Source organism: Agromyces sp. NPDC058110 (assembly GCF_042884735.1).
GTDB lineage: Bacteria > Actinomycetota > Actinomycetes > Actinomycetales > Microbacteriaceae > Agromyces.
Genome location: NZ_JBHVTI010000008.1, coordinates 56,608 through 112,684, shown reverse-complemented (window position 1 = coordinate 112,684; position 56,077 = coordinate 56,608). Strand labels below are relative to the sequence as shown.

General features: G+C 72.2%; 50 protein-coding genes and 1 riboswitch (1 of these 51 cut by a window edge). Of the genes, 34 read left to right on the top strand and 16 right to left on the bottom strand.

The genetic code is table 11. The features are described 5' to 3' along the window. Positions 1–1,010 carry the 5' portion of an MFS transporter gene (locus tag ACFVS8_RS18750; RefSeq protein WP_387065849.1) on the bottom strand. The gene continues 199 nt to the left of window position 1, outside the view, so 1,010 of the gene's 1,209 nt are visible here — the first part of the coding sequence; the start codon lies at positions 1,008–1,010; the stop codon falls past the left edge of the window. A gap of 245 nt (positions 1,011–1,255) precedes the next feature. Between ACFVS8_RS18750 and ACFVS8_RS18745 the strand changes: the two genes are divergently transcribed. Both ACFVS8_RS18745 and ACFVS8_RS18740 read left to right on the top strand, forming a co-directional pair. Next, positions 1,256–2,620 carry an 8-oxoguanine deaminase gene (locus ACFVS8_RS18745; protein WP_387065846.1) on the top strand — a complete coding sequence of 455 codons (1,365 nt, stop codon included), beginning with the start codon at positions 1,256–1,258 and terminating at the stop codon, positions 2,618–2,620. A 204-nt stretch (positions 2,621–2,824) separates the two neighbouring features. Further along, complete coding sequence (locus tag ACFVS8_RS18740; protein ID WP_387065844.1) at positions 2,825–4,300, top strand: nucleobase:cation symporter-2 family protein; 1,476 nt, start codon at positions 2,825–2,827, stop codon at positions 4,298–4,300. Positions 4,301–4,391: 91 nt separating this feature from the next. On the opposite strand, the gene hrpA is transcribed toward ACFVS8_RS18740, so the two are convergent. Beyond that, a complete protein-coding gene (gene hrpA / locus ACFVS8_RS18735; protein ID WP_387065842.1) occupies positions 4,392–8,507 on the bottom strand; it encodes an ATP-dependent RNA helicase HrpA in 4,116 nt (1,371 codons plus the stop codon). A gap of 93 nt (positions 8,508–8,600) precedes the next feature. Between hrpA and ACFVS8_RS18730 the strand changes: the two genes are divergently transcribed. Then, positions 8,601–9,440 (top strand): aldo/keto reductase, encoded by an 840-nt coding sequence (locus ACFVS8_RS18730; RefSeq protein ID WP_387065839.1) that lies wholly within the window; start codon positions 8,601–8,603, stop codon positions 9,438–9,440. A 4-nt stretch (positions 9,441–9,444) separates the two neighbouring features. Beyond that, entirely contained in the window at positions 9,445–11,469 is a 2,025-nt protein-coding gene (locus ACFVS8_RS18725) for a thioredoxin domain-containing protein (protein ID WP_387065836.1), read from the top strand. A 206-nt stretch (positions 11,470–11,675) separates the two neighbouring features. Here ACFVS8_RS18725 and ACFVS8_RS18720 read toward each other — a convergent pair whose 3' ends face one another. Continuing rightward, positions 11,676–12,188 carry an O-acetyl-ADP-ribose deacetylase gene (locus ACFVS8_RS18720; RefSeq protein WP_387065833.1) on the bottom strand — a complete coding sequence of 171 codons (513 nt, stop codon included), beginning with the start codon at positions 12,186–12,188 and terminating at the stop codon, positions 11,676–11,678. A 60-nt stretch (positions 12,189–12,248) separates the two neighbouring features. Here ACFVS8_RS18720 and ACFVS8_RS18715 point away from each other — a divergent pair, with 60 nt between their 5' ends. Continuing rightward, positions 12,249–12,728 carry a DUF3054 domain-containing protein gene (locus tag ACFVS8_RS18715; RefSeq protein WP_387065830.1) on the top strand — a complete coding sequence of 160 codons (480 nt, stop codon included), beginning with the start codon at positions 12,249–12,251 and terminating at the stop codon, positions 12,726–12,728. After that, entirely contained in the window at positions 12,725–13,399 is a 675-nt protein-coding gene (pnuC, locus tag ACFVS8_RS18710; protein WP_387065828.1) for a nicotinamide riboside transporter PnuC, read from the top strand. The genes ACFVS8_RS18715 and pnuC overlap by 4 nt, the downstream gene beginning before the upstream one ends. A 62-nt stretch (positions 13,400–13,461) precedes the next feature. On the opposite strand, the gene ACFVS8_RS18705 is transcribed toward pnuC, so the two are convergent. Continuing rightward, positions 13,462–13,794 carry a hypothetical protein gene (locus tag ACFVS8_RS18705; protein ID WP_387065825.1) on the bottom strand — a complete coding sequence of 111 codons (333 nt, stop codon included), beginning with the start codon at positions 13,792–13,794 and terminating at the stop codon, positions 13,462–13,464. A gap of 186 nt (positions 13,795–13,980) precedes the next feature. Here ACFVS8_RS18705 and ACFVS8_RS18700 point away from each other — a divergent pair, with 186 nt between their 5' ends. The 5 genes from ACFVS8_RS18700 to ACFVS8_RS18680 all read left to right on the top strand — a co-directional run bounded on the left by ACFVS8_RS18700 (position 13,981) and on the right by ACFVS8_RS18680 (position 21,453). Further along, positions 13,981–15,609 (top strand): methyltransferase, encoded by a 1,629-nt coding sequence (locus ACFVS8_RS18700; RefSeq protein ID WP_387065823.1) that lies wholly within the window; start codon positions 13,981–13,983, stop codon positions 15,607–15,609. A gap of 156 nt (positions 15,610–15,765) precedes the next feature. Beyond that, positions 15,766–18,276 carry a beta strand repeat-containing protein gene (locus ACFVS8_RS18695; protein ID WP_387065820.1) on the top strand — a complete coding sequence of 837 codons (2,511 nt, stop codon included), beginning with the start codon at positions 15,766–15,768 and terminating at the stop codon, positions 18,274–18,276. Between the two features lie 160 nt (positions 18,277–18,436). Next, positions 18,437–19,375, top strand: a complete 939-nt coding sequence (locus ACFVS8_RS18690) for a DnaJ domain-containing protein (RefSeq protein ID WP_387065818.1) — start codon at positions 18,437–18,439, stop codon at positions 19,373–19,375. A 65-nt stretch (positions 19,376–19,440) separates the two neighbouring features. Then, positions 19,441–20,715, top strand: coding sequence for a M18 family aminopeptidase (locus ACFVS8_RS18685; RefSeq protein WP_387065815.1), 1,275 nt, complete (start codon positions 19,441–19,443; stop codon positions 20,713–20,715). A gap of 201 nt (positions 20,716–20,916) precedes the next feature. Beyond that, positions 20,917–21,453 carry a rhodanese-like domain-containing protein gene (locus ACFVS8_RS18680; protein WP_387065812.1) on the top strand — a complete coding sequence of 179 codons (537 nt, stop codon included), beginning with the start codon at positions 20,917–20,919 and terminating at the stop codon, positions 21,451–21,453. Positions 21,454–21,511: 58 nt separating this feature from the next. Here the strand turns inward: ACFVS8_RS18680 and ACFVS8_RS18675 are convergent, their stop codons facing one another. Then, positions 21,512–22,897, bottom strand: a complete 1,386-nt coding sequence (locus ACFVS8_RS18675) for an L-serine ammonia-lyase (protein WP_387065809.1) — start codon at positions 22,895–22,897, stop codon at positions 21,512–21,514. A 239-nt stretch (positions 22,898–23,136) separates the two neighbouring features. On the opposite strand from ACFVS8_RS18675, the gene ACFVS8_RS18670 reads away from it, so the two are divergent. Both ACFVS8_RS18670 and ACFVS8_RS18665 read left to right on the top strand, forming a co-directional pair. Continuing rightward, a complete protein-coding gene (locus ACFVS8_RS18670; protein WP_387065806.1) occupies positions 23,137–24,183 on the top strand; it encodes an ATP-binding cassette domain-containing protein in 1,047 nt (348 codons plus the stop codon). Then, positions 24,180–25,058, top strand: coding sequence for an ABC transporter permease (locus ACFVS8_RS18665; protein WP_387065803.1), 879 nt, complete (start codon positions 24,180–24,182; stop codon positions 25,056–25,058). The genes ACFVS8_RS18670 and ACFVS8_RS18665 overlap by 4 nt, the downstream gene beginning before the upstream one ends. A 14-nt stretch (positions 25,059–25,072) precedes the next feature. On the opposite strand, the gene ACFVS8_RS18660 is transcribed toward ACFVS8_RS18665, so the two are convergent. Beyond that, positions 25,073–28,279 (bottom strand): BTAD domain-containing putative transcriptional regulator, encoded by a 3,207-nt coding sequence (locus tag ACFVS8_RS18660; RefSeq protein ID WP_387065800.1) that lies wholly within the window; start codon positions 28,277–28,279, stop codon positions 25,073–25,075. 50 nt (positions 28,280–28,329) lie between these two features. Here ACFVS8_RS18660 and ACFVS8_RS18655 point away from each other — a divergent pair, with 50 nt between their 5' ends. The 6 genes from ACFVS8_RS18655 to ACFVS8_RS18630 all read left to right on the top strand — a co-directional run bounded on the left by ACFVS8_RS18655 (position 28,330) and on the right by ACFVS8_RS18630 (position 32,292). Further along, positions 28,330–28,830 (top strand): DUF3060 domain-containing protein, encoded by a 501-nt coding sequence (locus tag ACFVS8_RS18655; RefSeq protein WP_387065797.1) that lies wholly within the window; start codon positions 28,330–28,332, stop codon positions 28,828–28,830. Positions 28,831–28,897: 67 nt separating this feature from the next. Beyond that, positions 28,898–29,680 carry an alpha/beta hydrolase gene (locus tag ACFVS8_RS18650; protein WP_387065794.1) on the top strand — a complete coding sequence of 261 codons (783 nt, stop codon included), beginning with the start codon at positions 28,898–28,900 and terminating at the stop codon, positions 29,678–29,680. A 93-nt stretch (positions 29,681–29,773) separates the two neighbouring features. Beyond that, positions 29,774–30,049, top strand: coding sequence for a helix-turn-helix domain-containing protein (locus ACFVS8_RS18645; protein WP_387065791.1), 276 nt, complete (start codon positions 29,774–29,776; stop codon positions 30,047–30,049). Then, entirely contained in the window at positions 30,042–30,533 is a 492-nt protein-coding gene (locus ACFVS8_RS18640) for a Clp protease N-terminal domain-containing protein (RefSeq protein ID WP_387065788.1), read from the top strand. The genes ACFVS8_RS18645 and ACFVS8_RS18640 overlap by 8 nt, the downstream gene beginning before the upstream one ends. Further along, positions 30,530–31,456 carry an ABC transporter ATP-binding protein gene (locus tag ACFVS8_RS18635; RefSeq protein ID WP_387065785.1) on the top strand — a complete coding sequence of 309 codons (927 nt, stop codon included), beginning with the start codon at positions 30,530–30,532 and terminating at the stop codon, positions 31,454–31,456. Before ACFVS8_RS18640 ends, ACFVS8_RS18635 begins: the two co-directional genes overlap by 4 nt. Further along, a complete protein-coding gene (locus ACFVS8_RS18630) occupies positions 31,453–32,292 on the top strand; it encodes an ABC transporter permease (RefSeq protein WP_387065783.1) in 840 nt (279 codons plus the stop codon). The genes ACFVS8_RS18635 and ACFVS8_RS18630 overlap by 4 nt, the downstream gene beginning before the upstream one ends. A 114-nt stretch (positions 32,293–32,406) precedes the next feature. Here the strand turns inward: ACFVS8_RS18630 and ACFVS8_RS18625 are convergent, their stop codons facing one another. The 3 genes from ACFVS8_RS18625 to ACFVS8_RS18615 form a co-directional block, all read right to left on the bottom strand. Beyond that, positions 32,407–32,898 carry a CoA-binding protein gene (locus ACFVS8_RS18625; RefSeq protein ID WP_387066121.1) on the bottom strand — a complete coding sequence of 164 codons (492 nt, stop codon included), beginning with the start codon at positions 32,896–32,898 and terminating at the stop codon, positions 32,407–32,409. Positions 32,899–33,020: 122 nt separating this feature from the next. Further along, complete coding sequence (locus tag ACFVS8_RS18620) at positions 33,021–34,316, bottom strand: O-acetylhomoserine aminocarboxypropyltransferase/cysteine synthase family protein (RefSeq protein WP_387065780.1); 1,296 nt, start codon at positions 34,314–34,316, stop codon at positions 33,021–33,023. A 102-nt stretch (positions 34,317–34,418) separates the two neighbouring features. Next, positions 34,419–35,393: a hypothetical protein gene (locus ACFVS8_RS18615; protein WP_387065777.1), complete on the bottom strand. Its 975-nt coding sequence runs from the start codon at positions 35,391–35,393 to the stop codon at positions 34,419–34,421. 137 nt (positions 35,394–35,530) lie between these two features. On the opposite strand from ACFVS8_RS18615, the gene ACFVS8_RS18610 reads away from it, so the two are divergent. Both ACFVS8_RS18610 and ACFVS8_RS18605 read left to right on the top strand, forming a co-directional pair. Then, on the top strand, positions 35,531–35,827 hold the full coding sequence (locus tag ACFVS8_RS18610; RefSeq protein ID WP_387065774.1) for an antibiotic biosynthesis monooxygenase family protein: 297 nt from the start codon (positions 35,531–35,533) through the stop codon (positions 35,825–35,827). A gap of 103 nt (positions 35,828–35,930) precedes the next feature. After that, positions 35,931–35,996, top strand: a riboswitch (guanidine-III (ykkC-III) riboswitch). Positions 35,997–36,010: 14 nt separating this feature from the next. Beyond that, the gene (locus ACFVS8_RS18605; RefSeq protein WP_387065771.1) at positions 36,011–36,340 is read left to right on the top strand and encodes a DMT family transporter; all 330 of its coding nucleotides are present in this window, start codon (positions 36,011–36,013) and stop codon (positions 36,338–36,340) included. A gap of 37 nt (positions 36,341–36,377) precedes the next feature. Here the strand turns inward: ACFVS8_RS18605 and ACFVS8_RS18600 are convergent, their stop codons facing one another. From ACFVS8_RS18600 to ACFVS8_RS18585, 4 genes are all read right to left on the bottom strand, one after another. After that, the gene (locus tag ACFVS8_RS18600) at positions 36,378–37,346 is read right to left on the bottom strand and encodes a YeiH family protein (RefSeq protein WP_387066118.1); all 969 of its coding nucleotides are present in this window, start codon (positions 37,344–37,346) and stop codon (positions 36,378–36,380) included. A 66-nt stretch (positions 37,347–37,412) separates the two neighbouring features. Further along, on the bottom strand, positions 37,413–38,027 hold the full coding sequence (locus ACFVS8_RS18595) for an MBL fold metallo-hydrolase (RefSeq protein ID WP_387065769.1): 615 nt from the start codon (positions 38,025–38,027) through the stop codon (positions 37,413–37,415). After that, complete coding sequence (locus ACFVS8_RS18590; RefSeq protein WP_387065766.1) at positions 38,024–38,557, bottom strand: SRPBCC domain-containing protein; 534 nt, start codon at positions 38,555–38,557, stop codon at positions 38,024–38,026. The genes ACFVS8_RS18595 and ACFVS8_RS18590 overlap by 4 nt, the downstream gene beginning before the upstream one ends. Further along, the gene (locus tag ACFVS8_RS18585; RefSeq protein ID WP_387065763.1) at positions 38,554–39,132 is read right to left on the bottom strand and encodes an ArsR/SmtB family transcription factor; all 579 of its coding nucleotides are present in this window, start codon (positions 39,130–39,132) and stop codon (positions 38,554–38,556) included. The genes ACFVS8_RS18590 and ACFVS8_RS18585 overlap by 4 nt, the downstream gene beginning before the upstream one ends. A 140-nt stretch (positions 39,133–39,272) precedes the next feature. Here ACFVS8_RS18585 and ACFVS8_RS18580 point away from each other — a divergent pair, with 140 nt between their 5' ends. The 3 genes from ACFVS8_RS18580 to ACFVS8_RS18570 are packed head-to-tail and all read left to right on the top strand — an operon-like array spanning position 39,273 to position 40,977. Continuing rightward, a complete protein-coding gene (locus ACFVS8_RS18580; RefSeq protein ID WP_387065759.1) occupies positions 39,273–39,704 on the top strand; it encodes a hypothetical protein in 432 nt (143 codons plus the stop codon). Then, entirely contained in the window at positions 39,698–39,919 is a 222-nt protein-coding gene (locus ACFVS8_RS18575) for a helix-turn-helix transcriptional regulator (RefSeq protein WP_387065756.1), read from the top strand. The genes ACFVS8_RS18580 and ACFVS8_RS18575 overlap by 7 nt, the downstream gene beginning before the upstream one ends. Before the next feature lie 14 nt (positions 39,920–39,933). Continuing rightward, entirely contained in the window at positions 39,934–40,977 is a 1,044-nt protein-coding gene (locus tag ACFVS8_RS18570; protein ID WP_387065753.1) for an NAD(P)-dependent alcohol dehydrogenase, read from the top strand. A gap of 2 nt (positions 40,978–40,979) precedes the next feature. Here the strand turns inward: ACFVS8_RS18570 and ACFVS8_RS18565 are convergent, their stop codons facing one another. Continuing rightward, the gene (locus ACFVS8_RS18565; protein ID WP_387065750.1) at positions 40,980–42,650 is read right to left on the bottom strand and encodes a dolichyl-phosphate-mannose--protein mannosyltransferase; all 1,671 of its coding nucleotides are present in this window, start codon (positions 42,648–42,650) and stop codon (positions 40,980–40,982) included. Between the two features lie 74 nt (positions 42,651–42,724). Here ACFVS8_RS18565 and rsmI point away from each other — a divergent pair, with 74 nt between their 5' ends. The 10 genes from rsmI (at position 42,725) to ACFVS8_RS18515 (ending at position 54,015) form a co-directional block, all read left to right on the top strand. Further along, positions 42,725–43,546 (top strand): 16S rRNA (cytidine(1402)-2'-O)-methyltransferase, encoded by an 822-nt coding sequence (gene rsmI / locus ACFVS8_RS18560; protein ID WP_387065747.1) that lies wholly within the window; start codon positions 42,725–42,727, stop codon positions 43,544–43,546. Positions 43,547–43,648: 102 nt separating this feature from the next. Then, positions 43,649–44,746, top strand: coding sequence for an NADP-dependent oxidoreductase (locus ACFVS8_RS18555; protein ID WP_387065744.1), 1,098 nt, complete (start codon positions 43,649–43,651; stop codon positions 44,744–44,746). 41 nt (positions 44,747–44,787) lie between these two features. After that, positions 44,788–46,353 (top strand): methionine--tRNA ligase, encoded by a 1,566-nt coding sequence (gene metG, locus ACFVS8_RS18550; protein ID WP_387065741.1) that lies wholly within the window; start codon positions 44,788–44,790, stop codon positions 46,351–46,353. A gap of 67 nt (positions 46,354–46,420) precedes the next feature. After that, positions 46,421–47,314 (top strand): TatD family hydrolase, encoded by an 894-nt coding sequence (locus tag ACFVS8_RS18545; RefSeq protein ID WP_387065738.1) that lies wholly within the window; start codon positions 46,421–46,423, stop codon positions 47,312–47,314. An 81-nt stretch (positions 47,315–47,395) separates the two neighbouring features. Further along, positions 47,396–48,238: a 16S rRNA (adenine(1518)-N(6)/adenine(1519)-N(6))-dimethyltransferase RsmA gene (rsmA, locus tag ACFVS8_RS18540; RefSeq protein ID WP_387066115.1), complete on the top strand. Its 843-nt coding sequence runs from the start codon at positions 47,396–47,398 to the stop codon at positions 48,236–48,238. Positions 48,239–48,242: 4 nt separating this feature from the next. Continuing rightward, positions 48,243–49,169: a 4-(cytidine 5'-diphospho)-2-C-methyl-D-erythritol kinase gene (locus ACFVS8_RS18535; protein WP_387065736.1), complete on the top strand. Its 927-nt coding sequence runs from the start codon at positions 48,243–48,245 to the stop codon at positions 49,167–49,169. A gap of 88 nt (positions 49,170–49,257) precedes the next feature. Beyond that, positions 49,258–51,150, top strand: a complete 1,893-nt coding sequence (locus ACFVS8_RS18530; protein WP_387065734.1) for an ABC-F family ATP-binding cassette domain-containing protein — start codon at positions 49,258–49,260, stop codon at positions 51,148–51,150. Between the two features lie 183 nt (positions 51,151–51,333). Next, entirely contained in the window at positions 51,334–52,227 is an 894-nt protein-coding gene (locus ACFVS8_RS18525) for a MetQ/NlpA family ABC transporter substrate-binding protein (protein ID WP_387065731.1), read from the top strand. A gap of 100 nt (positions 52,228–52,327) precedes the next feature. After that, positions 52,328–53,356, top strand: coding sequence for a methionine ABC transporter ATP-binding protein (locus tag ACFVS8_RS18520; RefSeq protein WP_387065728.1), 1,029 nt, complete (start codon positions 52,328–52,330; stop codon positions 53,354–53,356). Then, complete coding sequence (locus ACFVS8_RS18515) at positions 53,356–54,015, top strand: methionine ABC transporter permease (protein WP_387065725.1); 660 nt, start codon at positions 53,356–53,358, stop codon at positions 54,013–54,015. The genes ACFVS8_RS18520 and ACFVS8_RS18515 overlap by 1 nt, the downstream gene beginning before the upstream one ends. A 68-nt stretch (positions 54,016–54,083) precedes the next feature. On the opposite strand, the gene aztD is transcribed toward ACFVS8_RS18515, so the two are convergent. Both aztD and ACFVS8_RS18505 read right to left on the bottom strand, forming a co-directional pair. Next, positions 54,084–55,346 (bottom strand): zinc metallochaperone AztD, encoded by a 1,263-nt coding sequence (gene aztD, locus ACFVS8_RS18510; RefSeq protein WP_387065722.1) that lies wholly within the window; start codon positions 55,344–55,346, stop codon positions 54,084–54,086. A 155-nt stretch (positions 55,347–55,501) separates the two neighbouring features. After that, entirely contained in the window at positions 55,502–55,993 is a 492-nt protein-coding gene (locus tag ACFVS8_RS18505; protein WP_387065719.1) for a MarR family winged helix-turn-helix transcriptional regulator, read from the bottom strand. Between the last annotated feature and the right edge of the window lie 84 nt (positions 55,994–56,077).

Here is a 56,077-nt window from a genome sequence, read left to right as displayed (position 1 = left end):
ATGAGCTGGCCGGTGCCGACCCAGCCGTAGGCCTCCGCCGTGTCGGAGAACTTGACGCTCGACGACACGATCGAGAACAGCACGGCGAGGGCCGGTGCGATGCCGATGCCGGCGATGAACAGCGTGGCCGAGAGCCACCAGAAGTCCATGACGAAGGCCGCGAGCGCCATGCCGGCGAACACGATGAACATGCGTCGCGCGGTCGCCCACGGCCCGATCGGGATGTGGCCGAACAGCAGGCCGCCCGCGAGGGAGCCCACCGAGAAGATCGCGAGCACGAGCCCGGCCTCCGGGCCGCCGTGCCCGAAGACCGCGACGACGCCCGCCTCGACCGCCGCGCACGCGCCGATGAGGAGGAAGCCCACGATCGTGGCGAGCATGACGGGCGGGCGCAGCAGCACCTTGCCGAAGGCGCGCTTCGACCTCGGGATGCGCACGCGCCCGAGCTCGGGCGAGCTGATGAACCACGCGCCGCCGCCGACCATGAGCACGGCCGCGAGCAGGATCGCCCAGATGGTGCCGATCTGCGTCGCGACGAGCGTCGTGATGACGGGGCCGACGACCCAGATGATCTCCTGCGCGGAGGCGTCGAGCGAGAACAGCGGGGTGAGCTGGCGCGAGTTCACCATCTTCGGGTAGATGGTGCGCACGGCGGGCTGCACGGGCGGCGTCGCGAGTCCGGTGACGAACCCGACGGTCATGTACAGCGGGATCGTGAGCGGCAGCACGCCGATCGCGATGATGCCCGCGACGCACACGATCGTCGTGCCGATGAGCACCGGGCGCATGCCGAGGCGTCCCATGAGCCGGCTCGTGAGCGGACCGGCGATGGCCTGGCCGATCGAGGTCGCCGCGAGCACGAGGCCGGCCGCGCCGTAGGAGCCCGTCACCTGCTCGATGTGCAGCAGGAACGCGAGCGAGAGCATGCCCGACGGGAAGCGCGCGGTGAGCTGGGCGGCGATGATGCGTGCGACGCCCCGTGTTTTCAGGAGATCGGAGTAGCTGGCCACGGTGGTTCCACTCTATCGACGGGCGCCTCGTCGGCCGCGCTTGACCCTCCGTCTCGAATTCTCGCAATACGGAATTCAACATTCATCCTGCGAAAAAGTCTTGACGCTCGCCGAACGCGATGGTACTTCTTGATGACCTCCCCACGGGGCGGAACCTGGATCAGCAGACAGGTCGACACTGAGCTGGCCCCCGCTGCGGGCCGCACTCGGTTCCGCACCGCGCACCAGGATCGGAGACCCATCGCATGACCGCCGCCACGACCGTCTGGCTGAAGAACCCGCTCGGCATCCACACCGGCGCCGAGGCGGATGCGGCCGGCGGCATCGTCGTGCGGGGAGCCGAGATCGTGGAACTGGTCGCGCGAGGGGGAACGCCCGAGCATGCGATCGACGAGACCTTCGACGCCTCGCGGCACGTCGTGATCCCGGGCCTCATCAACACGCACCACCACTTCTACCAGACGCTCACCCGGGCCTGGACGCCCGTCGTCAGCGCCGAGCTGTTCCCCTGGCTCCAGGGCCTCTACGGCGTCTGGGCCGGGCTCACGCCCCGCGACCTCGAACTGGCCACCACGGCGGCGCTCGCCGAACTCCTGCTCTCGGGGTGCACGACCGCGGCCGACCACCACTACCTCTTCCCGAGCGGACTCGAGGCCGGTATCGACGTGCAGGTCGACGTCGTCAGGCGGCTCGGCATGCGCGCGACCCTCACCCGCGGGTCGATGTCGCTCGGGCAGGCCGACGGCGGACTGCCGCCGCAGAGCACCGTGCAGGACGCCGACACCATCCTCGCCGACAGCGAGCGCCTGGTCGGCGCCTACCACGAGCGCGGCGACGGCGCCTTCGTGCAGATAGGGCTCGCGCCGTGCTCGCCGTTCTCGGTCACCACCGAGGTCATGCGCGAGACCGCCGAGCTCGCCGAACGCCTCGACGTGCGACTGCACACCCACCTCGCCGAGACGCTCGACGAGGAGGACTTCTGCCGCGAGCGGTTCGGACTGCGCACCGTCGACTACCTCGAGAGCGTCGGCTGGCTCGGCGACCGCACCTGGCTCGCGCACGGCATCCACTTCGACGACGACGAGATCGGGCGGCTCGGTGCCGCCGGCACGTCCGTCGCCCATTGCGCGACCTCGAACATGCGGCTCGCCTCGGGCATCGCGCGTGCGGTCGAACTCGAGGAGCGCGGCGTGCACGTCGGCCTCGGCGTCGACGGATCCGCGTCGAACGACGGATCCAACATGATCCAGGAGGTGCGGCAGGCGCTCTACCTGCAGCGCCTGCGCTACGGCGCCGCAAGCGTCACCCCGGAGCGCGCGCTCGGCTGGGCCACGGCCGGATCCGCGCGGGCGCTCGGCCGCCCGGACCTCGGGGTGCTCGCACCCGGCCGCCAGGCCGATCTCGCCATGTTCACGCTCGACGACCTCCGGTTCTCGGGCAGCCACGACCCCGTCGCCGCGCTCCTGCTGTGCGGCGCCGAACGGGCCGACCGCGTCATGGTCGGCGGCACCTGGCGTGTCGTCGACGGGGCGATCGTCGGCCTCGACCTCGAGCAGCTCATCGCCCACCACAGCGAGGCCGCCAGGCAACTGCTCGCCCGCCACGGCTGACCCGCGCCTCCGCGCTGGCCCGCCCCGACACCGAACACGCCACACCGAACACCGAACGCGCCACACCGAACACGCCACCGAACACCGAACACCGAACACGCAACACCGACACCGGACGACAGCCCCGAGCGCTTCCGAACACCAGCCCCGAACGGATCCATCACACACGGCCGCACCAGCGGCCCGAACGACGAAGAGGTCGAGATGAAGAGAACCGCGCGCACCACCACCGATGCACCCGCACGCCCCGAGGACGAACGCCTGCCGATCGGCATGACGTTCGCCTACGGGCTCCAGCACGTGCTCACGATGTACGGCGGGATCATCGCCCCGCCGCTCATCATCGGCTCCGCCGCCGGGCTCGGACAGGCCGAGATCGGCGTGCTGATCACCGCCTGCCTCTTCGTGGGCGGACTCGCCACGATCCTGCAGACCGTCGGGGTCAAGTGGTTCGGTTCGCAGCTGCCGCTCGTGCAGGGCGTCTCGTTCTCGGGCGTGGCCACGATGGGCGCGATCGTCACGAGCGGCGGTGGGCTGCCGGCCGTGTTCGGGTCGGTCATCGTCGCGTCGCTCATCGGCCTGCTCATCGCACCGGTCTTCGCCACGATCATCCGGTTCTTCCCGCCGGTCGTAACCGGGTCGGTGATCACGACCATCGGGCTGACCCTCATCCCGGTCGCGGCCATGTGGGCCCAGGGCGGCAACCCGACGGCCGACGACTACGGCTCGCCGGCGTACCTCGGACTGGCCGGACTGACGTTCCTGATCGTGCTCGCGCTCAGCAAGATCGGCGTCGGGGCGGTCTCGCGGCTCTCGATCCTGCTCGCCATCGTGATCGGCACCGTCGTCGCCGCCTTCATCGGCATCGCCGACTTCAGCGGCGTCGGCGACGGCCCGATCTTCGCCCTGCCGACCCCGTTCGCATTCGGGGTGCCGACGTTCGAGATCGCGGCGATCATCTCGATGCTCATCGTCATCCTCGTCACGCTCACCGAGACCACGGCCGACATCCTCGCCGTCGGCGAGATCATCGGCACGAAGGTCGACTCGAAGCGCATCGCAGCGGGCCTCCGCGCCGACATGGTGTCGAGTGCGATCTCGCCGATCTTCGGGTCGTTCACCCAGAGCGCCTTCGCGCAGAACGTCGGCCTCGTCGCGATCACGGGCGTCAAGAGCCGCTTCGTCGTCACGGCCGGCGGCGTGGTGCTCGTCGTGCTCGGCCTGCTGCCCGTGCTCGGACGCGTGGTCGCGGCCGTGCCGCCGCCCGTGCTCGGCGGCGCGGGCATCGTGCTCTTCGGCAGCGTGGCCGCCAGCGGCATCCGCACCCTCGCGAAGGTCGACTACCGCGGCAACATGAACCTCGTCATCGTGGCCTCCGCGATCGGGATCGGCATGCTGCCCATCGCGGCGCCCGGCATCTACCACGGCATGCCCGAGTGGTTCCGCATCATCTTCGACTCCGGCATCAGCTCGGCCGCCGTCGTCGCGATCCTGCTCAACCTGCTCTTCAACCACCTGACGTTCGGCACGCCGAAGCGCCCCTCGGTGTTCTCGGCGGCGCCGACGCGCAGCATCCGCATCGACCAGCTCGACGCCCTCGAGGAGGGCGACGCGTACGTCGGCGGCAAGCTCGTCGACGCGCACGGCAACGAGGTCGCGGTCGAGCGCAGCGACCACTGACCGGAGCGACGGTCGTCGGCGACCGCTGACGACTGCGATCGCAGGCGGATCCGACCGCTGTCCCGACCCCGGGGCAGCGGTCGTGTCGCGCCTAGCCCGCGAGCGCCTTCGCGATGCGCTGCGGCGAGACCGTCTCGGCCGTGCGGAGCTCCTGCGCGAAGAGGCTCACGCGCAGCTCCTCGAGCATCCACCGCACGCGCACGAGTCGCTCGGGCGCCTCGGGGTCGATGGGCATACGCCCGCCGGCGGCTTCGAACGCGTCGAACGCGGGCGTGAACTGGTTCATGGCCTGCCGATCGCGGCCGGGGTTCTCGACGAGCTTCGCGACGCGCGCGTTGATCGCGTCGAGGTAGCGCGGCAGGTGGCGCAGGCGCTCGAGGCCCGTCGCCGACACGAAGCCGGCGGGCACGAGCGCCTCGAGCTGGGCGCGCGCGTCGCCGAGGGCCGACATCAACTGGATGCTCGACGCCTTCGAGATCGCACGGTCGGCCTCGCGCGCCGTCTTCAGGATGCGGGCCACGAGGGCGACCGTCTCGAACATGCGGTCCACGATCGTGGCGGCGACCGCGTCGCGCACCGCCTCGAACTCGGCGCGCGTGTGCAGCAGCCCGTCGGGGTGGCGGGCCCGCAGCTCGGCGTCGACGCACGCCGCGACGCAGTCGTCGAGCAGCGCCCGCGTGCCCGTGTAGGCGCTCGTCGCGAGCGCGAGCTTCTCGTCGTTCGAGAGGTGCTCCTGCACGTAGGCGACCGGAGTGGGCGTGGCGAGCACGAGCAGGCGACGGATGCCGCGGCGCGACGCCCGGTCGCGCTCCTCGGCCGTGGCGACGAGGCGCAGCGCCACCGACGTCTTCTCGTCGACGAGGGCGGGGTAGGCGCGGATCACGTTGCCCGCCTGGCGGGTGTCGAGGTGCGCGGGCAGGTCGTCCCATTCCCAGGCCGTGATGCCCCCGCGTTCGGCGAGCGCGGGGTCGACCGTCGCGGACTGTGCGTGCGCGTCGCCGCTCCGCGACGCACGCGTCACGGACCCGGGTGCGGATGCCGCGTCCCGACCGCCGCGACGACGGCCACCGGCATCCGGGGTCGCCGTGACGGCCTTCGCGACGGCCTCGCGCGTGCGGTCGGCGAGCTTCGCCTGGAGCGACGCGAGGTCCTTCGAGGTGCCGAGCGTGCGCCCGCGTTCGTCGACGGCCCGGTAGGTGACGCGCAGGTGCGGCGGCACGCGCTCGAGGTCGAAGTCCGACGGGTCGACGGTCGCGTAGGTGAGCGCACGGATGGTACGCCCGACCGCGAGGGTGAACGGGTCGCGCTCGTCGCCGCGCTCGGGCCCCGCGGGCAGCTCGGCGGCGATCTTCGCGGCCCACTCCGCGGCGGGCACGACCTGTCGCCGGATGACCTTCGGCAGCGTGCGCAGCAGGGCGGTGATGAGCTCGTCGCGGAGTCCGGGCACCTGCCAGTCGAAGCCCGCCGCGCTGATGCGGGACAGCAGCACGATCGGCACGACCACGGTCACGCCGTCGTCGTCGGTGCCGGGCTCGAACCGGTACGAGAGCGAGTACGTCTGGTCGCCCTGCCGCCACCGGTCGGGGAACCCGTCGCCCGTGTCGGCGACGGCGTCGTCGCCCAGCAGCGCGGCGCGCGTCATGGTGAGCAGGTCGGGCGTGCGGCGGTGCTCGCCCCGCCACCAGCGCTCGAACGAGCGCACGTCGGTGACGTCGGCCGGCACGCGCGACTCGTAGAAGCGCATCACGGTCTCGTCGCCCACGAGGAGGTCGCGGCGGCGGGTGCGCTCCTCGACCTCGGTCAGCCCACGCAGCAGGTCGCGGTTCGCGCGCACGAAGCCGAAGACCCGGCGGTCGAGGCGGCTGGAGTCCCAGTCCTCCTCGACGAGCGCGTGCCGCACGAACAGCTCGTGGGCGAGCTCGGCGTCGACGCGCGCGAGCTGGATGCGGCGCTTCGCGACGATGGGCACGCCGAAGAGCGTGACCTTCTCGTCGGCAACGGCCGAGCCCTGCCGGCGCTCCCAGCGCGGCTCGCTGAACGACCGCTTCGCGAGCGGACCCGCGAGCTGCTCGGCCCACGCCGGGTCGATGGCGGCGTTCGTGCGGGCGAACAGGCGGCTCGTCTCGACGAGTTCGGCGCTCATGATCGCGAGCGGCGGCTTCTTCGCGAGCGCAGAGCCCGGGAACACGACGAACCGAGTGCTGCGTGCGCCGACGAACTCGGCCTGCTGGCGGCGGCCCTTGCGTTCGGCCTCGCGCGTCGAGCCCGCACCGCCGCGGCCGGTCGAGGTCTTCGAGTCGTCGCGCAGGCCGATCTGCGAGAGCAGGCCCGAGAGCAGCGCTCGGTGGATGCCGTCGCCGTTCGGTTCGCCGGCCTCGTTCGCCACGTGGAGCCCGAGCGGCTTCGCGAGGCTCCGGAGCTGCCGCACGAGGTCCTGCCATTCGCGCACGCGCAGGTAGTTCAGGTACTCCGACTTGCACATGCGCCGGAACGCGCTGCCCGAGAGCTCCTTCTGCTTGGCCTCGAGGTGGTTCCACAGGTTCAGCAGCGTGAGGAAATCGCTCGTCGGGTCGACGAAGCGGGCGTGGAAGCCGTCGGCGACCTCGCGGCGTTCGAGCGGGCGCTCGCGCGGGTCCTGCACGGTGAGGCCAGCGACGATCGCGAGCACCTCGCGCGAGACGCCCTGCGTCTTGGACTCCAGCACCATGCGGGCGAACCGCGGCTCGATCGGCAGGCGCGAGAGTTGGCGGCCGATGCGCGTCAGTTGCGGGCCGCGTGCGGCCGCGGCATCCGCCCCACCTGATCGGCCTGCGCGATCGCCCCGGTCGTCTTCGAGGGCGCCGAGCTCGCGCAGCAGGTCGAGGCCGTCGCGGATGCCGCGCGCGTCGGGCGGCGTGAGGAACGGGAACTCCTCGATGGGCCCGAGCCCGAGCGAGGCCATCTGCAGGATCACGGCCGCGAGGTTCGTGCGCAGGATCTCGGGGTCGGTGAACTCGGGGCGCCGCTCGAAGTCCTCTTCGGAGTAGAGGCGGATCGCGATGCCGTCGCTCGTGCGGCCCGACCGGCCCGAGCGCTGGTTCGCCGAGGCCTGCGAGATGGGCTCGATCGGCAGTCGCTGCACCTTCGAACGCACGGAGTACCGGCTGATGCGCGCGGTTCCGGCGTCGACGACGTACCGGATGCCGGGCACGGTGAGGCTCGTCTCGGCGACGTTCGTCGCGAGCACGACGCGTCGGCGGAGGCCCGCGACCTTCGACGGCTCGAACACCCGGTGCTGGTCGGCCGACGAGAGCCGGCCGTAGAGGGGGAGCACCTCGGTCTCGCCGCCGCGGCCACCGCGCCCGCGACCGCCCGTGCCGTAGTGCGCCCGCACGGCGGCCTCGGCGTCGCGGATCTCGCCCTCGCCCGACAGGAACACGAGCACGTCGCCCGACGACTCGCGGTCGAACTCGTCGAGGGCGTCGAGGATGCCGCGCTGCACGTCGCGATCGTCGGCCGCGGCCCCCTCGTCGTCGCTGTCGTCGCCGCCGGCGCCCGAACCCGCCTCGGCGACGAGCGGACGGTAGCGCACCTCGACGGGGTACGTGCGGCCCGACACCTCGATGACGGGGGCGGACACCGGCTCGGGCAGCGGCGCGCCCGCGGCATCCGTCGTCGTCGCGAAGTGCCGCGCGAAGCTCTCGGGGTCGATCGTCGCGCTCGTGATGATGACCTTGAGGTCGGGACGCCGGGGGAGCAGCCGTGCGAGGTAGCCGAGCAGGAAGTCGATGTTGAGGCTGCGCTCGTGCGCCTCGTCGATGATGATCGTGTCGTACTTGCGCAGCTCGCGGTCGCGGTGGATCTCGTTCAGCAGGATGCCGTCGGTCATGACCTTGATGCGCGTGGCCGCGCTCACCTTGTCGGTGAACCGCACCTGGTAGCCGACGAGGTCGCCGAGCTCGACCTGCAGCTCCTCGCTGATGCGCTCGGCGATCGTGCGGGCCGCGAGGCGCCTGGGCTGCGTGTGCGCGATCGACTCCCGGCCGAGCTCGAGGCAGATCTTCGGCAGCTGCGTGGTCTTGCCCGAACCGGTCGCACCGGCGACGATCACGACCTGGTGCTCGCGGATGGCGCGCGCGATCTCGTCGCGCTGCCCCGAGACGGGCAGTTCGGCGGGGTAGGTGATCACGGGGACCGCGGTCCCGGGATTCGGCGAGGGCAGAGACATCAGCCCTCCATCGTACGATGCCGGTTCGGCCCAGTCGCTTCGCGGCGGGCGAACGCCCTGTCGCGGCATCGGCTCGCGTGATGGGATGGGGGCATGACCGATCAGCTCGTTCCCCGCATCCAGCTCAACGACGGCCTCTCGATCCCGCAGCTCGGGTTCGGCGTGTTCAAGGTCGATCCCGGTGAGACCGAGCGCATCGTGAGCGACGCGCTCGAGATCGGGTACCGCCACCTCGACACGGCCCGCATCTACGGCAACGAAGAGGGCGTGGGTCGGGCGATCGCGGCGTCGGGCATCCCCCGGCAGGAGCTGTACATCACGACCAAGCTGTGGAACGACGACCAGGGCGACGCGGCCACGGTGCAGGCCGCGTTCGACGCGAGCCTCGAGCGACTGGGGCTCGACTACGTCGACCTCTACCTCATCCACTGGCCGACGCCCGCACGCGACCGCTACGTCGAGACGTGGCGGGCGTTCGAGCAGCTGCGCGACAGTGCGCGCACCCGGTCGATCGGCGTCTCGAACTTCCTCGCCCACCACCTCGAACGGCTCATCGGCGAGACGGGCGTGGTGCCCGCGGTCGACCAGATCGAGCTGCACCCGTACCACCAGCAGCCCGAGACCGCCGCGTTCGCCGAGCAGCAGGGCATCGCCATCGAGGCCTGGGGGCCGCTCGGGCAGGGCAAGTACCCGCTGTTCGAGATCCCGGAGGTGACCGCCGCCGCGACCGCCCACGGGGTCACGCCCGCGCAGGTCGTCATCCGGTGGCACCTGCAGCGCGGACACATCGTCTTCCCGAAGTCGAACCGGCGCGAGCGCATGGCCGAGAACTTCGACGTGTTCGGCTTCGAGCTCACGAACGACGAGGTCGCCGCGATCACGGGCCTCGAGCGCGAGGGGCGCGTGAGCGCGCACCCCGACGAGGTCGACTGATCCGATGAACCGGCTCGCCTCTGCACTCAGCCCGTACCTGCGTTCGCACGCCGACAACCCGGTCGACTGGTACCCGTGGGGCGAGGAGGCGTTCGCCGCAGCACGCGAGCGCGATGTGCCCGTGCTCGTGTCGATCGGCTACGCGACCTGCCACTGGTGCCACGTCATGGCGCGCGAGAGCTTCAGCGACCCGGCCGTCGCCGCCTACCTGAACGAGCACTTCGTGGCGATCAAGGTCGACCGCGAGGAGCACCCCGACGTCGACGCGAGCTACCTCGCCGCGGCCTCCGCGTTCACGAAGCAGCTCGGCTGGCCGCTCACCGCGCTCACGACGCCCGAGGGTCGCACGTTCTACGCGGGCACCTACTTCCCGCCGCGCGCGGTGCAGGGCGTGCCCGCCTTCATGGACGTGCTGATCGCGGTGACGGATGCCTGGCGCGAGCGTCGTGCGGAGCTCGACGACACGGCGGCGCACGTCGCCGAGGCGCTCGCCGCGGCATCCGTCGCCGAGACCCGCGGCGACCTGCCCGGTGCGGCCGAGCTCGCCGCGGCGGCCGCGCTGCTCGCCGCCGACGAGGAGCGGGTGCACGGCGGGTTCGGCGGTGCGCCGAAGTTCCCGGTCGCGCCCGTGCTCGCCTTCCTGAGCGAACCCGGCCCGGTCGCGTCCGGTGCCGTCGCGTCCGGCCCGGTCGCGTCCGGTGCCGTCGAGTCTGGCACCGTCGCCTCCGGTGCCGTCGCTCCCGACACGGGCGGGCGCGCGCTCGCGGTGCGCACCCTGCTCGCGATGGGCGCGTCGCCGCTCCGCGACCCGGTCGAGGGCGGGTTCTTCCGCTACGCGACGCGTGCCGACTGGAGCGAGCCGCACTACGAGCGCATGCTCACCGACAACGCGCTGCTGCTGCGCGTGCTCGCCGAGCTGATCACGGGGCCGGATGCCGCGGGGCCGGGCTCGCGCGACGAACTCGAGCGGCTCGCGGCAGGCGTCGCGGCGTTCCTGCGCGGGGTCCTGCAGCTGCCGTCCGGTGGATTCGCGAGCGCGCAGGACAGCGAGAGCCTCGTCGACGGCGCCCGCAGCGAGGGCGGCTACTACGCCCTCACGAAGGCCGAGCGGATGTCGCAGCCGCCGCCCGCGCTCGACGACAAGGTGCTCGCGGGGTGGAACGGCCTCGCGATCGGTGCGCTCGCCAGGTTCGGCGCCGTGGTCGGGGGAGCGGAGGGCGCGGCCGACCTCGCGGCCGCCCGTCGGGCCGCGGATCACGTGCTGGGCCTGCACCTCGGGGCCGACGGCACGCTCGCGCGGGCCTCGCTCGGCGGGGAGGTGTCGGCCGCGGTCGCCACGCTCGAAGACCTCGGCATGCTGGCCGGCGGCCTGCTCGAGCTCGCGCTCGCCACGGGGGAGGTGTCGTACGCGGTCACCGCTCGGACGCTCCTCGATGCTGCGCTCGACCCGTCGGGCGGGTTCACGCCCCCCGGTGGCGCCGACCCGGTGCTCGCCGCCCGAGGCCTCGCGCTGCCCGACGACCCGGCCGAAGGCGCGACGCCGTCCGGGCTCACGGCCTGCGCCGACGCCGCCTGGCGGCTCTTCGCCCTCGGCGCGGGCGACCGCTACCGCGATGCCGCCGCACGTGCCATGCAGCAGGTCGCCGGCATCGCCGTGACGCGTCCGATCGCGTTCGGCGGCTCGCTCGCGGTCATGGCCCGGCTGGCCGCGCCGCTCGTGCAGCTCGTCACGGTCGTGCCCGACGGTTCGCCTGATGCGCCGGGCGGAGCGCCCGCGCCCGGCGAGCCCGCGCCCACGCCCGGCGAGCCCGCGCACGCGCACGCGCTCGTCGACGAGACGCGCCGCCACGCGGCATCCGTCACCGCCGTCGTCACCGACGCCCAGGCCGCCGCCTTCGCCGACGCCGGCTTCGAGCTCTTCGAGGGCCGCGGTTCGATCGACGGCGACCCGGCCGCCTACCGCTGCGAGTCGTTCGTGTGCGCGCTGCCGGTGCGCGATGCGGCGGCACTCGCGGCGCTCGCCGACTGAGCCGGCGGTCCCTTCCGATCGCGCTATGCCAGTTCCGCCTCATCGATGAGGCGGAACTGGCATGTCGATTGGCGAGATGGGCCGGAGCGCGTCCGGTGGTCCGGCGTTCCGGCGCTCCGGCGGTGCGGGTCACGGGTGAGCGGCGCGCGGGCCGCGCTTGCGCAGGGAGCGCGGGCGCCCTGGGCGCCGGGAGGGTCCGCCTCGGCTCAGCGCGCGGCCCGCGCGTCGAGTGCGTGCTGCACCTCGGCGTGCATCTCGGGCGAGAAGGCGACGATGCGCACGTCCTCGACCCGGGTCGGCGTGGTCGCGAGCGTCTCGACGGCGGCCGCGATCGCGTCGGCGCGCGGCCAGCCGTAGACGCCCGCGCTGACGAGCGGGAACGCGATGCTGTGCGCGCCGAGCTCGTCGGCGACCTCGAGGGCCCGCCGGTAGCACGAGACGAGCAGCGACCGGTCGCGCTCCCCGGTGGCGAAGTTCGGGCCGACGGTGTGGATGACCCAGGTCGCCGGCATCTCGCCAGCGGTCGTCCAGCCGGCGTCGCCCGTCGCGAGGCCGTTCGGGAAGCGGACGATGCAGTCGCGCAGCACGGCAGGGCCGCCTGCGCGGTGGATCGCGCCGTCGACGCCGCCCCCGCCGCGCATGGCGGTGTTCGCGGCGTTCACGATCGCATCGACCTGCTGGGTCGTGATGTCGCCGAGCACGGCGGTGATGGCGGGCATGCGGCCAGTCTCGCACCGTCGCGCTTCGGAGCCGAGGCCCTGCGGTCGTACCATGTTGGCGTGACCTCCCCCTCCGCTGCGCCGCGCGCGACCGGCGCCGCGCCCCAGACCGCCGCGGCTCACGCCGCCACGCCTCGGGCCGTCGCCCTCGCGGCGGCGCTCGATGCCGCACTCGTCGTCGTGTTCGCGGTGATCGGCCGCTCCAGCCACGCCGAGGGACTCGACCTGCCGGGCGTCTTCGGCACGGCGTGGCCGTTCCTCGTCGGCACGCTGCTCGGATGGCTCGTCGTACGGGCGTGGCGTGCTCCGTTCGCACTGTGGCCCATGGGTGTCGTCGTCTGGGCGACGACCGTGATCGTCGGCATGCTGCTGCGGGCGGCATCCGGTCAGGGCACGGCGGTCGCGTTCATCATCGTGGCGACCATCACCGTGGCGGTGCTGCTGCTCGGCTGGCGGGGCATCGCGCTGCTCGTCGGACGCCTGCGGGGGCGCGGCGCGCGGGATGCGGCATCCGATCGCACCGGAACGCCCGCCTCGTGAACCCCATCGAGTGGCTCTTCGACGCCCAACTCGTGATCGGCGACCAGGTGATCCTGTGGCGCGAGATCGTCGGCAACGTCTTCGGACTCGCGAGCGCGCTCGGCGGGCTGCGTCGCAAGATCTGGGCGTGGCCCGTCGGCATCGTCGGCAACGCGCTGCTCTTCACGGTGTTCCTCGGGGCCGTGTTCGACACCCCGAACCCCGTCAACCTGCTCGGCCAGGCCGCCCGGCAGGTCATGTTCATCATCGTGTCGATCTACGGATGGGTGCGCTGGTCGCAGCACCGACGCGCGGGCGGCGTTGACACGCCCGCGGTCGAGCCCCGCTGGGCGAGCTGGAAGGTGCGCGTCGCGCTCGGCCTCGGCATGGTCGGCGGCACGCTCGTGCTCACGCCGGTGTTCCGTGCGCTCGGCTCGTTCGAGCCGGTCTGGGCCGACGCCTGGATCTTCATGGGGTCGCTCCTCGCGACCTACGGCATGGCCAAGGGCTGGACCGAGTTCTGGCTCATCTGGGTCGCGGTCGACCTCGTGGGCGTGCCGTTGCTCATCAGCGCCGGGTACTACGCGTCGGCGTTCCTCTATGTGTTCTACGGCGCGTTCACGATCGTCGGCTTCATCACCTGGATGCGCGTGCAGCGACGTGCGGCGAGCGACGCCGGACTCCGAAGCTGACGGCGACGCGTTCACCACGTCGCCGGGTTCAGCACGTCGCCGGGTTCACCACGTCGCCGGGTTCACCAGGTCGACGGAACCCGGTCGAGCACCTTCCACACGGCCGAGCTGAGCTCGGGGTGCTCGAGCGCGATCTCGCGGAGCAGGTCGAACTCGAACTTCGCGGCCGCACCCTCTCGCGCGGCCGGGTGATAGGCCCGCGCGCGGACCGGGCTCCAGCGCTCGGAGTGCAGGCGCTCCTCGCGGAGCGTCGCGACGACCTGCTCGTCGACCGACGGCAGGTCGGGCAGGAACACCCACGGGTCTTCACCCATGCGACACCGCAGCTCGATGAGCGCCGAAAGCTCGTCGCGCGCATCTTGCCGCAGGCTCTCCAGCATCGTCGCGTGTGTCATGGCGACCTCCCCTCGCTGTCTCGATCGTAGCCAACGGTACGTGTGCCGTGTGTCGTGCGGGTTACAGCGCGTCACGCCAGATGGCCATCGGATGACGCGTGCATGACGCCGAGCGTCATCGGGGGCTTCGGGGCCGCGGGGTCGACGTCATCGGAGGCGTTTCGGGCTGTGGGGTTGAATGGACGGGTGAATGCGCACGAAGCCCCAGACTCCGACCGCATCGGCTCCGCGACGGGCGATCGCCGGAGCCGGCTGCTCGCCCTGCTACGCGACGACCTGGCGGCAGCGCACTTCACGGTCGCGGCGCTCGAGTCGCTCTGGGGCGCCGAGGCGGCGGCGGCCCTGCACCGCGGCCAGCGCGTGCCGGCCCGTCGCGTGCTCGACGCCCGACGCGCGGAGCACGCGGCATCGGCCGACCTCGCGAGCCTGGCCGAGCTGTTCGTGCTCGGCCTGCCGATCCCGCGCCACGAGTTCGCGCAGGCCGTGCCCGCCCTCGGCGTCGACGGCGCGATCGAGCTGGGGCTCGTCGCCGAGGAGGCCGCCGACGCGGGCCGGGTCGACGCGGGCCCCCGCGAGGCGCCGGCCACCGGCATCCGCCCCCTGCTCGACCTGCGGCCGTACGCCTTCACCGACGCGCGGGGCGCAGGCCACTGGTGGATCCTGTCGGACCTCGGCGAGCTCGCGCTCGGGCATGCGCTCGGCGAGCATCACGTGCTCGGCGTCGGCGGCGCCTCGTCGACGTTGTCGGGCCTGATGATCCCGGATGCCGCGGCGAGCGTGCTCGACCTCGGCACGGGCTGCGGCATCCAGGCCATGCACGCGTCGCGCTTCGCGGGCCGCGTCGTCGCGACCGACATCTCGGAGCGGGCGCTCGAGATCGCCCGCATGAACATCGAGCTGAACGGCATCGAGGGCGTCGAGTTCCGGCTCGGGAGCCTGTTCGAGCCGGTCGCCGGCGAGCGCTTCGACCGCGTCGTCTCGAACCCGCCCTTCGTCATCACGCCCCGCCGCGACGGCGTGCCCGAATACGACTACCGCGACGGCGGCATGGTCGGCGACGGCATCGTCGAGGCCGTCGTCACCGGCGTGGGCGAGCACCTCGAGCCGGGCGGCGTCGCGCAGTTGCTCGGCAACTGGGAGTACCGCGGCCGCGACGACGCGTTCGACCGGGTCGAAGACTGGGTCGACCGCAGCGGCCTCGACCACTGGATCGTCGAGCGCGAGGTGCAGCACGTCACCGAGTACGCCGAGACGTGGATCCGCGACGGCGGCACCCGCCCCGGCGCCGAGTTCGACCGCCTCTACGACGCCTGGCTCGACGACTTCGCCGAGCGCGGCGTGCGCGAGGTGGGCTTCGGGTACGTGCTCCTGCGGCGCCCCGCGGCATCCGACGCTCCGAGACTGGCGCGACTTGAGCGCCTGCACGGACCGCTCGGAGGCGACGGCGCGGCCCTCGGCTCGCACCTGTCGGAGTGCCTCGCGGCCCACGACGTGCAGGCCGGGCTCGCCGACGCCGAGCTCGCGCGCACGCGCCTGGTCGTCGCGCCCGACGTGACCGAGGAGCGCCACCACTGGCCCGGCGACGAGAACCCGACGGCGATGCTGCTGCGCCAGGGCGGCGGGTTCGGCCGTGCGATCACGCTCGACACCGGCCTCGCCGCACTCATCGGTGCGTGCGACGGCGAGCTCGAGGTCGGCCAGATCGTCGCCGCGATCGCGCACCTGCTCGAGGTCGACCCCGCGGCGCTCGCGGCCGACCTGCTGCCGGCCGTGCGCACGCTCGTCGACGACGGGATGCTGCGCTTCGCGGAGTAGACGCCGGGAGTCACAGGGGAGCGCTCCCCATGCCGCTGCGCCCGGCTCCCGTGTGATGATGTCCATCATCCCGGCAGAAGCGACCCGTTCCGCCTTCGTGCCCGCGCCGGGGCGGGCGGGGCGTCGCATGCTGGGAGGCATCGCTTGAACATCCTCGTGACCAGACGACCACGAGCCTGGGCCGTTCTCGGCGCGGTCATCGCGCTCGTGTTCGCAAGCGTCGGCATCTCCGCCGCCCCGGCCGATGCCGCGATCCCCAGCGGAACCGGGAGCATCTCGGGCCACATCACGTTGCCCGCCGGCATCGACCCCGCAACGGCCGGCCTCTCGGTCGGCGTGTTCGAGGCCTCCGTCGACAACAGCTCGATGGGCGGGTCGATCTCGCCGACCGGCGACTTCACCGTGCCGGGGCTCGGCGCAGGCACCTACAAGCTCGAGTTCCGGGCCTGGAACGAGCCGTCCGTGCTGCCCGGGTGGTACGGGGGAGCAGCCGACTTCGCCTCCGCCGCGACCGTGACGCTCACGGCGGGCCAGCAGCTCACGGGCATCGACGCGACGCTCGCGCAGGCCGGATCGATCGCGGGCACGCTGTCCGGAGTTCCGGACGGCGGCGCGAACGTCATCGTCTGGCGACTCGACGGCACCGACCAGTGGTCGCAGGCCGGGTACCAGCACGTCGCGGCGAACGGTCCGTACGAGATCTCGGGGCTCGCGGCCGGAACGTACACACTGCAGTTCAACACGGGCGTCCACCGCGATCAGTACTGGAAGTTGCAGGGCGACCTCGCCTCGGCGACGCGTATCGAGGTCGCCGGGGGCGCGCTCACCGGAATCGACGCCGACGTCTCGGCGGGGCTGAGCACGCCCAGCCTGAACGTGAGCGGATCGCGTCAGGTGGGCTCGGTGCTCCAGGTCACCGGCACCTGGGAGACGCAGCCCGACACGGTGACCTACCAGTGGTACACGAACGGCACGGCGATCGCCGGCGCGACCGCGTCGACGTACACCCCGACGGCAGCCGTGGTCGGCGCCTCCGTCAGCGTCCGGTTCGTCGGTGAGAAGGCGGGATACGTCTCGGCGACCGACGTCATCGAGGCGGGCACGATCTCGAAGGGGATCATCACGGCCGGCACGCCGTCGATCACGGGCACCACGGTCACGGGTGCGACGCTGACCGCCGTGCCCGGCACGTGGCCGACCGGAGCGACCTTCACGTACCAGTGGACCGCCTCGGGCGCGAACATCGCCGGCGCGACCGGCAAGACGTTCGTCCTCACCTCGGCGCAGCAGGGTCGACTCGTCGCGGTCGTCGTGACCGGAACCCTGCCGGGGTACGAACCCGCGACCGGGCGCAGCGCCGGCATCGGCCCGTCCCAGGCCGACGGCTACGCGGCAGCGACGCCGACGGTCTCCGGCACCCCGGCCGTCGCCTCGACGCTCACGGCCGTGACCGGCACCTGGACCTCGGGCACCGTGCTCTCCTACCAGTGGTACGCCTCGGGCGCCGCGATCAGCGGTGCGACGGCGTCGACGTTCAAGCTCACGAGCGCCCAGGCGGGCAAGACGATCTCGGTGACCGTCACCGGCAAGCTCGGCGGCAACACGCGTGCCGTCAAGCCGTCGGCTGCGACCGCGAAGGTCGCCACCGCGACCACCCCGACCGTCGCCGGATCGGCGGCCGTCGGATCGACGCTGACCGCGACCCCGGGCGCCTGGACGGCCGGCAGCGCGCTGACCTACCAGTGGTATGCCTCGGGAACGGCGATTTCGGGTGCGACGGCGTCGACGTTCAAGCTCACGTCGACGCAGGCCGGCAAGGCCATCACGGTCGCGGTGAAGGGCACGCTGTCGGGCTACGCCACGGTGACGAAGACCTCGGCGGCGACGGCGAAGGTCGCGACGGTCGCGACGCCCACGATCTCGGGAGCCGCCGAGGTCGCCTCCACGCTGACGGCGAAGACCGGCACCTGGACGACGGGCACGACGTTCACCTACCAGTGGTACGCGTCGGGCACGGCGATCTCGGGTGCGACGGCGTCGACGTACAAGCTCACGAGCGCGCAGCAGGGCACGACGATCACGGTCGCGGTGAAGGGCACGCTGTCGGGCTACCCGACGATCACGAAGACGTCGGCTGCGACGGCGAAGGTCGCGACGGTCGCCACGCCGTGGATCTCGGAGTGGATCGCCGTCGGGTCGACGGTGAAGGCGAACACCGGCACGTGGACCAGCGGCACGACGTTCACGTACCAGTGGTACGTGAACGGTACGGCGGTCTCGGGTGCGACTGCGTCGACGTTCCCGCTCACGACTTCGCACGCCGGCAAGACGATCACCCTCGCGGTGAAGGGCACGCTGTCGGGCTACTCGACGATCACGAAGACGTCGGAGGTGACGCCGAAGGTCGCGACGGTCGCGACGCCGACGATCTCGGGCACGGCGAAGGTCGGCTCGACGCTCACCGCGAAGACCGGCACCTGGACGACTGGCACGGCGTTCACGTACCAGTGGTACGCGGGGGGCACCGCGATCCCGGGTGCGACCGCGTCGACCTACCAGCTCGCGACGGCGCAGAAGGGCACGGCGGTCTCCGTCCTGGTCACGGGCACCCTCAGCGGCTACCAGACGATCGTGAAGGGGTCGTCGGCCGTCGTGCCCGTCGGCTGATCGCCTGATCCACCCGTCGAGGGCCGGTCTCCCGAACTCGGGGAGGCCGGCCCTCGGGCTGTCCGGCGGCAGACCGTGCCACGCGCCGCACCTGCGTCGGGCGCGGCCGTCTCGCAGTCGGTCGGCGGTAGTCTCGTCTGCGCACGACGAAAGCGAGCCCATGCCCGACAGTCCGCTCTCCGCCTCACCGTACGAGGTGCTCGGCGTCCGCGCCGACGCGAACGCCGACGAACTCCGCCGCGCCTACCGCCGCGCGCTCCGGCACGCGCATCCCGACACGGGCGGCTCGACCACGCAGTTCGACGCCGTGCAGCGCGCGTGGACGCTCGTCGGCACCCCCTCGGCCAGGGCGGCGTTCGACCGCAACGGTCGCAGCGCCGAGGCGGCGGCCGAACCGACGAGGGCGACCTGGGCGCCGGCGCCGCCGCGCCCGCCGCGCGACTCCCGCCCGCTCGCGCGCTCGTACGGGCACCCCGGCGGGTTGAGCCGCCAGCGCTATCTCGACGCGATCCGCGAGTGGGTGGGACTCGGCGACGAGATCCCCGATCCCTACGACCCGTCGCTCGTGCGCCGCGCTCCCATGGGCATCCGCCACCTCCTGGCCGACGCGCTCGCCGAGGAGGCGACGGCGCGTGCGCTCTCGACCCTCGGCATCGCGTTCACGGTCTGGCACGACCTGGCGACGGATGCCGCAGGCCCGGGCCTGCCCGCCAAGCTCGACCATCTCGTGCTCGGCCCGACCGGCCTGTTCGCGATCCAGTCGGAGGACTGGGGCGGCCAGGTGCGGTTCCGCCGGGGCGAGCTCATCGGCGACGCGCTCGCCGGGGAGCGTCCGATCCGGGCGCTGGCCGCGCGCGCCAAGGCGATCGGCCGCGCTGCCAAGGTCAAGCCGACCGGACTCCTCGTCGTCGTGCCCGACGAGTTCGCCGAGGAGCCGCTCCAGGTCGGCGGCACGAATCGCGGCGCCGTCGTCGTGCTGGTGCGCGCGTCGCGGCTCGCGAGCGCGATCCGCGAGGGCATCCCGGGGTCGCCCTTCATCGGGGGCGCCGAGGTCATGGAGGTGCGCACGCGCCTGCAGCAGAGCGTGCGCTTCGCCTGACCGCGCCTCCTGCTCCGGCTCGGGCCCGGTTCGCGCTCGTCGCGGCCACGGTGTTGGATTGACCCATGCCCATGGTTGACCGCGACGCCCACATCGAAGACCTCTCCGCTTTCATCCGCGAATCGCCCTCGTCGTACCACGCGGCCGCCGCGGTCGCCGATCGCCTCGTGGCGGCGGGGTTCGAGCGCCTCGACGAGCGCGACGAGTGGCCGACGGGTCCGGGGCGTCGCGTGGTCGTGCGCGACGGCGCGGTCATCGCGTGGGTGCAGCCAGATGCGGCGACGGCGACCAGCCCGTACCGCATCATCGGCGCGCACACCGATTCGCCCTCGTTCAAGCTCAAGCCCGGCGCCTCGACGAGCTCGGAGGGCGTGCTGCAGGCGGGCGTCGAGGTCTACGGCGGTCCGCTGCTGAACTCCTGGCTCGATCGCGAGCTCGAGCTCGCCGGTCGCCTGGTGACGGCCGACGGCGGCGAGCACCTGGTGCGCACCGGTCCGCTGCTGCGCATCCCGCAGCTCGCGATCCACCTCGACCGCGAGGTCAACAAGGGCCTGACGCTCGACCGCCAGCGCCACCTCCAGCCCATCTGGGGCACGGGCGCCGGGGCCGACGTGCTCGCCCACCTCGCGGGCATCGCGGGACTGCACGCCGACGAGGTCGCCGGGCACGACGTGCTCGTGGCCGACACCGCCGCGCCCGCGCGGTTCGGCCTCGACGACGTGTTCTTCGCGGCCGGGCGCCAGGACAACCTGACCTCGGTGCACGCCGGGCTCGTGGCCCTGCTCGCCGCGGCCGACGCGGCATCCGACCACGTCAGCGTGCTGGCCGCGTTCGACCACGAGGAGCTCGGCTCCGAGTCGCGCTCGGGCGCCAGCGGACCCTTCCTGGTCGACGTGCTGGCCCGCATCGCCGGCGGCCTGGGCGCCGACGAGCACGAGCGCCGTCGCGCGTTCGCCGACTCGTGGCTGCTGTCGTCCGATGCCGGGCACGCCGTGCACCCGAACTACCCCGAGCGCCACGACCCGGTGAACCGCCCGCACCTCGGCGACGGCCCGCTGCTGAAGCTGAACGCCAACCAGAAGTACGCGACCGACGCGCACGGCTCGGCGCTCTGGGCGCGCGCGTGCGAGCAGGCCGGCGTGCGGTTCCAGCCGTTCGTGTCGAACAACGCGATCCCGTGCGGCTCGACCATCGGGCCGCTGAGTGCGACCCGCCTCGGCATCCGCACGGTCGACGTCGGCACGCCGTTGCTGTCGATGCACTCGGCGCGCGAACTGTCGCACGTCGACGACCTCGCGGCGCTCGCGGCCGCCGCGACCGCGTTCCTCTCGCCCGCCTGAGCCAACCCGCACCGCCGCCCGTACCCGAAACAGGAAGCCCGGCGCGACACGCTGCGCCGCTGCCTGTCTCGGGTGCAACACGGCGGCGCGTCTTCCTGTTTCGGTGGCCGGCTGGGGCCGGTGGGACGGTTGGCCGGATGTCGCGGGTCGTCGTCCGGATTTCGCGAGCGTCGACGCCGTCGAGGGTGGCAGCATCGAGCCATGACGCAATATCCGGCCATCGCAGCCTCCCTCTTCGACCACGTCGCCTCGCCCGTCGACGCGATCGCGCACTTCCGCGGTCGGCTCGGATTCGAGGCCGACGTCTCCGACGTGCAGGCCGCCCTCGCCGGCAGCGAGCCGTTCGTGCTCATCGACACGCGCAGCGACGCCGCGTGGGCGCAGGGCCGAGTGCCGGGCGCCGTGCACCTGCCGCGCCGCGACATCGCCGAGCGCGCGGCATCCGTCGTCCCGGTCGGCACCCCCGTCGTCGTCTACTGCTGGGGCCCGGGATGCAACGGCGCGACGCGCTCGGCGCTGGAGTTCGCGACGCTCGGATACCCCGTCAAGGAGATGATCGGCGGATTCGAGTACTGGGTGCGCGAGGGGTTCGCGTTCGACACCGACGAGGGCCTCGCGCAGCGACGGCCCGACGGTCTCACGAACGTCGCACCCGACGGGCTCACGGGGGCGGATGCCGCAGCGGGGGCTCCGGCATCCGTCACCGTGATCGACACGGGCATCACCTGCGCCTGCTGAGCGCGGCCCACCGACCGAGCGGGTCGCGCGCGGAACGGGACACCCGTTCGCGGCCCGCTCAGCACTCGATGACGTTCACGGCGAGGCCGCCGAGGCTCGTCTCCTTGTACTTCTTCTTCATGTCGAGTCCGGTCTGACGCATGGTCTCGATGACCGTGTCGAGCGACACGAGGTGGGTGCCGTCGCCGTGCAGCGCGAGGCGTGCGGCCGAGACCGCCGTCGACGAGGCGATCGCGTTGCGTTCGATGCACGGCACCTGCACGAGCCCGCCGACCGGGTCGCAGGTCAGGCCGAGGTGGTGCTCGATCGCGATCTCGGCGGCGTTCTCGACCTGCCTGGGCGTGCCGCCGAGCACGGCGCAGAGTCCGCCCGCCGCCATCGCGCAGGCCGAGCCGACCTCGGCCTGGCAGCCGCCCTCGGCGCCCGAGATCGAGGCGTTGCGCTTGACGAGCGACGCGATCGCGGCGGCGGTGAGCAGGTAGCGGCGGATGCCCGCGGCATCCGCGCCCGGCACGAACCGCAGGTAGTAGTGGCCGACCGCGGGGATGATGCCGGCCGCCCCGTTCGTGGGGGCGGTCACGACGCGGCCGCCCGAGGCGTTCTCCTCGTTGACGGCGAGGGCGAACGCGTGCAGCCACTCGGTCGAGGTGTCGCGGGCGCCGGGGTGACCGGTCTCGTCGCGGTCGAACTGCTCGAGCCTGCCGCGCACCCGGGGGGCGCGTCGCTTCACCTGGAGTCCGCCGGGCAGCACGCCCTCGGTCGAGAGGCCGTGCTCGACGCACTCGGCCATCGCCGCCCACACGCGATCGAGGCCGTCGTCTATGCCGTGCTCGCCGTGCAGGGCGATCTCGTTCGAGCGCACGACGTCGCACATCGAGACCCCGTGGCGCTCGCAGAGTTCGAGCAGCTCGGCGGCGTTGGAGTACGGCAGCGGGTAGCGCACGACCTCCGACTCCTGCGGGGCGTCGCCGTCGCGGCGGATGAAGCCCCCGCCGACGGAGTAGTAGGTCTCCTCGAGCAGCGGCAGGGCGTCGTCGCCGCGCCAGGCCTGCAGCGTCATCGCGTTCGGGTGGCCGGGCAGCCGGGTGCGCGGCGCGAACGCCACGTCCTCGGTCGTCATCGTGATCGGGTGCCGCCCCGCGAGGCCCACCTCGGCGCCGTCGCCGAGCCGGCTCCAGGCGTCGTGCACCGCCGCCGGGTCGCAGTCGTCGGGGCGCAGTCCGCGCAACCCGGCGACCACGGCGTCGGGCGTGCCGTGGCCGAGCCCGGTTGCGCCGAGCGAACCGTACAGCGTGCACGAGACGCGGTCGACCCGGTCGAGCAGGCCGTCGTCGTCGAGCCGCTCGACGAACGCGCGCGCCGCCCGCATCGGGCCGACGGTGTGCGAACTCGACGGTCCGATCCCGATCGAGAAGAGATCGAGGGCTGAGACGAACGCTGTCACATCCCAAGGCTACGCCGCAGACCGTGCACGCATTCGCCGACCTCATGCACGGATCTTGCGCGGCAGCAGGCCCCGGCGCGGAGTGTTGCACATGACGGCCGCACGCGGCATCCGCCCGTGTGCGCGTGCGCAACCACGAGGTGAGGCCGACTCGCGCCCGTGTGGCGCTGACACGCGCCTCGCGACGATGTGAGCGCCGTGCAAGCGCCGTGCAAGCGGCGACGCGGAGCATGGTCGTCATGACCACCTCACCGTCACCCGACGCCCTCGCCTCGCGCGACTGGGCCGTCGAAGCCGAGGGCCTCGTGAAGGTCTTCGGAACGAACCGCGCCGTCGACGGCGTGGACCTCCGCGTCGCGACCGGCACCGTCTACGGTGTGCTCGGCCCGAACGGCGCCGGCAAGACCACCACCATCTCCATGCTCGCGACCCTGCTGCGACCGGATGCCGGCCGCGCCCGCATCTTCGGCCACGACGTGCAGCGCGAGAGCCAGGTCGTGCGCCAGCTCATCGGCGTCACCGGCCAGTACGCCTCGGTCGACGAGACGCTCTCGGCCAACGAGAACCTCATGCTCTTCTCGCGCCTGCTCGGGCTGAGCCCGCGCGCCGCGCGTCGCAAGACCGCCGAGCTCCTCGAGGAGTTCGGCCTCACCGAGGCCGCCAAGCGCCCGCTGAAGAACTTCTCGGGCGGCATGCGCCGACGCCTCGACCTCGCCGCGAGCCTCATCGCCCAGCCGCCGCTCATCTTCCTCGACGAGCCGACCACGGGCCTCGACCCGCGCACGCGCGCCCAGATGTGGGAGACCATCCGCCGCCTCGTCGCGACCGGATCGACCGTGCTGCTCACGACCCAGTACCTCGACGAGGCCGACCAGCTCGCCGACCGCATCGCCGTCATCGACCGTGGACGCGTCGTCGCCGAGGGTACCGGTGACGAGCTCAAGGCCTCGGTCGGCACGTCGAGCCTGCACCTGCGGCTGGGCGACCAGCGAGACCTCGACGACGCGCGCACCGCGATCGAGCGCGTGCTCGGGGTCGTGCCGGTCGCCTCGCCCGAGGCCGCCCGCCTGACCGCGCCCATGGCCGACGCCGACCGCGTCGCCGACCTCCTCGTCACGTTCCGCGACGAGGGCATCCACCTCGCCGAGTTCAGCGTGCAGAAGCCCACGCTCGACGAGGTCTTCCTCACCCTCACCGGCCACGGCGTCGAGACCGACGACGAAGTCGGCGCCGCGGCATCCGACCGCGACGGACACGACCTCGCGCTCGAAGGGAGCCGCGCATGACCACCACCACCAGCCCGGCCGGGCCGAGCGCGGCCCCGACGGCCGGCGCCCGCGCCGCGGCATCCGCCCCTCGCATCGTTCCGGGCGCCGAACGCGACCTGAAGAACCGGGTGAGCCTGCGCGAGACCCTCGCGCACACGTTCACCATGGCCCACCGCGGCCTGCTCAAGATCAAGCGCACCCCCGAGCAGCTCTTCGACGTGACCCTGCAGCCGATCATCTTCACCGTGATGTTCACGTACATCTTCGGCGGGGCGGTCGCGGGCGACGTGCAGAGCTACCTGCCGATCATCATCCCGGGCATCCTCGTGCAGACGGTCATCTCGACGTCGATCGTCACGGGCGTGCAGTTGCGCGAGGACATGGCCAAGGGCGTCTTCGACCGCTTCCGGTCGCTGCCGATCGCGCGCATCGCACCGCTCTCGGGCGCCCTGCTCGCCGACACCGTGCGCTACCTCATCGCGACGACGCTCACCTTCGCGATGGGCTACCTCATGGGCCTGCGTCCCGAAGGCGGCCTGCTCGGCGTCGTCGGCGCGGCGCTCCTCGTCATCGTGTGCGCGTGGAGCCTGTCGTGGATCTTCGCGTTCTTCGGCGTCATCGCGCGCAGCGCCTCGAGCGTGCAGGGCATCTCGATGATCGTGCTGTTCCCCCTGACGTTCCTGTCGAACGCGTTCGTCGACCCGTCGACCATGCCGGCGCCGCTCGCGTGGTTCGCCGACATCAACCCGGTGTCGCACCTCGTGACCGCGGTGCGCGACCTCGTGAACGGCATCGGCCTCGGCGCCGACGCGGGCTGGTCGATCGTCGGCGCGGCCGTCGTCGTCGCGGTGTTCGCACCGCTCACCGTGCGGGCGTACATGCGAAAGGCCTGAGACACCGCCTCTCGTCACACCCTCGGAACGGGCTCCGCGATCAGCGTGCGAGCTCGTTCCGTGCGCTCGGCGTTCGAGAGCACGGATGCCGCGGCGCGGGCTGCGGCGAGGCGGTCGGCGCCTGCGTGCTCGGCGATGACCACGGCGATGTGCTCGAGCCGCAGCGCCGGCAGGTCTTGACGCGAGTGCAGCACCTCGGCGAGCGCGAACGTCTCGACCGCACGATCGGCCAGTGACGGATGCCGCACGGCCCAGGCGCTCCACGCGGCCGACGCGGTGCCGAGCACCGGACGGTCGGTGAAGACGCCCCCTCGGGCGCGGAGGGCCGCGACCGTGCGGCGGCGCATGCGCTCTGCCCAGTCGGCGATGCGGGCCTCGGGCCAGCCGGACTGCACCCCGCCCGCGACGAGCGTGGCGAGCATGATCTGGAACCACGGCGAGGAGCGCTGACGCGGTTGCGTGAACTCCTGGAGCACACGGGGCGCGCGCTCGAGGGCGAGGGCAGTGTCGCCGCGCAGCCGTGCGATCTCGACGAGGCCGAGGTGGGCCGTCATCGCCTGCGGGATGCCGTCGCTCGTGACACGGTCGTCGGCGGCCTGCACGAGCAGGCGCTCCTCGGCCTCGTCGAGTCGACCGGCCGAGATGAGGTGGCTCGTGATCATCCAGTCGATCTGGAGCAGGTCCTGCGTGGCCTCGAGCCTGACCATGCCCGCTCGCGCTTCGGTCGCCCACTCGAGGGCCTCGGTCGAGGCGCCGCGCTGACCGGCGAGCTCGGCGAGCATGAGGGCGGACATCGCCGTCGCCCAGGCGTCGCCGACGCGCTCGGCGAGCTCGTGGGTGCGCAGGGCGTGCTCGGCGGCGAGGTCGGGCTCGCCCTCGTTCTCGGTGAACTGCGACTGCAGGATGTTCGCGAGCAACGCCGTCTCGGGGTCGTCGGCGTCGGCCATGCCGACGATCAGGCCGCCGGCGAGTTCGAGGTCGGGCAGGGCCAGCAGGAACCGCGAGATCGCGTCGATCCACGGCGCGACCGGGTGCCCGAGGCCCGCCACGCGCCGCAGCCGCGCGAGCGCGCGGAGGCCGCTCGTCGTCTCGGCGGCGAAGTTCGTGCCGGCGATGAGGATGAGCGCGAGCGAGGTCACCTCGGCGTCTTCGGCCTTCGTCGCGGTGCCGCGCGTCGCCTCGAGCACGGCCTCGCTCAGCCCGAGGATCTCGGTGTGGGCGCTCCGCACCGTCCAGAAGTAGCCGAGCGCGGCGAACACCGAGAAGATCGCGGGTGCGTCGCGTCGGTCGATGGCCGTGCGCAGCACCGCGACGAGGTTGTCCTGCTCGATCGCGATCGCGGCGAAGGTGGGCAGCTGCTCCGGCCCGCGCACGTGGGCCAGCGATCGACGTGCGAAGGCCGACGCCCAGCGGGCCATCGCGGCGACGACCCCTTCGCGATCGTCGTCGTCGAGGCGGAGCTGGCCGAACTCCCGCACCGTCTCGAGCATGCGGAAGCGCGGCTGGCCGAGCGAGTCGTCGACGACCGAGAGCAGCGACTGCGCGATGAGCCCGTCGAGCACCCAGACCGGGTCGTCGGTGCCGAGCACGGCCTCGGCCGCCTCGGCCGCGAAGCCGTCGACGAACCACGCCAGCCGGGGCAGCGCCGCCTGCTCGGCGGGGGTGAGCAGCGCCCAGCTCCACTCGATGACCGCGGCGAGCGTGCGCTGGCGCTCGGGCGCCGAGCGGTCGCCGCCGGCGAGCAGCGAGAACCGGTCGGCGAGCCGGGCCTCGATCTGCTCGACGCTCATCGACCGCACGCGCGCTGCGGCGAGCTCGATCGCGAGCGGCAGGCCGTCGAGGCGAGCGCACAGACGTTCGACGACGTCGAGGGGGAGGGATGCCGCGGGGCGGGCGGACCTTGCCCGCTCGACGAAGAGGCGTGCGGCCGGGCCTGGCTCCGCGTCGTGCCCCACGGCGGCCAGGGCGGAGAGCGGGTACACCTGCTCGGCGCCGATCGCGAGCGGGCTGCGGCTCGTGGCGAGCACGCGGAGTGTCGGTACGGCCGCGAGCAGCTCGGCGGTCCACTCGGCGACGCCCTCGACGATCTGCTCGCAGTTGTCGAGCACGAGCAGCGTCGGGCGTTCGGCGAGCTGCTCGATGATGCGGGTGCGCGCGTCGCGGCGCGTGATCGCGGCCTCACCGAGGCGCTGGGCCGCACTGGTCTCGCGGACGCCGAGCACGGAACCCAGGGCGAGCGACAGGTCGTCGCCGGTGCGCACGCTCGCGAGCTCGACGACGACGACCGAGGGCGCCTGGGAGCGGAGCGCGAGCTCCTGGGCGAGCCGGGTCTTGCCGAGCCCGCCCGGCCCGAGGATCGTCACGAGCCGGTGCGCCGACATGGCGCGCTCGACGGCATCGAGGTCGTCGTCGCGCCCGATGAGCTCGTTGGGCGCGGCACGCAGCCCCACCCGGCGTCGCATCCCCGTCGGGGCGGTCGCCGGCTCGTCGCGCAGCAGCTCGGCGTTGAGCGCCACGAGCTCGGCCGACGGCGAGACTCCGAGCTCGTCGGCCAGCCGCGTGCGGAACGCGGCGAAGGAGGCCACCGCCTCGGCCCGCCGGCCCGACGCCGCGAGCTCGCGGAGGTGGCCGACGACGAGTCGTTCGTCGAGCGGGTGCATCTCGAGCAGCAGGCCCAGGTCGGCCGCGGCCCCCGCGTGGTCGCCCGACTCGGCCCGCAGCCGCGCGCGGCGGTCGAGCAGGGCCGACCTCGCGCTCGCCGCCCGTTCGGCGAGGGCCGCGCCGACGGGTGCGTCGCCGAGGTCCGCCCCGGGCTCGCCCCGCCACAGCGAGAGCGCGGCGTCGATCGCCGACGCGTCGGCCGAGGCATCCGTCGACACCCGGATCGCGAGGCCGAGATCGACCTCGGCGGTGTCGACGCCGAGTGCGTACCCGCCGGGAACCGAGTGCAGCATGCCGTCGGCCGCGACGGCGCGCAGCCGGCTCACGAGCGTCTGGAGGGCCGCCTTCTCGTTGCGGGGCCGGTCGTCGTCGCCCCACAGCTCGTCGACGATCGCGTCGACGCCGACCGCGCCGCCCGCCTCGCGCGGGAGCACCGCGAGCACCGCGATGAGCGCCTTCGCCAGGGTTCCCGTCGGCTCGACGGGCTCGCCGCCGCGGCCCTCGATCGTGACCGGGCCGAGCACCCGCACCCGGGTCGGAGCTGCGGAGGCTGAGGGCACGGCACGAGCCTACCGGCGCCCGTGCGCCTAGGCTGGAGCGAGGGGGCGACATGCGAACACGGATCATGACGGCCGGGATGCTGCTCGGCGTGCTGGCGCTCGCGGGCTGCGCGATGCCGGGCACGGGCGGCGGCACCGGGGGCTCCGGCTCGTCGGGAGGCCGGCAGCAGGTCTCGTGCGCCGAGTCGGCGAGCGTCACGCTCGACGGGCAGCGCGTGCGGTACGAGGTCACCGGAGACTGCGCCGAGGTGATCGTGCGAGGCGACGACCTCGAGGTGCGGATGGCGGCGGCGACCGCGCTCTCGGTCGAGGGTCGCGACAACGACGTCGAGTCGAGTTCCGACCTCGGCGCGGTCACGGTCAAGGGGAACGAGAACGATGTCGAGGCCCGCACGATCGCCTCGATCACGATCGCGGGCAACGACAACAGCCTCGAGGCCGGCACCATCGGGTCGGTCGAGATCACCGGCGACGACAACGACGTCGAGTCCGACAACGATCCGCAGCCCGTGCGCGTGAGCGGCAACGGCAACTCCGTCGAGCGTCGCTGACGCCGCGGCCCCGCGGCACCATCGAAAGGCTGATCCGGCACTGCGGCGGGCCTGCGAGACTCGGAGGATGACGAACGACGCCGCAGCCCGTCCCGCCCGCGCACGATCGACCCGTCGTCGGGTGCTGCCCGTGCTCGTGGCCGTCGTGTCGGTGCTCGCGCTGCTCGTAGTCGGGTTCCTGGTGTGGGCGAACACCGTCATGCAGGGCGAGCGCCCGGCCGCGCTCGAGGCGTGGACCGACGACCGCGTGGCCATCGAGTCGTTCGACGACTCGGTCGTGATGACCCCGGTCGACGGGGCATCCGATCGCGGCCTCGTGTTCATCCCGGGCGCGAAGGTCGACCCGTACGCCTATCTGGCGAAGCTCGTCGACGCGGCCGCCGAGACGGGCACCACCGTGGTGATCACCAAGCCCACGCTGAACCTCGCGTTCTTCGACACGCGCCCGCTCGACACGTTCACGCGGCACGCGCCCGACGTCGACGAGTGGTACGTGGGCGGGCACTCGCTCGGCGGGGTCAAGGCGTGCATGATGGCGGCCGACGGCGAGGATGTCGCGGGCCTCGTGTTCTTCGGCTCGTACTGCTCGAACGACGTCAGCGACACCGACCTCGCGGTGCTCAGCATCTCGGGCAGCGACGACGGACTCAGCACGCCCGACAAGATCGAGGGCGCCGCCCACCTGCTGCCCTCCGACGCGGCCTTCGTCGAGATCGAGGGCGCGAACCACGCGAGTTTCGGCGACTACGGGGTGCAGCCGGGCGACGGCGTCGCAACCGCCTCCGACGCCGAGGTGCGCGAGGCGATCGCCGACGCGCTTGTCGAGTTCTGGGGCGCGTCGGGGGAGTAGTGCACGAGCGGATGCCGCGGCATCCGTCGGATGAGACTGGACATTTAAGCAACATCGGTTGACAAGGTAAGGTAAGCAACATAGGTTGCTTGCATGACCCCGCCGCCGCCCCCACCGCCGCCACCGCCCTCGAACCGGCCGGCCCCGGACCCCACCGGGGCCGAGGCCTCCGACCTCGCCGCTGTCGTCGCACTGCGCGAGCTCGCCGACCGACTCGAGGACGCCGCCGTCGAACGCGCCATGCGCGCCGGCTGGAGCTGGACGCAGGTCGCCGAGGCGCTCGGCGTCACGCGCCAGGCCGTGCACAAGAAGCACCTCCGGCGGCTGGAGTCCGCCGGCATCGAACTGAGGAGGCGCACCAATGCCTGAACTCCTGCACGACGATCTCGGTGCGACGCTGAAGTCCGTCGTCGTCGGATCGATCGACGAGGCAACACGGCGCGGCGCGACGAAGGTCGAGGCCGAGCACCTCCTGCTGTCCATCGCGGCGAGCCGGGACCTCGCCTCGACCGTTCTCGCCGACGTCGGCCTCGACCACTCGGGCATCGAGACCGCGCTGCGGCTCGAGCGCGAGCACGCCCTCGCATCGGCCGGCGTCGAGCCGGTCGCCGACGAGCGCCTGCGCGCCGCGCGCGACGCCCGGCCCGGTTGGGGCAGCTCGATCCGCGATGCGCTCGGCCGGGGGAACTTCAGCGCTCGCCGCGGTCGTCCGCGCGCGGACCGCGAGCGGCTCGCGGTCGCCGATGCGCTGCTCGGCGTGCTCCGCGCCGACGTCGGCACGGTTCCGCGCGCGCTCGCCTACGCCGGCGTCGACCGGGCCGCCCTCATCGCCCGGCTCGAGGCCCTCCGATGACCGAGTCGGCCGCCCGGGTCGCCCCTGCCGTCGTGATCGACGGGCTGCGCATGCGCTACGGCGCGCTTGACGTGCTCGACGACGTCTCGTTCGAGGTGCGACGCGGCGAGGTGCTCGCGCTGCTCGGACCGAACGGTGCGGGCAAGACGAGCACGATCGAGATCCTCGAGGGGCTGCGCCGCCGATCCGCGGGGCGCGTCGAGGTGCTCGGCTCCGACCCCGAGCGTGCCGACGACCGGTGGCGTGCGCGTGTCGGCATCGTGCTCCAGTCGTGGCGCGACCACGCCAAGTGGCGCGTGCGCGAGCTCCTCGCGTACCAGGGATCGCTCTACGCCGCTGATGCCTCCGAGTCGGTCCCGCGGCCGTGGAACGTCGACCACCTGCTCGCGGCCGTCGGCCTCACCGCGCAGGCCGAGCAGCTCGTGCGATCGCTCTCGGGCGGCCAGCGCCGACGGCTCGACGTGGCGATGGGTCTCGTCGGTCGCCCCGAACTCGTGTTCTTCGACGAGCCGACGGCCGGACTCGACCCCGAGGCGCGGAGGGAGTTCCACGAGCTCGTGCGCCGCATCACCCGGGAGTTCGGCGCCACGGTGCTGCTGACCACGCACGACCTCGCCGAGGCCGAGCAGCTCGCCGACCTCATCGTGATCCTCGCCGGCGGACGCATCGTCGCCGACGGCACCGTCGCCGAGCTGGCGCAGCGGATCGTCGGCGACGACGAGGTGCGCTGGGTGCTCGACGGAGCGTCGCACGCGCGCAGCGTGCCCGACGCGACCGCGTTCGTGCGACACCTGCTCGCACGATACGAGCACGGCCTCGGCGGCCTCGAGGTGCGGCGCGCCTCGCTCGAGGACGCCTACCTGCGCATCGTGCGGGCCGCGGAGCCCCGCCGGTCCGCCGCGGGCGCAGGAGCGCTCCGATGAGCCCCACGACCGTGGCGGCCCGTGCGGGACTCGCACGCGGACGCATCGAACTCAGGCAGGCGTTCAGCGGCGTCGAGCTGATCGGCCAGCTGTTCTGGCCGATCGCGACGCTGGTCGCGCTCTTCCTCGTGCGCGACGTGCCGGTCGGCGGCGGTACGACCGTCGACACCTTCGCGCTGCCCGGCACGCTCGGCATGTTCGTGGCACTCGGCACGCTCCTGGTCGTGCAGCAGCTCGCCGCCGATCGAGAGGACGGCTCGCTCCTGCGTGCGAGAGTCATGCCGAACGGCATACCCGCGTACCTGCTCGGCAAGTTCGTGCAGATCTCGGCGACCGTCGTCGCCTACCTCGTGATCCTGCTCGTGCCCGGACTCCTCTTCGTCGACGGCCTCGCCATCTCACCAGGATCCTGGCTCACGTTGGCCTGGGTCACCGTGCTCGGCCTCGTCGCCACGCAGACCGTCGGAGCCGTGCTCGGCTCGCTCGTCTCGAGCTCGCGCGGCGCCGGGTACGTCTCGGTGCCCGTCCTCGGACTCCTCGCCGTCTCGGGCATCTTCGTGCCGATCACCGCGCTGCCGGCCTGGCTCGCCGGCGTCGCGCAGGTGTTCCCCGTCTACTGGCTCGGCCTCGGCATGCGATCGGCGCTGCTGCCCGACTCGGCGGCGGCACTCGAGATCGGCGGGTCCTGGCGACCGGTCGAGACGGCCGTCGTGCTGGGCGCCTGGGCCGTCGCGGGGCTGGTGGCCGCGCCGATCGTGCTCCGGCGGATGGCGCGTCGGGAGTCGGGCTCGCGCGTGGCCGAACGGCGCGAACGCTCGCTGCAGCGCGTCGGCTGACGCGGTCGGAGCAAGCCGACCGAGCGGATGCCGCGGCGAACGACGGATGCCCCGGAACCGAGTGGTTCCGGGGCATCCGGTGCGTGCTCATGGCGGCGCGAGCGCCGACCCGGGCTAGCGGATCGTCTTGCGCGCCGTGATCTGGCCGGTGTCGAAGCCGAGCAGGTGCAGGCCGCCGTGGAAGCGGGCGTGCTCGACCTTGATGCAGCGGTCCATGACGACGGTCAGGCCCTGCTCCTCGCCGTAGTACGCGGCATCCTGGTTCCAGATGCCGAGCTGCACCCAGACCGTCTTCGCGCCCGCGGCGACGACCTCGTCGATGACCTGCGGGATGTCGCTGCCGCGACGGAACACCACGACGATGTCGGGCACCTCGGGCAGGTCCTTCAGGCTCGCGTACGCGGGCTGGCCGAGGATCTCCTGCTCCATGGGGTTCACGAAGTAGAGGCGGTAGTCGCTCGACTGCTGCAGGTAGGTGCCCACGAAGAAGCTCGAGCGCTGCGGCTTGGGCGACGCGCCCACGATCGCGACCGACTTCGCCGCGTTCAGGATGCGCAGGCGCGCCTTCGCGTCGGGGCCGACCCAGGTGCGCTGCGACTTCAGCAGCTTCGCGAGCGGCGAGCTCGCGGGCAGGTCGCACGAGAGGCCGTTGACGAGGCGGACGGTCTCGGTGTCGGATGCCGCGGCATCCGTCGTGCCCGTGGTGGCGTCGGTGTCGAGTGCAGTGCTCATCGTGCTGCTCCAGTCGCGGCCGTGAGGGCCTGGTCGAGGTCGTCGATGATGTCTTCAACGTCTTCGATGCCCACGCTAATCCGCACGACGCCCGGAAGCACGCCCGCGTCGACGAGCTGCTGCTCGGTCAGCTGCGCGTGCGTGGTCGAGGCGGGGTGGATGATGAGCGTCTTCGCGTCGCCGATGTTCGCGAGGTGCGAGGCGAGGTTGACCGACTCGATGAGCTTCTGGCCGACCGCGCGGCCGCCCTTGACCTCGAAGCTGAAGACCGAGCCCGGGCCCTTCGGCAGGTACTTCTGCGCGCGGTCGTGGTGCGGGTGGTTCGCGAGGCCCGCCCACCACACGTTCTCGATGCGCGCGTCGGACTCGAGCCACTCGGCCACCGCACGGGCGTTGTCGATGTGCGCCTGGATGCGGTACGGCAGGGTCTCGACGCCCTGCGCGAGCAGGAACGCCGAGTGCGGCGCGAGCGCGGGGCCGATGTCGCGCAGCTGCTCGGCGCGCAGGCGCGTGAGGAACGCGTACTCGCCGAAGTTGCCCGACCACTCGAGGCCGCCGTAGCTCGGCACCGGCTGGCCGAACAGCGGGAACTTCTCGGAGTGCCAGTGGAACCGGCCCGACTCGACGACGACGCCGCCGAGCGTCGTGCCGTGACCGCCGAGGAACTTCGTGGCCGAGTGGGTGACGATGTCGGCGCCCCACTCGATCGGGCGGTTGAGGTAGGGCGTGGCGATCGTCGAGTCGACGATGAAGGGGATGCCGTGCGCGTGCGCGACGTCGGCGAGGCCCTCGAGGTCGGCGATCTCGCCCGACGGGTTCGCGATGGTCTCGACGAAGAGCGCCTTGGTCTTGTCGGTGATCGCGGCCGCGTAGTCGGCGGGGTCGGAGGAGCGCACGAACGTCGTGTCGATGCCGAAGCGCCGGAGCGTGACGTCGAGCTGGGTGATCGAACCGCCGTAGAGGTTCGCCGAGGCGACGATGTGGTCGCCCGTGCCCGCGAGGCTCGCGAAGGTGATGTACTGCGCCGAGAGGCCCGAGGCGGTCGCGACGGCGCCGAGACCGCCCTCGAGGCTCGCGACGCGCTCCTCGAAGCTCGCGACGGTGGGGTTGGCGAGGCGCGAGTAGATGTTGCCGTACTTCTGCAGCGCGAAGCGCGCCGCGGCGTCGGCCGTGTCGTCGAAGACGAAGGCGCTCGACTGGTAGATCGGCAGGGCGCGCGCGCCCGTCACCTGGTCGGGGATGTTGCCCGCGTGGATGGCGCGGGTCTTGAAGCCGTATTCGCGGTCTGCCATGGGGCAACGCTAGCCGCGGCCCGTGCGGTCGGCCGCGGCATCCGTAATGCGGAGCAATCAGACCGCGAGGATGCCTCGGATGCCGCGGCGAGGCCGCACAGGTCAGCCGAGCGTCAGGATCAGGTGCGGCACGGAGACCATGAACTCGCCGCTCGCGCCGTCGAACGAGACCGACCCGCTCTGCGCGACGAACTCGGTCAGCACCTCGACCTCGATGAGGATGAACTCGCCGGCGCCGACCGGGAACGCGCTCGCGACGAGGAACTCGTTGAACGCGATCGACGTGGCGTCGTCATCGCCGAAGAAGTCGCCGGCCGCACCGACGTCGGCGAGGATCTCGTCGTGCACGATTCCGTTGACGGCGGAGTTCGCGACCGACCACACGGTCGTGCGCGCCCTGACCGTCGCCCGTGCCTCCGAGCCCGAGATGAACCACGCGGCGACGCCGTTCCAGTCGGCATCGGCCGAGACGCGCGCGTTCACCACGAGCCTGGCGCCCGCGTTCACGGTCGTCGCGGTGCTGCGCGGGTTCTGCCAGAGCGTGAAGAAGCTGAGCCTGCCCGTTCCGGTCTCGGTGACCGCCCCGGCCGACGCGTCGAACCGGTAGCGCGCCCGGCTGTCGAGCGAGCCGATGCTCGAGTCGGCGATCGAGCCGGCCCCGGCGAACGTGCGGATGAACGTGACCCGGTCGAGGATCACGTTCTGCGACCCGGGATCGGTCGGCAGCGCGGGGGTCAGCTCGGCCAGGTGCGCCCCGATGCGAGCGGAGGCGTCGACGGCAGCGCGGTGGCCCGCAGCGGAGCGCGTTCGCCGCTCGTCGGAGCGGTGCTCGGCGAGCGCGTCGAGCGCGTCGGCGTCGAGCCCGCCCTTCGCGAGCACCGCCCGGGCGAGCCACGCGCTCTCGCGCTCGGCGTCCGCCCGTTCCTTGGCGCCTTCGACCGAGGCGGCGATGGGCGGTGCCTTCGTCTCGGACGTCTGCTCGATGAGCGCCTCGAGCTCCTCGTTCGACGGCGGGTTGGACGGCGGCTGCGGCTGGTGCGACGGTTGGTACGACGGCGTGCTCGATGACGTGTCCATGGCGACCTCCCCGGTGGGTCCGTCGTCCTCGACGGCGGTGCGGACGAGGCCGATGCTAGACCCGCGCCGACGCCGCGTCCATCGGATCCGGACGTCGGTGTCGCGGGTCGGCGCATCGCGGTGGCTACGCTGATCGGATGATCCTCGAACATGCCCTGCTGCCCGTCATCCCCGGCCTCGAGCCCGAGTTCGAGGCCGCATTCGACGAGGCGAAGCACATCATCGCGTCGATGGACGGGTTCGTCGACCTGACCCTCTCGCGCGGCGTCGAGTCGCCGTCGACGTACCTGCTGCTCGTGCACTGGCAGAGCGTCGAGGCGCACGAGGTCGGGTTCCGCGGGGCGCCCGAGTACCAGCGGTGGCGCACGCTGCTGCACCGCTTCTACGAGCCGTTCCCCGTGGTCGAGCACTTCGCCGAGGTGCACCGGGCCTGACGCGCCCGCAGGCGTCGTCGCCCTGCCCCGGCGGGCGGGCCACGACGGTGCATGGGGTTCGAGGGTGCACAGGGTTTGAGCAGGCTGCTCGGCTAACCTGCTCTGAGCGCCGCCATTGCGGCCTCCGGACGAGGGCACCCAGTACCCGGAACGCGACAAGACTGGCTCAGGAGTTGAGCAGTCATGGCTTGGATCGTCCTCATCGCGTCGGGTGTGCTCGAGGCCGTCTGGGCCACCGCGCTCGGCAAGTCCGAGGGGTTCACGAAGCTCTGGCCCTCGGTGATCTTCGGCGTCGCGCTCGTCGCGTCGATGGGCGGCCTCGCCTGGGCGATGCGCGACATCTCGACCGGCACCGCGTACGCCGTGTGGGTCGGCATCGGTGCGGCGCTCACGGTCGTCTGGGCCATGATCACGGGCGACGCGGATGTCTCGTGGGTGAAGATCGCGCTGCTGCTCGGCCTCGTCGGCTGCGTCGTCGGCCTGAAGTTCGTCGACGGCGGCGCCGGCCACTAGCGCGGCGCACCCCGCCCGACGCGCGGCGTCGTGCCGCTCAGCCGAGCAGCACGGCGCCGTAGGCGAGCGTCGCCACGAGCGCCCACGAGGTGAGCCCGACCACGAGCGCGCGCCAGCCGGTCGCGGCGAGGTCGGCGAAGCGGATCGACGCACCGAGTGCGAACAGGGCCGTCGCGAGCAGGGCGGTCTGGAGCGCGTCGGCCGCCGAGAGCACGACCTCGGGCAGCGGCACGAAGGTCGCCAGCAGCACGGCGACCAGGAAGCCCACGATGAACAGCGGCACGATCGCCGGCCTCGGGCCGTCGGCGGCGACGTGGCGGCGTCGTTCGACCGCCGCGGTCACGGCGACCATGGGCGCGAGCATCAGGACCCGCGTCAGCTTCACGACCACGGCGATCGCGAGCGCGACCGGCCCGCCGATCTGGGCGGTCGCGACGACCTGGCCCACGTCGTGCACGCCCGCGCCGACCCAGTGCCCGAACTGCGCGTTCGTGAGGCCGAGCGGATGCCACAGCGCGGGCAGCACGGCGATGGCGAGCGTGCCGCACAGCGTCACGAGAGCGACGGGCACGGCCTGGTCCTCGGCCTTCGCCCGGACGGTCGAGCCCATGGCCCCGATCGCGGATGCCCCGCAGATCGCGAAGCCGCTCGCGACGAGCAGCGGCTGGTGCCCAGGCAGCCCGAGCGCACGCCCGAGCCCGATGGTGCCGACGAACGTGAGCACCACGACCGCGACCGTCGTGGCGATGGTCACCCACCCGAGGTCGGCGATATCGACGAGGCTGAGCTTCAGGCCGAGCAGCACGATGCCGGCGCGCAGCAGGCTGCGCGAGGCCGTGCGGAGGCCGGGCGCGAGCACGCCGTCGAGCCGGCGCTGCGCCGCAGGGACCTGGCCGACGACGATGCCGATCGCCACGGCCGCGGTGAGCAGCGGGAGCGCCGGAAGGGCGAGGTGCACGAGCCACGCCGCGACGGCTGCGAGGGCCGCGACGGCGAGTCCCGGCATCCGTTCACGCACGATCTCAAGGGTAGCCGGGGTTCCGAGCGGCCCCGATGCCCGCCGGCCGGGCGGTCAGCGCTCGGTCGGGCGCCAGGGTTCGTGCGTGTGCGAGAGCCAGACGGCCTCGGGCTCGAGCGAGCGGATGAGCCGCTGCCCCTCGGTCTGCGGGTCGTCGAGCTCGCCGAACCACACGGCGGTGTCGCCCGCGATCACCACGGGGTGGTCGCCGCCCTCGATGACGACGATCTGCGAGCCGCGGGTGTGGCCGGGTGCCGGCACGAGGCGCAGCCCGGGCAGCAGCTCGAACTCGCCGTCGGCGGGGACGTACTCGACCCCCGGTGGGTCGACCCACTCGCGGATCGTGTAGTCGTCGAGCGTGCGCGCGTCGTCGAGCTCGCGGCGCTGCACGTGGATCGGCGTGCCCGGGAACCGCTGGTTGCCGCCGCAGTGGTCGAAGTGCAGGTGGGTGTTCACGATGAGGTCGACGCTCGCGGGGTCGAACTCCTGGCGGTCGGCAGGCACGAGCGTCGGGTCGAGATCGGCGACGGCGGGGTGCAGCCGGGTGAACCCCGTGTCCACGAGCACGCGCGCATCGGGATGGTCGATCAGGTGCATGACGACCGGCATCGTCTCGCCCTCGACGTGGAGGTCGGCCACATGCACGGGCGTGACGATCGGCCGGGTCATCGTGGTGCCCCGACCGCGAACCGCGCGGCGAAGGCGTCGAGCAGCGGGCCGAAGCTCTCGACCATCTGGTCGAAGAACTCGTGCTCCCAGTCGGCGCCGGGACCGAAGGCGCTCGTGACGACGCGCACCACGCAGGTGCCGCCCGACTCCGCCTCGATGAGGAACTCCGTCGCGATGGGCGTGACGAGCGGGAGGCCCGCGTACACCTCGGGCAAGCCGACGCCGATCCCCTCGAACCACTGGGCCATCTCGGGCGCGAGATCCTCCGGCTGCTCGGCGATGGGCCACGGCTCCTCGTAGGCGAACCGGCTGCCGGGGGAGTAGTCGGTGATCGTGCCGACCGACGTGGCGTCGCCGAGGTCGAACACCACCTCGCCGCCGACGCGCGGATCCAGGCGCGTGGGCGCCATCCACGACGAGATGCCGTCGGCGGTCGCCAGCACCTGCCACACCTCCTCGGGCGTGGCGGCCAGTTCGTACGTGCGTTCCATGCGGTGCTCGACGCGTGCGGCGTCTTCGTGGTCGTTCATGGCGAGTCCTCCTTCGGTCGTGGGTACGACGAGACGGTCAGGCGGTGCGGCCGCCCCTCGTCGTGGTGGTACTTCGCGGCGAGGGCCGCGACGGCGGCGTGCAGCTCGGCCGCGAACGCGGCCCGATCGTCTGCGGACGCGAATCCGATGACCGTGTCGACGGTCAGCGTGGGAATCCGGGTGCCGGCCGCAGCGGAGTCGACGATCGCGCCGACCTCGGACACCGTCCGGGCGTTGACGGCGATCAGGTACGCGGCCGACAGGCGGTCGGCCACTCCGTCGGGGTCGACGGCGCTGCCCTGCAGCACGCCGGGGGCGACGACGAGCCGGCGGGCCGACCGGCGCACGAACCGCTCGCTGATGCCGCCCCACGCGCGCGTCTCGGCGGGTTCGATGAGTCCGTGGGCCTCGAGCGACCGGAGGTGGTAGTTCACCTTCTGCCTCGTCGACCCGATCGCCGCCGCGACGGTCGCGGCGGAACCGGGCTCCGACAGCGCGTCGAGGATCGACGCGCGGATCGGGTCGAGTGCGACCTCGACGGCCGCCGGGTCTGCGAGCACTCGAACGTCGTCCATGTGCACACGGTACCCCTTGACAAGAAAATCTGTCAAGGGGTCGTGAACTTTTGATTGTGTACAGAATTCTTGACATCGAGTCGAGAATTGCTTACCTTCGATGTGTCAAGGATTCTTGACATGCGCGGAAGGGGTCGTCGATGTCGTACGAGGAGAAGGGCGTCTGGTCGTTCCTGGCCATCGCCGTCGTCGGTTACGCGGTCTACCTGGGCCTGGTGATCCCGCGACTCGCCGGCACGCCGATCCCCGAGGTCGACTACGTCTGGCCGATGGTCTGGACGATCGGCGGCGCGATCGTCGCCGGCATCGTCCTCCGCATCCTGATCGAGATCGTCGCGCCGAGCGAGACGTACCGGGCCGATCAGCGCGACCGCGAGATCGAGCGCGCCGGCGACCGCGTCGGCAACTCCTTCGTGGTGATCGGCGCGCTCGCCGCGCTCGTCATGGCCTGGTTCGAGCTCGACTGGTTCTGGATCGCCAACGCGATCTACCTGTGCTTCGTGGTGAGCGGCATCCTCGCGAGCCTCGCGAAGCTCGCGGCGTATCGCACCGGGGGGTTCCAGGAATGGTGAAGCCCACCCGCGTGACCAACGCGATCCGCGCGCTGCGGTTCGCGAACGACGAGATGACGCAGGCCGACCTGGCCTCCCGCATCGGCGTGACGCGCCAGACCGTCATCGCCATCGAGCAGGGGCGGTACTCGCCGTCGCTCGAGCTGGCGTTCCAGATCGCGAGGGTGTTCGGGGTCGCCCTCGACGACGTGTTCCAGTACCCCGCCGGGGAGTGAACGAGATGACGACGATGGATCGAGCACAGGTCGGCACCGCGATGCGGGCCGTCGTGCAGCGCCGATACGGCGGGCCCGAGGTGCTCGGCCTCGAGGCCGTGACCATGCCCGAGCCGAGGCCCGACGAGGTGCTCGTCGCGGTGCACGCCGTCGATGTCGCATCGGGCGACGTGCGCGTCATGCGCGGCGAGCCGAGGCTCATGCGCCTGTTCTTCGGCCTGCTCAGGCCGAAGGTTCCCACGGTGGGGCGCGACATCGCGGGCACGGTCGCCGCAGTCGGCTCGGCCGTCACCCGGTTCGCCGTCGGCGACCGCGTGTGCGGAGAAGCCTCCCAGGGCGGTTGGGCCGAGTACGCGGTGCTGCCCGAGCGCTTCGCGGTGCGTCTTCCCGAGGCGGTGCGGTTCACGGATGCCGCGACGCTGCCGGTCTCGGCCGGCACCGCGCTGCAGGGGCTCCGCCTCGCGGGCATCGATCCGACGCGCGACACCGGCGCCGGCGCCGGTGCCGGCACCGGCGCCAGCCGCCCGCGACTGCTCGTGATCGGTGCCTCGGGCGGGGTCGGCGGCTTCGCCGTGCAGCTCGCGGTGCTCGCCGGATGCGACGTGGTCGGCGTCTGCAGCGCAGACAAGTCGGAGCACGTGCTCGCACTCGGAGCCTCGGCCGTGCTCGATCGTCGCACCGCGTGGGCGTCGGGCGAAGCCGACGGCTCCTACGACGCGGTGTTCGACCTCGCGGGCGCGCAGACGCTCGGCGAGCTCTCGAGGCTCGTCAGGCGAGGCGGCACCGTGGTGCTCTCGGCGGGCGGCGGCGACGGCCTGCTCGGCCCGATTCCGCGGCTGCTCGCCGCGGTGGTCCGCGGTCCGTTCGTGCCCGTCTCGCTGAAGCCCCTCGCCGCCGGGCGGAACCTCGCGGATCTCGAAGCCCTGGTCGGACTGCTCGCCGACGGTCGCATCCGGTCGATGGTCGACCGCGTCGTGCCGCTCTCCGACGCGTCAGCGGCCGCCACCGAATTCCTCGCGGGCGGCGTGCGCGGCAAGCTCGTGCTCGCCGTGCGCTGAGCTCAGCCCCACGACGGCAGCCAGAAGTGCAGCTGCCGGAAGTCGGGGGTGATCGGCATGCCGGTCCAGAGCGGGTAGAAGAAGGCCGACGCGAGCACCGCCAGCGCGAGGTACACGCCCACGGTGGCGATGCCGCGCTCCCGGCGCCACCAGACGTCGTCGCGACTGCCGAGGATGAGCCCCACGACCGCCGTCAACCCGAGGATCATGTACGGCTCGAACGCGATCGAGTAGAACTGGAACACCGTGCGATCGAGGTACATGAGCCACGGCAGGTAGCCGGCGCCGAGCCCGAGCAGGATGAGCCCCGTCTGCCATTCGCGATAGCGCGCCAGCCGGTAGACCAGGTAGAGGCAAGCCGCCGCGGCCGCCCACCAGATGAGCGGATTGCCGAGGCCGATGATCGACGACCAGCACGTGTCGGCCCCGCAGCCGCCCGAGCCGTCGTCGGTCGAGGCGAAGTACATGTTGGTGGGCCGGATCATGAACAGCCAGGTGAGCGGGTTGGACTGCCACGGGTGCTCGGAGTGCACGCCGATGTGGTAGCTGTAGGCCGACTGGTGGTAGTGCCAGAGGCTCTGCAACGCCAGGGGCACCCACGAGAACATCCCGGTGGCCTGGTTCGCTGGGTCGTCGGCCCAGTGGCGGTCGTAGCCGCCGTCGGTGGTGAGCCAGCCGGTCCACGACAGGAGGTAGACGGCGAACGCGACCGGCACGTAGAGCAGGAAGGTGACCGGGCCCTGCTTCAGGATCGCGCCGGTCGCCCAGAACGGCACGCCCGCCCGTCGTCGCGCGAGCAGGTCGACGAGCACGAGGTAGAGTCCGAACGCGGCGACGAACCAGAGGCCGGACCACTTGACGGCGGTCGTCGCGCCGAATGCCGCGCCCGCCGCGATCACCCACGGCCGCGACCAGAGCGCGGGCCCGTAGTGCGGCTCGTAGCCGGAGGCCCTCGAGGCGCCGAGGCTCGCCAGCAGGCGGTCGCGCGCCCAGGCGCGATCGAGCAGCACGAACCAGAAGCCGAGCAGCGCGAAGAGCATGACCCAGTTGTCGAGCAGCGCCACGCGGGACATCACGATGGCGTTCCCGTCGATCGCGAACAGCACGCCCGCGATGACGGCCAGGATCGTCGACGGCCACAGACGGCGCGCGATCAGCATGAGCAGGAAGACCGCCGCCGTGCCCGCGAGCGCGGTCGTCGCGCGCCACCAGAACGCGCTCTCGGCGCCGCCCACGAGCCCCATGCCGAGGCCGATCATCCACTTGCCGAGCGGCGGGTGCACGACGTAGACGCCCTGGTCGGTGAACGTGTCGGTGTCGCCGTTCGCGAAGCCCTCGTCGGCGCCCTCGGGCCAGGTCGACTCGTAGCCGTTGTTCCAGAGGCTCCAGGCGTCTTTCACGTAGTAGGTCTCGTCGAACACGATGGCCTGCGGATGCCCGAGGTTCCAGAACCGCAGCACGCCGGCGAGCAGCACGACGAGCGCCGGCCCGCCCCAGTACCAGAGCGCGCGGCGGCGCGGAGTCGAGAGCACGCGCGCCCACCAGTCGTCGAGGCGCGTGCCGCGCGGCTCGGGCTCCTGCTCCGGGTCGGGATCGACGGATGCCGCGGAGGGCTGCTCTGCGGCGACAGGCCGGGTGTCGGGGGCGCCCACGGCATCCGTTCCTGAAGTCATGCGCCCCAGAGTAACCCGGGCGACGCGTCGGCGAGCCGACACTCCACACGCCCGGGTGCGGGAGACTGGTGGGCATGATCATCCTCGCGGCGACGCCCATCGGAAACCTCGGCGACGCGTCGGTGCGGCTGCGCGAGGCGCTCGAGGAGGCGCAGGTCGTCGCCTCCGAGGACACGAGGGTCACGCAGCGCCTGCTCGCGGGCCTCGGCATCGCGAACCGGCCCCGCCTCATCGCGCTGCACGAGCACAACGAGCGGCAGAAGGCCGGAGAGCTCGTGGAGCTCGCGCGCGACGCCGACCTGCTCGTGCTGAGCGACGCCGGCATGCCCACCGTGTCCGACCCGGGTTTCCCGCTCGTGCAGGCCGCGGTCGCCGCGGGCGTCGACGTGACCGCGATCCCCGGGCCGAGCGCGGTCATCACCGCGCTCGCCGTCGCCGGCCTGCCGACCGACCGGTTCTCGTTCGAGGGATTCCTGCCGCGCAAGGCGGGCGACCGTTCGCGCCGGCTCGCCGAGCTCGCCGGCGACCGGCGCACGCTCGTGTTCTTCGAGGGGCCGTCGCGGCTGGCCGCGAGCCTCTCCGCGCTCGCCGACGCGTTCGGCGCCGAGCGCCGGGCGGCGGTGTGCCGCGAGCTCACCAAGCTGCACGAGGAGGTTCGACGGGGCGGGCTCGGCGAACTCGCCGAGTGGGCCGAGGGCGGCGTGCGCGGCGAGATCTGCATCGTCGTCGCGGGAGCGGAGGAGCAGGCGGCCGACGCCTCGACGGCTCTCGACCGCGTGCTCGAGCTCGCGGCATCCGGAACCCGCTTGAAGGACGCGGCGTCGCTCGTCGCGGCCGAGACCGGACTCGGCAAGCGCGATCTCTACGAGGCCGCCCTCGCGGCGCGATCGAGCTGACGACCCTCGCCGCCCTGCGCGCCGGCTGGCAATCCTGAGATTCCGTCCCCATTTCGGGGGTGACAGGCGGACAATGGAGAGCACAGCACGAGGAGGTGCGACATGGCCCACGAAGTCAGGTTCGCAGCGTTCGGCGGCCCCGAGGTGCTCGAGATCGCCGAGATGCCGGTTCCCGAACCGGGTGAGGGCGAGGTGCTCGTCGAGGTCTACTCGGCCGGGCTCAACCCCGTCGAGAGCGCGATCCGCCGCGGCGAGCATCCGGAACGATGGCGGGTCGAGCCGCCGTCCGGCCAAGGGCGGGATCTCGCGGGCCAGGTGATCGCGACCGGCCCCGGCGCCACGCGGTTCTCCCGCGGCGACGAGGTGCTCGGTTTCGTCGACCGGGGCGCGCAGGCCACGCACGTGGTCGTGCCGCAGGACAACCTCATCGCCCGCCCGCCCGCGCTCTCGTGGGAGGTCGCCGGGTCGCTCTACACGGCCGGCACCACGGCGTGGTCGATCGTCGAGGGGCTCGGGCTCCGGCCCAACGACACGGTCGTCGTGACCGCTGCGGCCGGCGGCGTCGGATGTCTCGCCGCCCAGCTCGCACGGCTGCGCGGCGCCGCCGTCATCGGCACGGCGCCCGACGCCAGGTTCGACTTCCTGCGCCAGTTCGGCGTGATCCCCGTCGCCTACGGACCCGACCTCGCCGGGCGCGTGCGGGCGCTCGCCCCGCACCCCGTCAGCGCGTTCCTCGACTTCCTCGGCGGCGAGGCCGCCGAGGCGCGCGCCCTCGGCGTGGTGCCGTCCAGGGTGTTCACGCTCACCGACTGGGACGCCGTCGAGCGCGACGACGCCGTGCGCGCCGGTGCCGGAGACGTGATCGCGCTCGGCAGGGTCGCCGCCCTGGTGTCGGCTCGCCGCATCCGCCTGCCGATCGCCGACATCTTCCCGCTCGACCACGTCGCCGACGCGTACCGCGCGCTCGAGAAGCGCGAGGCGCCGGGCAAGATCGTGCTCGGCATGCGCGTGGTCGACTACCCCAACCAGAAGACGCGGGAGCCCGAGCTCAAGGAGCAGGACGTCACGCTCGGCGTGCCCACCGAGCACGCCCACGTCGACGTCGAGGAGGCCGTGCCCGCGGCGATCGGCGACGGCAGCGTGCGGCGCCGCAGGCGGGAGGCGCATGCCCGTTCCGCGGCCGGCGAGGGCGGGGAGTAACGCGGCGATCGGGGCATCCGCTCGCCCGTAGGATTGAGGGCATGGCCGACGCCTCCTCGTTCTATGTCACCACGCCCATCTTCTACGTCAACGACGTGCCCCACATCGGGCACGCGTACACCGAGGTCGCTGCCGACGTGCTCGCACGCTGGCACCGCCAGGCCGGCGAGCGCACGTGGTCGCTCACGGGCACCGACGAGCACGGCCAGAAGATCCTGCGCACGGCGACCGCGAACGGCGTGACCCCCAAGGAGTGGGCCGACAAGCTCGTCGCCGAGGCGTGGAAGCCGCTGCTCGAGACCGTCGACATCGCCAACGACGACTTCATCCGCACGACCGACGCGCGCCACGAGGAGAACGTCCAGAAGTTCCTCCAGCACCTCTTCGACGAGGGGCACATCTACACGGGCGAGTACGAGGGCTACTACTGCGTCGGCTGCGAGGAGTACAAGACCGAGTCGCAGCTCGTGCCGGGCACCGGCGAGTACGAGGGCCAGCTCGTGTGCGAGATCCACTCGAAGCCGGTCGAGCTGCTGCACGAGAAGAACTACTTCTTCCGCATGTCGGCGTTCGCCGACCGGCTGCTCGCGCTCTACGAGGAGCAGCCCGACTTCGTGCAGCCCGAGTCGGCGCGCAACGAGGTCGTCTCGTTCGTGAAGCAGGGCCTCGACGACCTCTCGATCTCGCGCTCGACGTTCGACTGGGGCGTCAAGGTGCCGTGGGACGAGTCGCACGTCGTGTACGTGTGGTTCGACGCGCTGCTGAACTACATCACCGCTGCCGGCTACGGTCAGGACGACGAGGCCTTCGCGAGCCGTTGGCCCGCGCAGCACATCGTCGGAAAGGACATCCTGCGCTTCCACGCCGTCATCTGGCCCGCCATGCTCATGGCCGCGGGCCTCGAGGTGCCGCGCGGCGTCTTCGGCCACGGATGGCTGCTCGTCGGCGGCGAGAAGATGTCGAAGTCCAAGCTCACGGGCATCGCACCGTCGCAGATCACCGACGTCTTCGGCTCCGACGCGTTCCGCTACTACTTCCTGCGCGCCATCTCGTTCGGCCAAGACGGCTCGTTCTCGTGGGAGGACCTGGCGGCGCGCTACCAGGCCGAGCTCGCGAACGGCTTCGGCAACCTCGCGTCGCGCGTGGTCGCCATGATCACGCGGTACTTCGACGGCGCGGTGCCGAGCGTGGTCGAGTCGGCCACGACTGACGCCGACCGCGAGATCGTCGCGATCGAGCAGCGGGCGACCCTGGCGGCGTGGGCGGCCATCGATCGCATCGCCATCCACGAGTCGATCTCGGCGACGTGGGAGCTCGTCGACGCGCTGAACGGCTACATCACGTCCGAGGAGCCGTGGGCGCTCGCGAAGGACCCCGCGAACCGCGAACGCCTCGAGACCGTGCTGGCCACGGCCTACCACGGCCTCGGCACGCTCGCCGTGCTGCTCTCGCCCGTGCTGCCGAAGGCCGCAGCGAAGCTCTGGACCGCGCTCGGCGCCGAGGGCACCGTGCAGGGCCAGCGCATCGATCGCGCGAACGAGTGGACGCCCGGCGCACGGGTCGCACCGCTCGAGGCGCTCTTCCCGCGCGTCGAGACGGCCGAGTGATCCGGTCGGGCGAGCGATCCGTGCCGCGAGCCGTGCCGGCGATCGCGGGGGTCGCGGGGGTCGCGTCGTGAGCGCCGATCACCTGCGCACGCGCTCCGACGGCGGTCGTCCGGTCGAGTACCCGCCGCTGCCCGAAGGCCTCGCGGTCGGCGTCTACGACAACCACACGCACCTCGAGATCGCCGACGGCGCGCTGCCGCTCAGCGTGCACGAGCACCTCGAGCGCGCGGCATCCGTCGGCGTCATCGGCGCGGTGCAGGTGGGCACGGATGTCGCGACGAGCCGCCGGTCGGCCGAGGCCGCCGCACGCGAGCCGCGGCTGCTCGCCGCGGTCGCCCTGCACCCGAACGAGGCGCCCGAACTCGAGGCGGCCGGAGCGCTCGACGACGCCCTCGCGGTGATCGACGAGCTCGCCGCGCAGCCGCGCGTGCGCGCCGTCGGCGAGACCGGGCTCGACTGGTACCGCACGGGCGAAGACGGACGGCCCGCGCAGTTCCGCGCCTTCGAGGCGCACATCGACATCGCCAAGCGGCACGACGTGGCCATGCAGATCCACGACCGCGACGCGCACGACGACGTGGTGGCGACGCTGCGACGCGTCGGCGCACCCGAGCGCACGGTGTTCCACTGCTTCTCGGGGGGCGACGAGCTGGCGAGGCTCGCGGCATCCGAAGGCTGGTACCTGTCGTTCGCCGGCAACGTCACGTTCAAGAACGCCGAGAACCTGCGCGACGCGCTGCGGGTGGCGCCGCGCGACCGCATCCTCGTCGAGACCGACGCCCCGTACCTCACGCCCGCTCCGCTCAGGGGGCGCCCGAACGCGCCCTACCTCGTGCCGCACACGGTGCGGTTCATGGCGGAGGTGCTCGGCGCCGATCTCGACGAGCTGTGCGCCGATCTCGCGTCGAACACGCGCCGCGTGTACGGCTCGTGGGAGGATGAGGCCCGTGCGGGGGAGTGAACGGCGACGGGGCGGCAGCGCGGTGCCCGTGAGGTGCGGCGCGTGAACGCGCATCGGCACGAGGCCGAGGGCGCGCCCGCGATCGCGCGACTGCTCGGCCCCGCCGAGATCCGCGACCTCGCCGAGCTGCTCGACGTGACGCCCACGAAGAAGCTCGGCCAGAACTTCGTGCACGACGGCAACACCGTGCGCCGCATCGTGCAGGTCGCCGGCGTGCAGTCCGGCGAGACCGTGCTCGAGATCGGCCCCGGCCTCGGGTCGCTCACGCTCGGCCTGCTCGAGGCGGGCGCCGACGTCATCGCCGTCGAGATCGACAAGCGCCTCGCCGCGCAGCTGCCGCACACCGCGAGCGTCATGCAGCCCGGCACGAGCCTCACGGTCGTGACCGAAGACGCGCTGCGCGTCACCGAGCTTCCGGGCGAGCCGGTGCGACTCGTCGCGAACCTGCCGTACAACGTCTCGGTGCCGGTGCTGCTGCACCTGCTCGAGCACTTCGACTCCCTCCGATCCGGCATCGTCATGGTGCAGGCCGAGGTCGGCCATCGCCTCGCGGCCGAGCCGGGCTCGAAGGTCTACGGCGCACCGAGCCTCAAGGCCGCCTGGTACGGCGAGTGGCGCACGGCCGGACAGGTCTCGCGCATGGTGTTCTGGCCAGTGCCGAACGTCGACTCGGTGCTCGTCGGCTTCGAGCGCGGTACCGAGCCCGGCACGGTCGACGAACGCCGCGCGACCTTCGCGCTCGTCGACGCCGCCTTCCAGCAGCGCCGCAAGATGCTGCGCCAATCGCTCTCCGGCGTGCTCGGCGGGTCGGCCGCGGCCGCGAGCGAGGTGCTCGAACGCGCCGGCGTCGCACCCGAGGCGCGCGGCGAGCAGCTCGTGATCGGGGACTTCCTGCGCATCGCCCGCGCCGCCGGGGGAGCATGACCCCGTGACGATCGCCTGGACCGAAGACGCCGTGCACGTGCGTGCGCCCGGCAAGATCAACGTCTTCATGCGCGTCGGCGAGGTGCAGCCCGACGGCTACCACGACGTCGCCACCGCCTATCAGGCGGTGTCGCTCTACGAAGACGTGCGGGCGTGGCCCGACGACGAGTTCAGCGTCGCGTTCAGCGGCAGCATCGACACCTCCGGCCTCGTCACCGACGGGTCGAACCTCGCGATCCGCGCCGCGAAGCTGCTCGCGCGCGCGACCGGTGTCGCGGGGGGCGTGCGACTCGAGATCGAGAAGCACGTGCCCATCGCTGGCGGCATGGGCGGTGGATCGGCCGATGCCGCGGCCACCCTCGTGGCCTGCGACGCGCTCTGGGGTACGGCGATGCCGAGGGACGAGCTGCTCGCGCTCGCGGCGCAGCTCGGCGCCGACGTGCCGTTCTCACTCACGGGCGGCACGGCCATCGGCACGGGCCGCGGCGACCGGCTGAGCCCCGCGCTGGCCACGGGATCGTTCCACTGGGTGCTCGCCGTCGCCGAGTTCGGGCTCTCGACCCCTGGCGTCTACCGCGAGCTCGACCGCATCCGCGACGAGGACGGCCGCAACGTGCCCGGCTCGCCGGTCGTCGACGCCGAGGTGCTGCAGGCGCTCAGGGCCGGCGATCCCGTGCTGCTGGCGCAGTCGATGCACAACGATCTCCAGGAGGCCGCGGTGCGGCTCGCGCCCGGCCTCGGCGGGATCCTCGACCTCGGCGAGTCCCACGGCGCCCTCGCCGGACTCGTCTCGGGTTCGGGGCCGACGATCGCGTTCCTCACGGCCGACGCCGATGCGGCCCTCGAGCTGCAGGTCGCGCTCTCGGCCGCCAGGCTGCAGGCCATCCACGTGCACGGCGCCGTCCACGGCGCCCGCGTGCTGCCGAACTGATCGGCGGCGCGTTCCCCGCCCGGCCGACGGGCTGACGGCCAGGCGGGCGTGCCGCACGTTCAGGCGCGGCGGCTAGGCTCGACGGGACATGGCACATCTCCTCGGCGCCGAGCGCCTGCACCTCGAATTCCCGACGCGCACCGTCTTCGACGAGGTCACCCTCGGCATCGACGAGGGCGACCGCATCGGCGTCGTCGGCCGCAACGGCGACGGCAAGTCCACGCTGCTGAAGCTCCTGGCCGGCCGCATCGAACCCGACGGCGGACGCGTGACGATGCGCCGCGGCATCCGCATCGGCATGCTCGACCAGGCCGACGTCGTCGATCCCGGACTCACGGTGGCCGAGGCCGTCGTCGGCGGCATCGACGAGCACGTGTGGGCGGGCGACGCGAAGGTGCGAGACGTGATCGGCGGGCTGCTCGCCGACGTGCCGTGGCAGGCGCAGGTCTCGAGCCTCTCGGGCGGCCAGCGCCGTCGTGTCGGGCTCGCGGCGCTGCTCGTGGGCGACTGGGACGTCGTGTTCCTCGACGAGCCGACGAACCACCTCGACGTCGAGGGCATCGCCTGGCTGGCGGGGCACCTCAAGCAGCGCTGGGCTTCGAGTCAGGGCGCGCTCGTGGTCGTCACGCACGACCGCTGGTTCCTCGACGAGGTCTGCACCGACACGTGGGAGGTGCACGACGGCATCGTCGAGCCGTTCGAGGGCGGCTACGCGGCGTACATCCTGCAGCGCGTCGAGCGCGACCGCATGGCGGCGGCCTCCGAGGCGAAGCGCCAGAACCTCATGCGCAAGGAGCTCGCGTGGCTGCGCCGCGGCGCGCCCGCGCGCACGTCGAAGCCGAAGTTCCGCATCGACGCGGCGAACGAGCTCATCGAGAACGAGCCGCCCGTGCGCAACCCGATCGAGCTGAACCGGCTCGCGGTCACGCGCCTCGGCAAGGACGTGGTCGACCTCATCGACGTGTCGGTCGAGTATCCGGTGACGGATGCCGCGGGCGCGGCGTCCGGCGGATCGGGCACGAAGACCGTGCTGCGCGACGTCGAGTGGCGCATCGCGCCCGGCGAGCGCACGGGCATCCTCGGGGTGAACGGCGCGGGCAAGTCGACGCTCCTCGGGCTCGTGACCGGTGCCGTGAAGCCCACCTCCGGCACGGTGAAGCGCGGCACGACCGTGCGCATCGCGACCCTCAGCCAGGAGCTCTCGGAGCTCACGGAGTGGGCCGACCAGCGCGTCTCCGCGGTGGTCGCCGAGCAGAAGACGAGTTACGAGGTCGGCGGCAAGGAGCTCTCGCCCGGGCAGCTGCTCGAGCGCCTCGGGTTCACGAACGCGCAGCTGTCGACGCCCGTGAAGAACCTCTCGGGCGGGCAGAAGCGGCGCCTGCAGCTGCTGCTGATCCTGCTCCAGGAGCCGAACGTGCTCATCCTCGACGAGCCGACGAACGACCTCGACACCGACATGCTCGCCGCGATCGAGGACCTGCTCGACACCTGGCCGGGCACGCTCCTCGTCGTGAGCCACGACCGGTACCTCATCGAGCGCGTCACCGACCGGCAGTTCGCGATTCTCGACGGCCACCTTCGCGACCTTCCCCGCGGCGTCGACCAGTACCTCGAGCTGCGCAGGGCGACGGATGCCGCGTGCCAGGCGGGTGCGACGGCGACCGCGTCGGGCGGGGCGGGCCCCTCCGGCGCATCGGCGCCGGCCGCTGCGCCCTCGCCCGCGACCACGGCGGCGAAGCCGGCGGCATCCGCACTCTCCGGCGCCGACCGCCGCGCCGCCGAGAAGGAGCTCTCGTCGATCGACCGCAAGCTCGAGAAGCTCCAGGCCGAGATCGCGGCCGCGCACGAGAAGCTCGCCCGCCACGACCAGAGCGACTACGTCGGCCTGGGCGCACTCGGCGACGAACTGCGGGCGCTCGAGGCATCCGTCGTCGACCTCGAGACCCGCTGGCTCGAAGTTTCTGAGATTCTCGAGGGTTGAGCCCGAAGGATCTGTGACGTTCTGCGTCGCACAGGTGTCTTGAGCAAAGAATCTTCACCTAACGTTGAAGTGCGCCCGCGTTCGCGGCATCGAAGCCCCCACTGTGAACCCACCGTGGCGGAGCCATGCCCGCTCCACAGCCATCAGCATCCGAACGCGCGCGCCGATGTGAAAGGAACTCCCATGGCACTCCGCCGCACCAAGCTCATCGCCGCACTCGCGGCCGTCCCCCTCGTGCTCGGCCTCGCGTCGTGCGCGTCCGCCGGCGCAGCCGACAGCGCTGACGAGGTCATCAAGATCGGCGTCGTCGGCAAGGGCGACGCGCAGTGGGCCCCGTTCGAGGCCGCGGCCGAGAAGGCCGGCATCGACATCGAACTCGTCGACTTCGCGGAGTACACGCAGCCGAACCCCGCGACCACCGAGGGCGAGATCGACCTCAGCCAGTTCCAGCACATCGTCTACCTCGCCGACTACAACGTCTCGGCGGACGAGGACCTCGTGCCCATCGGCTCGACCGCGATCTACCCGCTCGGCCTGTACTCGACCAAGGTCGACGACGTCGCCGACATCAAGAAGGGCGACACCGTCGCCATCCCGAACGACCCGTCGAACCAGGCCCGCGCGCTCCTCGTGCTCCAGTCCGCCGGTCTCGTCGAGCTGAAGAGCGGCGGCACGATCTTCTCCGACCTGGCAGACGTCGACGAGGCGGAGTCGAAGGTCAAGGTCACGGCGCTCGAAGCGTCGCTCACCCCGACCTCGCTGCCCGACGTCGCGGCCGCCGTCATCAACAACGACTTCGTCGCCGACGCCGGCCTCACGTTCGACGACGCGATCGCGAAGGACGACCCCACCGACCCGAACGCGCTGCCCTACGTCAACATCTTCGCCACGCGCGCCGAAGACCAGGACAACGCGACCTACGCCAAGCTCGTCGAGATCTTCCAGACCGACCCCGACGTGCAGGCCGGCCTCCTCGAGTCGTCCGGTGACACCGCCGTGCCGCTGACGACCCCCGTCGCCGACCTCGAGGCCTCGCTCGCCAAGGTCGAGGCCGACACCAAGGCCGCGAAGGGCTGATCATCGACGTCCGCGACAGCGGATCGTCCGCGCGAGCGGGCGGCGGAACCCCACGAGGTGCCGTCGCCCGCTTCGCGCGTGCTGGAAGGAGCACCACCGCATGGCACTCGTGAGCCTCACCGACGTCACGAAGACCTACGCGCCCGCAGATCGCGCGGGCCGACCCGTCGTCGCCGTCGATGCCGTCACCCTCGACATCGAACCCGGCGACGTCTACGGCATCATCGGCTACTCGGGCGCCGGCAAGTCCACGCTCGTGCGCCTCATCAACGCGCTCGAACCCGCGACGAGCGGCAGCATCGCGTTCGACGGCCGCGAGCTCACGACCATGCCCGAACGCGAGCTCCGCGGCATCCGCCTCGGCATCGGCATGATCTTCCAGCAGTTCAACCTGTTCGACGCGAAGACCGTGTGGAAGAACATCGCCTACCCGCTCACCGTGGCCGGCTGGTCGAAGTCCGAGATCGCGGCACGCGTCGACGAACTGCTCGAGTTCGTCGGACTCGCCGACAAGGCGAGGAGCTACCCCGACCAGCTCTCGGGCGGCCAGAAGCAGCGCGTCGGCATCGCACGTGCGCTCGCGACGAGCCCGCGCCTGCTGCTCGCCGACGAGGCGACGAGCGCGCTCGATCCCGAGACGACGCAGGAGGTGCTCGCGCTCCTCAAGCGCGTGAACCGCGAGTTCGGCGTCACCATCGTGGTCATCACGCACGAGATGGACGTGATCCAGTCGATCGCGACGAAGGTCGCGGTCATGGACGCCGGGCGGGTCATCGAGAACGGCGACGTCTTCGAGGTCTTCTCCGACCCGAAGAACCCGTCGTCGCAGCGGTTCGTCTCGACCGTGGTCAAGGGCGTGCCCTCGCCCGCCGAACTCGCCGTGCTGCGCGAACGCCATTCGGGCCGCATCGTCACCCTCTCGTTCCGCGACGGCGACGCTTCGCAGGCGTCGGTGTTCCTCGACCTGGCCGCAGCCGGGCTCGAGTTCGAGCTCGTCTACGGCGGCATCAACGACATCCAGGGCCGCGCGTTCGGTCACCTCACGCTCGCGATCCGAGGTGAGGATGCCGCGATCGACGCGGCGCTCGCGAAGATCGGCGCCCGCGTCGACGTGACGGAGGTGGCGTGATGGATCGCCTGTTCGAACTGGGTTCGGAATTCTGGGTCGCCGCCGGCGAGACCCTCTACATGGTGGCCTTCACCCTGCTCATCGGCGGGTTCATCGGCCTGATCCTCGGCATCGTGCTCTACGCCACGCGCCCCGGCGGGCTCCTGGCCAACCGCGTGGTGTTCACGATCCTGAACGTCGTCATCAACTTCTTCCGGCCGATCCCGTTCATCATCTTCATCGCGGCGGCTCAACCGCTCGCCAGGCTGGTGGTCGGCACGGGCATCGGCAACGACGCGCTCATCTTCACGCTCTCGATCGCCTCGTCGTTCGCGATCTCGCGCATCGTCGAGCAGAACCTCGTGACCGTCTCACCCGGGGTCATCGAGGCCGCGAAGGCCATGGGCGCCGGTCCGATCCGCATCCTCCGCACGGTCGTGATCCCCGAGGCGCTCGGTCCGCTCGTGCTCGGGTACACCTTCGTCATCGTCGCGATCGTCGACATGACGGCGGTCGCGGGGTACATCGGCGGCGGCGGGCTCGGCACGTTCGCGCTCGTCTACGGGTATCGGCAGTTCGAGCCCGCGGTCACGTGGGCCGCCGTGCTGCTCATCATCGTGTTCGTGCAGGTCGCGCAGTTCTTCGGCAACTGGCTGGCCCGCAAGATCATGCGGCGCTAGATCGGCGACGACGCACGAGCGGGGCGGATGCCGCGGGCGGCCGCCCGTGACATCCGCCTCGCCCCGCCTCAGCTGCCGACCGACGACAGCTCGTTCGGCACGTGGGGGACCTCGGCGGTCGCCGTGACCGTTCCGGTCGACAGGTCGACGACGTGGATCGACGAGGCGGCCGGATCGGTCACGTAGGCGCGGTCGCCGTGCACCTCGATCGCGGGGCGCGGCTGCTGCCACTCGGCCGGTTCGGTCCAGGCGTCGACCACCTCGATGCGCTCGACGCTCTCGCCCGTGGCCGGGTCGAGCACGTGGATCGCGCCGTCGGTGCCGAGCACGAGCGCCTCGCCTTCGGGGCCGCGGGCCAGCGAGCGGAAGCTGTAGCTCGTGCCGAGGTCGACCAGCCGGATCGTCGCGGACCCGGTGTCGATGAGGCTCACGCGCGTCGGGCGCTCGAGGTCGGCGTCAGGGTCGACCTTGTAGTCGCCGAGCACGATGCGCGACTCGGCGCTGCCCGCCTGGTTGCCGATCCGGCCGTAGGGGTCGGCGGCCTGCGCCTTGGTGAACGCCGCGCCGTTCCAGACGATCGCGCCGTCCTCGCACCCGAGCACGACGGCGCCCGCAGCGGCGACCGCGGCTCCGTGGACCCCGGGGCAGGCGTCGGTGCGGGCGAGCTCGGCCCCCTCCGCGTCGAGCGCTGCGGCACCGGTGCGGGTCGTCTCGTCGCCGATCGTCGTGAGCAGGCCACCGCCCTCGAGCGGGACGACCACGCCGTGGTGGGCCGCCGTGCTCGCGTGCACGTCGGGGTCGACGTCGGACAGGTCGCGGGCGTTGCGCAGGTCGTCGCGCCCGTAGAGCTGCATCTCGCCCGTGCCGTCGGCGAAGAGGGCGGTCACGTCGGCGTTCGTCATGACGTGCCCGGGGTGCGACGCAGGGAAGGCGAGCTCGGTGAGTTCCGGTGCCACGGCGAAGTAGTGGTCGTGGTCGCCGTGGGCCTCGACGCGGACGCCGGTGTCGAGCACGCGGAACGCGTCGTCGGTCGAGACGAGCACGCGCCGGCCGTCGCCGGCCGGATGCACTCGCAGGAAGCCGTCGAGCGGCAGGTCGTCGACGACCTCGAGCGAGGCGCCGTCGAGCACGAGCACGCCGCCGTCGTACGTCGCGACGATGCGGGTCGTGGCGACCTCGGCCTCGGCGGCGTCGGGCGGCGATGAGTCGGATGCCGCATCCGGGCCTCCGGACGCTCCGGGGGAGGCACAGGCGGCGAGCACGGCGGCGGTGGCGAGGGCGGGTGCGATGGACAGGAGGCGGCGTCGGAGCGGCCTTCGTGCGGTGATCATGCGGCGACGCTATCGTTAATGAAAATCATTATCAATTCCGAATCGGCAGGCAGAGTCGGCAGGCAGGCAGAACGGATGCGCGGACGTCGCAAGCGGCCGCCCGCGGCATCCGTCCGCCGTCGTCGGCCGTCGCAGCTCGCGCGGTGGTCGGTCGCTCAGTCGAAGCCGAGGCTCAGCTTGCGCAGCAGGCCGGCGAGCCGCTTCTGCTCGCCGGCGGGGAGGCTCGAGAGCAGCTCCGCCTCGGCGTCGACGAGTCGCGTGATCGCCGCGTCGACGCGCGCGAGTCCGGCCGGGCTCATCTCGACGAGGATCCCTCGGCCGTCGTTCGGATCGGTCTGCCGGCTCACGAGGCCGCGCTCGGCCAGTCGGTCGATGCGGTTCGTCATGGTGCCGCTCGAGACGAGCGTCTGCTGCAGCAACTGCTTGGGGGAGAGGCGGAACGGCGCGCCGGCGCGACGCAGTGCCGAGAGCACGTCGAACTCGCTCGCCTCGAGCTCCGACCGGGCGAACGCCTGGCGCCTGGCGCGGTCGAGGTGCTTCGAGAGTCGGGCCACGCGCGAGAGCACCTGCAGCGGTGCGAAGTCGAGGTCGGGGCGTTCGCGCTCCCAGTCCTCGACGATGCGATCGACCTCGTCGGCATGCGTCATCCGACCAGTATCCCGCGGCCCGGCCGGGTGCGCGCGCCGCACGGCGGACCTCGGCGTCGACGCATCGAACACCGCGGTGCGTCT

What these genes read in the sequence shown, in the direction of transcription:
- ACFVS8_RS18745 (WP_387065846.1), top strand. Translation starts at nt 1,256, where the DNA reads ATGACCGCCGCCACGACCGTCTGGCTGAAGAACCCGCTCGGCATCCAC.
- ACFVS8_RS18740 (WP_387065844.1), top strand. Translation starts at nt 2,825, where the DNA reads ATGAAGAGAACCGCGCGCACCACCACCGATGCACCCGCACGCCCCGAG.
- hrpA (WP_387065842.1), bottom strand. Translation starts at nt 8,507, where the DNA reads ATGTCTCTGCCCTCGCCGAATCCCGGGACCGCGGTCCCCGTGATCACC.
- ACFVS8_RS18730 (WP_387065839.1), top strand. Translation starts at nt 8,601, where the DNA reads ATGACCGATCAGCTCGTTCCCCGCATCCAGCTCAACGACGGCCTCTCG.
- ACFVS8_RS18725 (WP_387065836.1), top strand. Translation starts at nt 9,445, where the DNA reads ATGAACCGGCTCGCCTCTGCACTCAGCCCGTACCTGCGTTCGCACGCC.
- ACFVS8_RS18720 (WP_387065833.1), bottom strand. Translation starts at nt 12,188, where the DNA reads ATGCCCGCCATCACCGCCGTGCTCGGCGACATCACGACCCAGCAGGTC.
- ACFVS8_RS18705 (WP_387065825.1), bottom strand. Translation starts at nt 13,794, where the DNA reads ATGACACACGCGACGATGCTGGAGAGCCTGCGGCAAGATGCGCGCGAC.
- ACFVS8_RS18690 (WP_387065818.1), top strand. Translation starts at nt 18,437, where the DNA reads ATGCCCGACAGTCCGCTCTCCGCCTCACCGTACGAGGTGCTCGGCGTC.
- ACFVS8_RS18685 (WP_387065815.1), top strand. Translation starts at nt 19,441, where the DNA reads ATGCCCATGGTTGACCGCGACGCCCACATCGAAGACCTCTCCGCTTTC.
- ACFVS8_RS18680 (WP_387065812.1), top strand. Translation starts at nt 20,917, where the DNA reads ATGACGCAATATCCGGCCATCGCAGCCTCCCTCTTCGACCACGTCGCC.
- ACFVS8_RS18670 (WP_387065806.1), top strand. Translation starts at nt 23,137, where the DNA reads ATGACCACCTCACCGTCACCCGACGCCCTCGCCTCGCGCGACTGGGCC.
- ACFVS8_RS18665 (WP_387065803.1), top strand. Translation starts at nt 24,180, where the DNA reads ATGACCACCACCACCAGCCCGGCCGGGCCGAGCGCGGCCCCGACGGCC.
- ACFVS8_RS18655 (WP_387065797.1), top strand. Translation starts at nt 28,330, where the DNA reads ATGCGAACACGGATCATGACGGCCGGGATGCTGCTCGGCGTGCTGGCG.
- ACFVS8_RS18650 (WP_387065794.1), top strand. Translation starts at nt 28,898, where the DNA reads ATGACGAACGACGCCGCAGCCCGTCCCGCCCGCGCACGATCGACCCGT.
- ACFVS8_RS18645 (WP_387065791.1), top strand. Translation starts at nt 29,774, where the DNA reads ATGACCCCGCCGCCGCCCCCACCGCCGCCACCGCCCTCGAACCGGCCG.
- ACFVS8_RS18640 (WP_387065788.1), top strand. Translation starts at nt 30,042, where the DNA reads ATGCCTGAACTCCTGCACGACGATCTCGGTGCGACGCTGAAGTCCGTC.
- ACFVS8_RS18635 (WP_387065785.1), top strand. Translation starts at nt 30,530, where the DNA reads ATGACCGAGTCGGCCGCCCGGGTCGCCCCTGCCGTCGTGATCGACGGG.
- ACFVS8_RS18630 (WP_387065783.1), top strand. Translation starts at nt 31,453, where the DNA reads ATGAGCCCCACGACCGTGGCGGCCCGTGCGGGACTCGCACGCGGACGC.
- ACFVS8_RS18620 (WP_387065780.1), bottom strand. Translation starts at nt 34,316, where the DNA reads ATGGCAGACCGCGAATACGGCTTCAAGACCCGCGCCATCCACGCGGGC.
- ACFVS8_RS18615 (WP_387065777.1), bottom strand. Translation starts at nt 35,393, where the DNA reads ATGGACACGTCATCGAGCACGCCGTCGTACCAACCGTCGCACCAGCCG.
- ACFVS8_RS18610 (WP_387065774.1), top strand. Translation starts at nt 35,531, where the DNA reads ATGATCCTCGAACATGCCCTGCTGCCCGTCATCCCCGGCCTCGAGCCC.
- ACFVS8_RS18605 (WP_387065771.1), top strand. Translation starts at nt 36,011, where the DNA reads ATGGCTTGGATCGTCCTCATCGCGTCGGGTGTGCTCGAGGCCGTCTGG.
- ACFVS8_RS18600 (WP_387066118.1), bottom strand. Translation starts at nt 37,346, where the DNA reads ATGCCGGGACTCGCCGTCGCGGCCCTCGCAGCCGTCGCGGCGTGGCTC.
- ACFVS8_RS18595 (WP_387065769.1), bottom strand. Translation starts at nt 38,027, where the DNA reads ATGACCCGGCCGATCGTCACGCCCGTGCATGTGGCCGACCTCCACGTC.
- ACFVS8_RS18590 (WP_387065766.1), bottom strand. Translation starts at nt 38,557, where the DNA reads ATGAACGACCACGAAGACGCCGCACGCGTCGAGCACCGCATGGAACGC.
- ACFVS8_RS18585 (WP_387065763.1), bottom strand. Translation starts at nt 39,132, where the DNA reads ATGGACGACGTTCGAGTGCTCGCAGACCCGGCGGCCGTCGAGGTCGCA.
- ACFVS8_RS18580 (WP_387065759.1), top strand. Translation starts at nt 39,273, where the DNA reads ATGTCGTACGAGGAGAAGGGCGTCTGGTCGTTCCTGGCCATCGCCGTC.
- ACFVS8_RS18575 (WP_387065756.1), top strand. Translation starts at nt 39,698, where the DNA reads ATGGTGAAGCCCACCCGCGTGACCAACGCGATCCGCGCGCTGCGGTTC.
- ACFVS8_RS18570 (WP_387065753.1), top strand. Translation starts at nt 39,934, where the DNA reads ATGGATCGAGCACAGGTCGGCACCGCGATGCGGGCCGTCGTGCAGCGC.
- ACFVS8_RS18565 (WP_387065750.1), bottom strand. Translation starts at nt 42,650, where the DNA reads ATGACTTCAGGAACGGATGCCGTGGGCGCCCCCGACACCCGGCCTGTC.
- rsmI (WP_387065747.1), top strand. Translation starts at nt 42,725, where the DNA reads ATGATCATCCTCGCGGCGACGCCCATCGGAAACCTCGGCGACGCGTCG.
- ACFVS8_RS18555 (WP_387065744.1), top strand. Translation starts at nt 43,649, where the DNA reads ATGGCCCACGAAGTCAGGTTCGCAGCGTTCGGCGGCCCCGAGGTGCTC.
- metG (WP_387065741.1), top strand. Translation starts at nt 44,788, where the DNA reads ATGGCCGACGCCTCCTCGTTCTATGTCACCACGCCCATCTTCTACGTC.
- ACFVS8_RS18530 (WP_387065734.1), top strand. Translation starts at nt 49,258, where the DNA reads ATGGCACATCTCCTCGGCGCCGAGCGCCTGCACCTCGAATTCCCGACG.
- ACFVS8_RS18525 (WP_387065731.1), top strand. Translation starts at nt 51,334, where the DNA reads ATGGCACTCCGCCGCACCAAGCTCATCGCCGCACTCGCGGCCGTCCCC.
- ACFVS8_RS18520 (WP_387065728.1), top strand. Translation starts at nt 52,328, where the DNA reads ATGGCACTCGTGAGCCTCACCGACGTCACGAAGACCTACGCGCCCGCA.
- ACFVS8_RS18515 (WP_387065725.1), top strand. Translation starts at nt 53,356, where the DNA reads ATGGATCGCCTGTTCGAACTGGGTTCGGAATTCTGGGTCGCCGCCGGC.
- aztD (WP_387065722.1), bottom strand. Translation starts at nt 55,346, where the DNA reads ATGATCACCGCACGAAGGCCGCTCCGACGCCGCCTCCTGTCCATCGCA.
- ACFVS8_RS18505 (WP_387065719.1), bottom strand. Translation starts at nt 55,993, where the DNA reads ATGACGCATGCCGACGAGGTCGATCGCATCGTCGAGGACTGGGAGCGC.